Genomic DNA, 53639 nt, shown 5'->3' with positions numbered 1-53639 from the left:
GTCGTGGTCGTGGTCGTGGTCGTGGTCGTGGTCGTGGTCGTGGTCGTGGTCGTGGTGCTCACTATTTAACGTATGCGCGATACGACTTTCTTCTAAATGACACTTGGCCGGAGCGGGCAGCTGGAAAATGCCATCGGCGTGGCTGAACTGCTCAAGGACTTTATTTAAGCGCTGTTGTTGTTCATCATTTTGTGGTGCATGTTCAAAGCCGACTACATCAGCGCCGGGGGCGGTGATTTCAATCAGTAAATCTTGCCCATCTTGAGCAATATTGAACTCGACGTGGCCATGTACATGAGCCTCATGTTGGCGAAACTCTTCATTTGCCAGTGCTGGCGTGCTTAAAATTAGGCCGATAGAGAGAGCGAGTTTACGTTGGATAAACATTGGGTGATTCCTTTTAAACATCAAAATAGCCCTTAGCGCGTTGGCTTTGGGTAACAAATCATAAATAACTAGATAAGACGTCTAAAAGTGAGGAGGCGAGCGAGCAAGATAAGCGTAATGAACTGAGGGGCGACGCTGAGTTTTCTCTACTGATGATCGAATTTCGCTGCCACTAATGACAGGAAGGATAGGCAGCGCACTGCTTAGACCATTTTGAAAACCAGAAAAAAGTTGGCAATGATGCTGCGCGTGATGCGCAGGATTAGTATCGAGGTGATGATCTACATAAGCGACATTCAACCATAGCATCAGCAGCATGGCACATAATGCAATGCTTTGAGCTCGGTAATGGGGGCAACGTAGACGGGTAAACATCAAACCAATACAGTAGTAAAATGATAATTGTTATAATATAACAATATTGTGAGAATAAAGCGTACTCTTATTTTTATAAAAGCACCTTTCACCACGATATGTTTAGCAAAGGCAGCCGTGTTATCGGCCACCTAAGGTTATTATAAATTCTGTTTGATCAAGCCTAAAACCGTTTGAATTTCCTCATCACTCAATGCACCTTCCTTAACAAACAGTACGTTACCTTGCTTGTCTTGAACGATGATCGCTGATGATTCCTCTTTTAAATCCCACGCTTTGGCTACATTTCCCGCTTCATCTAGCACCATGGAAGACCACGGAAACTCTTTCTTGCTGTCTTGAGCGGAAGATTTGACAAACGATCCTGTGCCCCAAATCGCATCATCTTGGTTGATGATCGAGGTGGTTTGATAACTTTCTGCGGGAAATTGTGCGGCCGTAATGGCAGCCATCAATGGTGCATTTAACGCTTTAGCACTGCTGCGACCAGCAATGGCTTGAATGACGCGCACTTTGCCTAGCAGTTGGCTGGTATCCCAAGTTTGAAAGGCCGTTTTATCATCTTGTAGGATGATTTCACCATATTTTTCCACTGAAACATCAGCAACTTGCTGACCTTGGGTAATGTTGTGTGCCATGGCAAGCGCTGGATAGCAGGCGATTAGAATGGCGATCACTCGTTTACTTTTCATTTTAGGGGTCCCTTTTAGTTGAGCAACAAAGGTATAGCATAGAATCAATAAAACCACGAAAAGAGGACATTAAGCGGTTAACAAAATGCTAACAAAGCCTCAATTCTACACGCTTTATTCGCTGAGCTGGGGTGGGAAGCAGATGCCTGTTCCTCCTAACCCACAATAACCATTCGGATTTTTAGCTAAATATTGTTGATGATAGCTTTCGGCGTAGTAGTAAGGACCAGCGGGTGCAATTTCGGTGGTAATTAAGGCTCGTTGACTGGCTGACAACGCCTGCTGGTATCGCTGCTTTGAGGCTTGTGCTATTTGCTGTTGTTGTTCTGAATAGGTATAGATAGCGGAGCGATACTGAGTGCCTTTATCGTTACCTTGACGCATGCCTTGGGTCGGATCGTGCTTTTCCCAAAAATGACTTAATAGCTTTTCTAATGGCAAGCGCTGTGGATCAAAAATTACGCATACCACTTCAGTATGGCCAGTTTCACCACTGCATACTTCTTCGTAAGTTGGGTTTGGGGTAAAGCCGCCGGCATAGCCTACTGAAGTCGACACCACACCATCGAGTTGCCAAAATAAGCGTTCAGCGCCCCAAAAACAGCCCATACCAATCACTATTTGTTGCTGATGCTCATTAGGCTGCTCAGTGATGTTGCTGTGGTTAACGTAATGAATTTCCTCCACTGGCATAGGGGTTTCTCGTCCTTTCAGTGCTGTTTGTGCGCTGACCATTGTTTGTTTATTGAGCATGAGCTTTCCTTTCGTGTGTCTATTTTGGGCTTTATTTATTGTTGTTGAGCGACTGTTTCACATTCAGCCCGAATAATTGACTGATTTCATACAGACGAAGCGTGCTATTGGCGGTATGATTTCCAGCCATTAACGATCTGTTTACTCAACTGTTCCTTTAATTAAGCATGAGACGAAAATCATTACCAGTTCTATTCACGATGCTACTTATTTCCACTTCCGCGTATGCCAAGGTGGCGTTAACCATTAATGGTTTAGAGGGTGAATTAGAAAACAACGTTGAAGCCTATTTATCGTCGATTCCAGAGAGCGACTATTCAACGCATCTTCGTTTTCAATCTCGTTTAGAGAAAAGCATGACGGAAGCGCTTGTCGCGCTGGGTTACTACCATCCTCAATTTGAGTTTGTGGTGGTGAGCGATGAGCAAGAGCTGATGGTCAATATCAATCCTGGACCGCTAACAACCATTAAAGAGATGGATGTGGTGATCAGCGGGGAAGCTGAATCTGATGCTGATTTTGCCAATCTCATTAACCGCAATGCCCTTAAAGTGGGCGCGGCGGTTAACCATGGTCAGTACGATGCTTTGAAATCGGGTATCCGCAACTTAGCGTTGCAAAAAGGTTATTTTAACGGGAATTTTGAATTAAGCCGTTTGGAAGTTGCGCCAGAGTTGAATGAAGCTTTCGTACGCCTTCATTTTAACAGTGGTATTCGTTACCATTTTGGTCCCTCGCTCATTACTGGCAGCCAAATTGAAGATCAGCGAGTTCGCTCACTTCAGCCCTATAAAACCAATGATCCTTACCTTGTTTCCAAGGTAGGGGAATATAACCAAAACTTATCCAATACCGATTGGTTTTCCTCTGTTTTTGTTGAACCCGATCTTAGCCAACTGGAGAACGGTCGCGAACTGCCGATGAAGGTTTCCCTTGCACCGCAAGCTCGAAATCAGCTTGAAACCGGTTTAGGTTACTCAACGGATGTGGGAGTGCGTGGTTCATTCAAGTGGAAGAAACCTTGGGTTAACAGCCTCGGCCACAGTTTTGATAGCAGTTTCTCCCTTTCTGCCCCAGAGCAGACCATTACCGCTGGCTACAAAATACCGCTAGAAGATGTGCGGCGTGAATATTATCGAATTCAGTATGGAATGAAGAATGTCGATAACCGTGATACGAAGAGTTTGGAGTCTAACTTATCGTTTGAACGCCACTGGTTGCGTGATGGTGGTTGGCATCGAACCCTATTCGTTCGTTATTTGATAGAAAACTACGAACAAGGTTTGCAAAGCGATGTCGGCCAGTTTGTATTACCGGGAGCGACCTATTCTCGCACGCGTGTTCGTGGTGGTTCAATGCCGATGTGGGGCGATAAACAGAGCATCACACTTGAGTATGGCGATCCAAATTTCGTCTCTGAAACGCGTGTGGTGCGGTTGTTGGCGGGAACTGCTTGGATACGCAGCGCTGGGCAAAACCACCGTGGTTTATTGCGTTTAGACGGCGGCGCAAACTTCAGTGAAGAGTTTGACAAACTCTCGCCTTCTCTGCGCTTCTTTGCTGGTGGCGATAACAATTTACGAGGGTATAGCTATCAATCTATCTCACCTAAAGATGCCAGCGGCGCACTGACTGGGGCCAAATACATCGCCACCAGTTCGTTGGAGTATCAATATCGCTTGGTTGGAAATTGGTGGGGCGCATTGTTTGTCGATTATGGCGATGCCTTTAATGACTCGCCGGATTGGAAAACTGGTGTGGGAGCCGGGATTCGCTGGGCTTCTCCGGTTGGACCGATCCGCTTAGATTTTGCATGGGGGCTTGACGCCAATCCCGGCGATGAATTTCAGCTGCATTTCACCTTGGGGCCTGAACTATGACCAAAGTGATGTTGAAGATAACCAAATGGGCATCGGCGATTTTATTCACCTTGTTGGGCGCGGTATTTATTGCACTCGCAGCCTTGTTGTTTACCAATACAGGGCTTAACGGTCTGTTGTGGGGAGCGCAAAAAGCGCTGCCACAACTGCAGGTTGCCAGCGCTAAAGGTGCAATTTTTCCACGTTTCACGCTCAACCAAGTCACCTTTTCCGATGAAGCATTAAAGCTCGATCTCGATGTGCAGCGCGTGACATTAGCCATAAGTGCTAGCTGCTTATTGGAGCCTTCAATTTGCTTAAATGAACTTGCGATCAGTGGCTTAAGGCTGGCGCTTCCTGAGCTTCCCCCTTCGACGCTAGGTGAGCCTTCGTCTGCCTCTGATCCCATTACGTCAATCTCTACACCGGTGCCAATTAAGGTTGGCCGTGTGGAGCTCAATGATATTCAGCTGGATATTTTGGGTAATACGCTGGCATGGAAGCAATTTTCTACTCATGCCTCATTTCAAGGTAATCGCTTACGGATTGGCAAAACCAGTTGGAGCGATATTCAACTGAAGCTTGCGACCAATGAAGATGTCGATTCAGCCTCAAGCGCACAATCCAAATCCACTCCATCCACAACCGTATCATCGACGGCGGCACCTGCGGTGAAAACGCCCATCACCTTGCCAGAAGTGATCATTCCGCTGCAATTGGAAGTGGAGCGTTTTGATATCAATCAGTTTACTCTTCAGCAAGCTGAGCCTTTGGTTGTCAAGCATCTTGGTTTGGTCGCCAATGCTTATCAGAGCAGTGTTTCATTAAAATCACTTGAGCTTGAGCTGCCACAATTGATTGCCAACCTAAAAGCTGATGCGCAGCTGAAGGGAGACTATCCGCTCAATCTCTCTTTAAAAAGCACGCTCAAAATGGCCGAAGCTCAGGGGCAAACACTGGCACTAGAGGCTTCGGGTAGCTTGGGTGATTTAACACTCAACGCGAAACTGGGCGGGCTTGCGCAAGCAAACTTAAATGCGCAATTGGCGCTACTGCAACCTGAGATCCCGTTTGATATTTCGTTGGATGATGTTCAAGCACAGTGGCCATTGATTGGGCAAGGAGACTATTTTGTTCGCGTACCGAGTTTAAAAACTCAAGGTTCACTCGACGGATATAGCGTGGCGCTCAATGGCCAACTGCAAGGTAAAGATCTGCCCGATGTGACGCTGGATGTGGCTGGTAAAGGCACTTTACAGCAAATCAACTTAGATTCTTTGCTCATCGATACCTTAGGGGGGCAAATTGCTGGCCAAGTGATGGCCAACTGGCAAGCCCCAATTCACTGGCAAGCGGCGCTGAATTTAGAACAGATTCAGCCGGGATTACAGTGGCCGCAAGCCGAAGGCGTGATCAGCGGTAAGCTCGAAACCACGGGTGAGCTGACCGAGCAGGGCGGTTGGAACGTTGCGCTGCCTATTTTGGATATTGAGGGTGTGTTGCGTGGCTACCCACTGAATATTGAAGGTCAATTAAACGCATCAGATATGACAGGGAAAGGCGCTTTTACTGTGTCGACCAGCGGCTTAACGTTAGCCCATGGACCCAACCAGATTACGGCCAAAGGTGAGCTGGATAAAGAGTGGCGTATGGGCTTATCGGTTGATTTTGCGGATCTGGTGAAAAGTGTTCCTGATTTGCACGGCAAAGTGATTGGCGATATTTATCTGCGTGGTGATTTACAGCAGCCACAAATCAAGCTGCGCCTCAATGCAAATGATCTTGCTTGGCAGCAACAAGCGACCTTAAAGCAGGTGACTTTAACTGGTGATGTTACGCCACTTCCTGTGCCACAAGCCGAAGTGAAATTGCAGGCGAGCCAGTTGAGCTACCAGCAGCAGTTAGTTGATAGTGTGGACTTGCGTTTTTCAGGCACGCAGGCGCAGCATCAACTGAGCTTAGACGTCATCTCAAGTTTGCTCTCAACCAGCTTGGCGATCCGCGGATCTTTTGACGATAAGCCGACGATGCAGTGGCAAGGTGCGCTGGAACGAGTACAACTGTCCACAGAACAAGGGCCGTGGCTATTAAACCAAGCGACACCTGTTGCGGTTAATATCGAGAAACAACAAGCCACGATTGCCGCGCATTGTTGGCAGCAAGAGGGAGCATCGCTCTGCTTAGATAAAGACGCGACTGTGGGGCAAAGTGGTGCGGCCGAGCTCTCTCTCAACCATTTTGATTTTCAGCAAATCGCAATGTTTTTACCGCAAGAGACTCAACTTAAAGGCCAAGCCGATGTCAGTCTCACAGCTCAATGGGCGCCCAATACTGCGCCTCAAGCGAAAGTGTCACTCAGCTTAAGCCAAGGTGCAGTCACGCAGCACATCGACCAAGCCATTACTTTAGGTTGGGATAGCGTCACTATTGAAAGTACGCTTGAACAGAACAAGCTGTTTGCTCGTTGGCTAGTGGATGTGACCGATAATGGCGATCTGTCGGGGCAAATAACCATTGCAGATCTAATGGCAAAAGAAAAAATGATGGATGGCGCATTAACGCTTTCCACCTTTAATATTGATTTTTTACAGCCGCTGCTTGGGGATTATAGCCAAGCGAAATCGAAGATTAGCAGTCAACTTGCCTTCAGTGGGCCGATGTTGCACCCGAAAGTGATGGGCAGCGTGGTGGTGGATGACATTGTCGTCAAAGGCGATATTTCGCCGCTGGATGTTACCTCGGGCCGAGTGGCGATTGACTTTAATGGTTACCAAGCATTGCTCAATGCGTCGATTCAAACTGCGGATGGCGAGTTGAGTATCAAGGGAGATGCCGACTGGCAGAAAATGGATCAGTGGCGCGCCAACCTACGTGTGCTAGCCGATGAGCTGTTGGTGGATCTGCCGCCTATCGTCAAGATTAAAGTTATCCCAGACATGAGCATCACATTGGAGCCTCAGCTGGCAACCGTGACGGGGAATATTAACCTGCCTTGGGGACGTATCGTGGTAGAAGAGTTGCCTCCGAGCGCGATTGGTGTCTCCAAAGATCAAGTGATATTGGACGCAGCTTTACAGCCTGTGAGCGAGCAAAGCGCCATGCCATTTAACGTTGAAACGAATGTAAACATCTCGATTGGTGATGATTTCCGGCTCAGTGCCTTTGGTTTGCAAGGCGGCTTGATTGGCCGCCTCAATGTGGCGCAAAAGGATAAAGGTCCTTTTATTACTGGAGAAGTAAATATCCAAAATGGTTCGTATCGATCCTTTGGACAAGATTTGCTGATCCAAGAAGGCAAAATTTTAATGAATGGACCGGTTGATCAACCTTATGTTTCGATTAAAGCGGTGCGCAACCCAGATAACACACAAGATGGCGTGATTGCAGGGGTAAAAGTGACCGGCTCTGCCGATGAACCCGCAGTCTCCATTTTTTCAGAACCCGCGATGCCACAAGCCAATGCACTTTCTTACCTACTTCGTGGTCAGAATATTGATGGCGAGGCGGGTGGCAATGCGATGACCACTGCACTAATTGGTTTGAGCTTGGCACAAAGCGGTAAGGTGGTGGGCGAAATTGGTCAAGCCTTCGGCGTGCAAGATCTGCAATTGGATACGGCCGGTTCCGGTGATGATTCACAAGTGACGGTAAGCGGCTATATTTTACCGGGGCTACAAGTGAAATATGGTGTTGGTATTTTCAGCTCGGTGGGCGAATTTACCGTGCGTTACCGCTTGATGAGGGATTTGTACGTTGAAGCGGTATCCGGCTTAGATAGCGCGGTGGATCTTTTGTATCAGTTTGAATTTAACTAGGGACAGTCATATGCAACATCTGGTTTTTGTCTACGGCACATTACGCCGTGGTGAAAGTAATGCGCATCTGCTTGAGACAAGCGAAATGTTAGGATCGTTCTACACGCCAGCTGACTATGCGCTGTATGATCTAGGTCCATATCCTGGCTTGGCTCAGGGACAGCAATCGATAGTTGGTGAGGTATATCGAGTGGATGAGCAAACACTAGCAAAACTCGATCTTTTAGAAGATATTCCCATCGAATATCGCCGTGAAACGATCGAAACCCCATTTGGCCGTGCGTGGATTTATCTCTATCAAGATCACAGCCGTCTTACTGCTGTGATTGATTCTGGAGACTGGTGCCAACGGGTGTAACGAACGGCGTTGAAAATGGAAATAAAAAAGCCACACAGCGTATTAGCAGGATGTGGCTTTTTATTTATAACGACACTTATCCCCTTCCTACTTGAAGCTGCAGCGGTGTTGGCTACGTTCGTTCACCCCAATCACATAGTTTGCCTATGCTCATGGGGACTCACTCACTTGCCGCCTACCTGCAACTCCAAGTTGTTTGGGTATATAACTATCGTGACTGTTTAATGATGGTGACTACTTTTGAGCGCGTTCAAATGAAGTCAGGATTTCAGCTCGCGCAGCGGCGGCATCTTCCCATCCATCGACTTTGACCCATTTGCCCGCTTCAAGCTCTTTATAGCGTTCAAAGAACTGTGTAATTTGCGCCTTCAGTAGTGCTGGCAGGTCATTTACGTCTTGAATGTGGTCGTACTCTTTGGTGAGCTTGGAGTGAGGAACCGCCACCACTTTGGCATCTTCACCAGACTCATCGGTCATCTTCAATACGCCAACTGGGCGGCAGCGAATCACCGAGCCTGGCATGAGCGGATAAGGCGTGGGCACCAACACATCGACAGGATCGCCATCGAGCGATAAGGTGTGATTCACATAACCGTAGTTGCATGGGTAGAACATAGGTGAAGACATGAAACGGTCCACAAATACCGCGCCAGATTCTTTGTCGACTTCGTATTTGATTGGGTCGGCGTTGGCTGGAATTTCAATCACCACGTAAATATCATCAGGCAGTGATTTTCCTGCCGGAACGTTGTTTAAGCTCATTTAGCATTTCCTTTTTCGTCGCTGGACTTGAATTGTTTTGGGTTGATTAACAGAACGTAAACGCTTGTGTTGCAACTTTAGCGGTAAATAGGAAACGGTGTAAACCGTAAAAAGAGAGTCTTGCCTCATATTTATCGATAAAAAAAGCGCCTAGAGTTAGGCGCTCATTGAGCTGATTTAATCGCGATTGAGTTCCAAGAACTCTTCCAATTTATGGACCATATTTTTTGAACCGCAGAAGAATGGCACACGTTGATGCAGTTCTGTCGGCTTAATATCCAACACGCGATTGACGCCGTCAGAAGCAATACCGCCTGCTTGTTCAATCAAAAACGCCATTGGATTGCATTCGTACAATAGACGCAGCTTACCGTTTGGATGGCTTTGCGTGCTTGGGTATAGATAGATACCACCTTTGAGCAGATTACGGTGAAAATCCGCCACTAGCGAACCAATGTAACGTGACGTGTAAGGGCGATTATCTTCAGGCACATTCTCTTGGCAATATTTAATGTATTTTTTGACGCCGGTTGGGAAGCGGATGTAGTTACCTTCATTGATGGAGTAAATTTTACCATCATCGAAGGTCATCATATTGGGGTGTGAAAGATAGAAAGTGCCGAGTGACGGATCATAAGTAAAGCCATTCACGCCGTTGCCAGTGGTATACACCAACATGGTTGAAGAGCCGTAAATAACATAACCAGCCGCAACCTGTTTATTACCGGGTTGTAAGAAGTCTTCTTGTGTTGGTGGCGTGCCGACTGGCGATACGCGGCGATAAATAGAAAAAATCGTGCCGACAGAGACATTGACATCGATGTTGGATGAGCCGTCCAGCGGGTCCATCAACACCACGTATTTTGCGTTTTTGTTGAGCTCTTTGCTGAACGCAACCGCTTCATCTTCTTCTTCACTGGCGACACCACACACTTGATCGCGCGCTTCAAGCGCCGCTTTAAATTTTTCGTTGGCGTAGACATCGAGTTTTTGTTGTTCTTCGCCTTGAATATTATCCGTACCAACTGCACCGGTAATATCAGCAAGGCCTGCTTTGTTGATTTCTCTATTAACAATTTTTGCCGCAAGACGAATAGAGGACAACAGAGATGAAAGATCACCGCTTGCGTGGGGGAAGTCATGTTGTTTCTCAACAATAAACTCGCCAAGAGTGCGAATCTCAGACATGTTATTTCCTTAACATAGCTATATAGGGGGGAGTGATTGTTTCACAACGCATCCTCTTGTTGGGATGTCGGCCGAAACGAGTGACCCATTTGATAACGTTTGGGTAACACTGCGATTCTAGGGCTTAGATCTTTTTAATGGTAATGAAGTAACAGATTGAGATCTCAATTTGTTTGTCGACTTTTTAGAAGTTGCAAACATGCTCGCTTTTCTTAAATGGATGGTGATAATGGAGGCAATCACTCACAACGCCATGTGCGAGGCTAGGATTTATGCATATTCACATTCTTGGGATTTGCGGTACGTTTATGGGCGGTGTTGCCGTTTTAGCGCGGCAATTAGGTCATAAAGTTACCGGCAGCGACGCCAACGTTTACCCACCGATGAGTACGTTATTGGAGTCTCAAGGTATCGAGATTATCGAAGGCTTTGACCCTGCCCAATTAGAGCCCAAGCCTGATTTGGTGGTGATTGGCAACGCCATGAGTCGCGGCAATCCGTGTGTTGAATATGTGCTGAACCACAACTTGCGTTACACTTCTGGCCCGCAATGGTTGCAAGAGTTCCTGTTGCATGACCGCTGGGTCCTTGCGGTGGCTGGTACACACGGTAAAACCACCACGTCGAGCATGTTGGCGTGGATCTTAGAAGATTGCGGTTACCAACCGGGCTTTTTGGTGGGAGGCGTACTTGGCAACTTTGGTATTTCTGCGCGTTTGGGCGAAAGCATGTTTTTTGTGGTTGAAGCCGATGAATATGACAGCGCTTTTTTCGATAAGCGTTCTAAGTTTGTCCATTATCACCCACGCACTTTAGTGTTGAACAACTTAGAGTTTGATCATGCAGACATTTTTGACGATCTTGAAGCGATTAAGCGCCAATTTCATCATCTAGTGCGTACTGTGCCGGGCAATGGCCGTATTTTTGCTCCGCAAAAAGAGCGCGCATTAGCGGATGTTCTCGCACGTGGCTGCTGGAGCGAAACCGAGTTTACCGGTGAGCAAGCGCAGTGGAAAGCTGAAAAAATCACGCGTGATGGTTCGCAATTTGATGTGTTCTTTGGCAATGAACGCGTGGGGCGCGTAACTTGGGATTTGGTTGGCGATCATAATGTCGATAACGCCTTAATGGCGATTGGCGCGGCGCGTCACGTGGGGGTCACTCCAGATTTAGCCTGTCAAGCTTTGGGCAAATTTATCAATACCAAACGTCGTTTAGAGCTCAAAGGCGAAGTGAACAGTATTACGTTGTATGACGATTTTGCTCATCATCCAACGGCCATTGAACTTACTTTGGGTGGTTTACGTAACAAGGTAGGCGATCAGAAAATTATCGCTGTTTTAGAGCCTCGTTCGGCTACGATGAAGTTGGGCGTACATAAGCAAACTTTAGCGGCGTCATTACAGCAAGCCGATTCAGTTTATCTCTATCAGCCGAACAATCTTGCTTGGTCGGTGCAGGATGTGGCTGACCAATGCTCACAACCAGTGCAAGTGAATGATGATATTGATGCTTTCGTCGCGCAAATTGCGCAGGAAGCCCAGCCGGGCGATCACATTTTGGTGATGAGCAATGGTGGCTTTGAAGGTATTCATAACAAGCTCCTACTTGCATTAAATCAAGCCATGTAATGCCAGCGACACAAACGAAATAGAGAGTTATGACAACAAAACAGAAAGCCATCACTTTAGCCTTTACTGGCGCTTCAGGTGCTCCTTACGGACTTCGTCTGTTGGAGTGTTTATTGGCTGCAGATTACCGAGTGTATCTGCTGATCTCTTCGGCCGCGCGCGTTGTGCTTGCAACCGAGCACGGTTTGAAGTTGCCCAGTGGGACTGAGGCAGCCAAAGCAGCGTTGGTGGAACATTTACACTGCGATGCCTCACAGCTTGTCGTGTGCGGCAAAGAAGAGTGGTTCTCACCAGTGGCTTCGGGCTCTGCCGCGCCAAAACAGATGGTGGTGTGCCCATGTTCGGCAGGCAGCGTTGCGGCGATTGCCCATGGCATGTCCGATAATTTGATCGAACGTGCTGCCGATGTAGTGATGAAAGAGCGTGGCCAGCTGGTGTTAGTGGTACGCGAAACTCCGTTTTCCACCTTACATTTAGAAAACATGCTCAAGTTGTCGCAAATGGGCGTCACCATTATGCCCGCAGCCCCCGGTTTTTATCATCAGCCGCAGTCAATTGAAGACTTGGTCGATTTTATGGTGGCGCGTATTTTGGACCATTTAGGCGTTGAACAAGGGCTTGTGCCACGTTGGGGATATGACTCACGCCCAACGGTATAGCTTATTAAGTTAATTCCAATTACAATCCACCTCACTCAACGGGGAGCAAATCATTCATCTCAATGAATGCTGCTGAGATCAAGCGTGAGCTTGGGACCCGTAAACCTGAACCAGATAATGCTGGCGTAGGAATTGGGTTAGGATCTCAGAATAGGAATAATGGAATATTCTCATCCTCCTCAAGCCTGTGCCGCTCAACCAAGGAGAGCGACCAGTTGAACACCACTCTTAATACCATTGCACTTGCCACCATCACCTCTTTTTCAGCGCATGCCGCTGAAAATATCCTTACCGTTTATACCTATGACTCGTTCGCATCAGAATGGGGCCCGGGACCGGCGATTGAAAAAGCATTCGAAGCACAATGCGCTTGCGATCTTCAGTTTGTGGCACTCGATGATGGGGTATCGATCCTAAACCGTTTGCGTCTTGAAGGTAATAACAGTAAAGCAGACATCGTACTCGGTTTAGATAACAACTTAATGGCCGAGGCCAAACAGACTGGCTTATTGGCAGATCATAATGTCGAGACGAGCCAAGTCACGCTACCTGGTGGTTGGAGTGATGAAACGTTTGTTCCTTATGATTACGGCTATTTTGCCTTTGTTTACAATAAAGAGAAATTAACAAACCCACCCCAAAGCTTAAAAGAGTTGGTAGAAAAGCGCGATGATCTTAAAGTGATTTATCAAGATCCGCGTACTTCAACACCCGGTCAAGGCTTACTGCTGTGGATGAAATATGTCTATGGTGAGAAAGCCAATTTAGCATGGCAACAGCTCGCCAATAAGACGGTGACAGTCACCAAAGGTTGGTCAGAAGCCTATGCGATGTTTTTAAAAGGTGAGTCCGATCTGGTGCTCTCTTACACCACCTCTCCAGCCTATCATTTGATTGCGGAAAATGACGCCAAGTACGCGGCTGCTGATTTTGCCGAAGGACACTACATGCAAGTGGAAGTGGCTGCGAAAGTAAAACACAGTGATAACGGCAAATTGGCCGATGAGTTCATGCGCTTTATTTTAAGTGATCAATTTCAGTCGGTGATGCCAACCGGAAACTGGATGTATCCTGTGACGTCTGTCGCGCTACCGAAAGGTTTTGAAACGCTGGCTGTGCCACCAAAGGCGCTTACCTTTAGCGCACAAGAGGTGTCTGAGATGCGTAAAGCGTGGATCCGTGAGTGGCAAACCGCCTTAACGTTTTAAGGTTCGATAAAGTTTGAATGCTATTCCTAAAATAGGTATTGGGGTCGCGATGCTTGTCGCGACCTTTGTCATCAGTGCGTTAGCGGCGTTGCTGTTACAAGCCCCCAGCTTAAATGTGATGCACGTATGGCAAGACCCGTATTATCGCCATGTTACTCAATTTAGTTTTTACCAAGCCAGCTTGTCGATGCTGCTCAGTGTTGGTTTCGCGGTTCCTGTTGCTCACGCACTTTACCGTCGTCTATTTTGGGGACGTGCGCTGCTGATCAAATTGTTTGCAACGACCTTAGTGCTTCCGGTGCTGGTGGGCGTATTTGGTTTGTTGGCCATTTATGGTAATAGCGGTCTGCTCGCCTCGCTGCTCGCGTGGTTTGATAGCAAACTGCCGTTTTCCATTTACGGATTAAACGGTATTTTACTGGCGCATCTGTTTTTTAATCTCCCGTATGCCAGCCGTTTATTGCTGCAAGCGTTAGAGTCGATCCCGGCAGAACAACATAAGTTATGCGCGCATCTTGGCATGAGTCATTGGCACAAATTTCGTTGGGTTGAATGGCCGCGTTTGCGTCAGCAGCTTTCTCATGTCTGTGGTTTGGTGTTCATGCTCTGTTTTACCAGTTTTGCCACTGTGATGGCACTTGGCGGCGGGCCTAAATCTACCACGATTGAGCTGGCGATTTATCAGGCGATCAAATTTGATTTTGATTTACAAGCCGGCGCGCTGCTTGCGCTGTGGCAGATGCTGTTATGCGGGCTGCTGTCTCTATCCATTTCACGTCTAGCGAAGCCGTTAGCCATCACCACAGGGCGTCAAGCGAGTGATTATGTGGTTAGTCGAGACAATCGAAAAGCGCAATTTTGGGACGGCGCGTGGATCTTTCTTGCGCTGCTGTTAGTACTTCCGCCGTTGGTGATGGTCATCTTGAGCGGTTTAAATTCGCAGCTTTTTCACGTCTTGAGCGATGAGCAATTCTGGCGTGCGCTTTGGGCTTCACTGCAAGTGGCATTATTGGCAAGCGTGGTTGCTGTTTCGGCTGGGGTTGCCATACTCATCACGACTCGCGCTTGTCGCCTGCAGCAGCACAACCGTAAGGCGGACCAACTAGAGTTGATTGGCGCGATTATTTTGGTCACGCCAGGGCTTGTTATCAGCACCGGGCTTTTTCTGTTGCTGCGTATCTGGACCGATGCATTTAGCCTAGCGTATTGGGTGGTTTTTTTCGTCAATGGCTTAATGGCATTGCCGTATGTGTTGAAAACATTGGCGCAACCTATGCTGCATATCGCGCAGCAATATCAATGGTTATGTGCCAGCCTTGGCATTAAAGGGTGGCAGCGTTTGCAAGTGATTGAGCTGCGTGCGTTGCGTAAACCCTTAGCGCATGCCTTTGCGATCAGCTTTTTGCTCTCAATGGGGGATTTAAGTGCGATTGCTCTATTTGGTAGCCAAGAGTTTAGAACCTTACCGCTTTACCTGTTCCAACTGCTGGGCAGTTACCAAATGCAAGCGGCGGCGGTGGTTTCTCTTACGCTGTTGCTACTCAGTGTGGGGTGTTTTGCCCTCATTGAGCGGTTATTTCACTCACATTCAAAGGTAAAGTAATGTTAGAACTCAAGGCCGTACATTATGAGTATCAACAGGAGTGGTTTGAATTTTCGCTTTCTGTACCGCGAGGGGCGATTCTCTCTTTGATGGGGCCAAGTGGCGCGGGCAAGTCAACTTTACTGAGCTTAGTTGCGGGCTTTATTGCACCGAAAAGCGGCGATATCCAAGTGCAAGGGCAATCCTTACTTGGGCAGGAGCCACACTTGCGTCCTTTTTCGATGCTGTTTCAAGAGCACAATCTTTTTGCCCATCTCACTGTGCGTGAAAATATTAGCCTTGGGTTACATCCGGGGCTGAAATTAACCACTTCGCAAAAGGCGTTAGTGGAGTGCGCCGCGCAGCAAGTGGGTTTGGCTGCGCTACTTGATCGCTTGCCTGAGCAGCTCTCAGGGGGGCAGCGTCAACGAGTTGCTCTGGCGCGCTGTTTTGTACAACCACATCCTATCTGGCTGCTGGATGAGCCCTTTTCCGCCTTGGATCCGCTGCTCAGAGAAGAGATGCTGCTTTTGGTTAAGCAGTTAGCCGCAGAAAGAGAGATCACTGTAGTGATGGTGACGCACCACATCAGTGATGCCAAAGCGATTGCGAGCCATTTTGCGTTTATGGCTCAAGGACATGTGTTAGTGAGTGATCGCATTGAGGCACTTTCTGCGCAACACGCAGACGCGCAGCTCAGTGATTTTGTGCGTGCAGGGGAATAAAAAAAACCTCACACGTTTAGGTGAGGTTTTTGCGTCTAATCAGCACTATGACAGGTTACACTGACTTATCGTTATGCTCTCTGAGCACTTGGAAAATCTCTCGTGATGCTCTTGGTGGTTTGCTGTTGGCTTTCTCTTTATTTGCTTGACGCGCTAATTGGCGCAGACGTTGACGATCCATCTCTGGATAGAGTGCCATCGCATCTTCAATCGCGCTGTCACCTTTCTCCACAATACGATCACGCATCTGTTCGAGCTTGTGCAGCATGGCGGTATTTTGTGAGTGCTTGTTACGCAGTTTATCCAATGCCGCTTGAATTGGTTCGGCATCGATGGTACGCATCATTTTTCCAATGTATTGCAGTTGGCGGCGTCTGGCTTCCATGCTAAAACGCTGAGCATCTTTGATGGCATCCATCAAATCTTCAGACATCGGGATTTTTGCTAACTGAGACGGCTTCAGAGCAACCAGCTCTTCACCCAGTTTTTGTAGCTCAGTCATGTCGTTTTTCATTTCGGTTTTGCTAACCCAAATGATCTCCTCTTCTTCTTCCCAAGGAGCTTTTTGATTCTTACGCGCCATTTTCTTCATCTATTGAGTTATGTATGTCAGCTATTTTAGCAAGAATCGTGGGGAGAAAGCGAAATTCTTGTTATCCTAATGACATTGTTTGCTAATAATTGATGAGATATGGACGTAAAACAACAAGTTGCTCAGCAGCGCATCGAACTTGAAGCGGCGGTTGCTAAGGCATTAGAGATGGCTGCGCTCAGTTCTGATGCTGCCGAAGTGGCGATCACCAAAAGTACCGGCCTGAGTGTTTCGACGCGAATGTGTGAAGTTGAAAACGTAGAATTTAACAGTGATGGGGCATTAGGCATCACTGTGTATCGTGGGCAACGTAAAGGCAGTGCGTCGACGTCAGATCTCAGTGAAAAAGCAATTGCGCAGACGGTCGCTGCAGCGCTTGATATTGCGCTTTACACTTCTGAAGATCCTTATGCAGGCCCTGCACCTAAAGAGTTAATGGTGCGAAATATTCCTGATTTAGATCTCTTCCATCCCGATGAACCTAACCCGGACATGGCCGCTAAAATTGCCATTGCTGCAGAAGAGAAAGCGTTAGCTTACAGCAACAAGATCAAACAAAGTGATGGCGCAAGTTATGACAGCCATTACGGTGTGAAGGTGTATGGTAATAGCCATGGTTTACTCGCGAGTTATGCCTCTAGCCGTCATAGCATTAGCTGCTGCGTGATCGGTGAGGGTAAAAATGGTGAGATGGAGCGTGATTATAGCTATACCGTTGCTCGTCACCGCGACGATTTATGGTCGCCAGAGCTGGTCGGGCAACAAGCCGCAGAAAAAACCATCAGCCGTTTAGATGCAAAAAAACTGAAGACGGGCAAAGTTCCGGTGATGTTTGCCGCGGATGTAGCGACAGGTTTGATTGGCCATTTGGTGATGGCGATCAGTGGTGGCAGCTTGTATCGTAAATCTTCCTTTTTACTTGATAAGTTAGGCGAGAAAATTTTACCCGATTGGTTCAATATTGCCGAAAAACCCCATGTATTACGTGCGTTGGCATCAAGCCCATTTGATAGTGAAGGGGTGTTTACGCAAGACCGCCAAATCATTACCGATGGCGTGCTCTCGACTTATCTTCTGAGCAGCTATGCCGCTCGTAAAATGAAGATGACTCCAACTGGTCATGCGGGTGGCATCCATAACTGGTATGTTCAATCCACAGGGCAAAATTTTGAGCAGATGCTCAAAGCGTTGGGTACAGGCTTGTTAGTCACTGAAGTGATGGGCCAAGGTGTTAATGCAGTGACAGGTGATTATTCGCGTGGCGCCGCTGGTTTCTGGGTTGAAAACGGTGTGATTCAATACCCTGTATCTGAGATTACTATCGCGGGCAATTTGAAAGATATGTTCCAGCAAATGGTGGCGGTAGGGAGTGATGTCGAAACACGCTCGCAAATCCAAACTGGGTCTATTTTACTTGAATCGATGAAAATTGCGGGCGAATAATCGCTTAAGCTGAATATAAAAAAGCTTGGTATAACAACCAAGCTTTTTTTATGGGTGGTTTGAGTATGTATCACTATAGGGTTACATCAAAATATGGCTACATCAAAATGGTCGCCAAGCCGAGAAAGACCGAAAGCCCAACCACATCGGTGACGGTTGTTAACGCCATTCCGCCAGCAAGAGCCGGGTCGATTTTCATTTTTTTCAGTAAAATTGGGATGGTGACGCCGGCGATCCCGGCAATGAGTAGGTTGGCCATCATTGCTGCGGAAATGATGCCGCCAAGCATCCAATTGCCTTTCCATGCCACCACAATGCCGCCAATAATGGTAGCCCACATGATGCCATTTAAAAAACCGATTGCCGCTTCTTTGAATAGCAATTCGCGTTGGTTACTGTCACCGATATGTCCCAATGCTAAACCACGAATGACCAAGGCCACGGTTTGGTTACCTGCGACACCACCCATTGAGGGCACTATGGTCATTAGCACGGCAATGGCGGCCATTTGATCCAGTGTTGCTTCAAACATGTTAGAAACAGAGGCTGCGGCGAGGGCGGCCAAAACATTTGCCCCAAGCCAGATGGTCCGTTTACGTGCGGATTTGACTACCGGAGCAAAGGTATCTTCGTCATCGTTCATACCAGCCATGCTCATCATTGAGTGTTCGGCATCTTCACGAATGATGTCAACGACGTCATCAATGGTGATCCGACCGACCAAGTGCTGGTTTTCATCCACCACAGGCGCGGACACCCAGTTGCGACGTTCAAACAGGCTGGCAACATCTGAGTCGCTGGTGGTGACCAAAATCGCCTCATCGGCATCATCCATGACTTCACTTACTGGAATATCCGGTTGCGTGGTCAGCAAGGTGGTGAGTGAGAGATGCCCAATCAGCTTACTTTCATCGTCAATCACGTAAAGTGCATCGGTTGCTTCGGGCAGATCGCCGCGCATGCGTAAATAGCGTAAAACCACGTCAATATCAACATCACCACGAATGGTGATCACGTCGGTATTCATGATCCCGCCGGCTGTTTCCTCTGAATAGGAGAGTGCGGTTTCAACGCGCTGGCGATCAGCGCTGTCCATCTGCGAAAGCACTTCGCGTGACACGTCATCTGGCAAGCTACGCAGTACATAGGCCACGTCATCGGTGTCCATGCCTTCGGTCGCTTCTGCAAGTTTTTCGGGTGCCATTTTGGAAACTAGGGCATCTTTGACGTCTTCGTTGAGCTCATCAAGGATTTCACCGTAGTCTTCTGGGTCGGTGAGTTGCCATAACACCTCCCGGCTTTTACGTGGAGAGGCTTCTAAGAGGTGAGCAATATCTTCTGGCTCCATGTCCTGCAATTGGCGACGGACATGGACAAAACGACCATTTTCTAAAGCTTCGCTGACTTCTTGGAGGGTTAGGTGAGCTTGATCAAATTCAATTTGCTCGGCCATGGTTTCCCCCTACTTAGGATTCTTACAATGTGTTGAATAGTAACTTAATTCTAGGCCTTATTTAATAAGTTCTTATTAAGCACTGAATTTATTTTGACTATCAGGGGCGCGCATGCGCTGTCTGTGGGAGAGTGGAGTGTAAGCCTTGTGCTTACTCGTCTTCATCGAATTTATGTTCAATCAGCGAACTAACCGCTTGCAAAGCAGGCTCTGCTTGTGAGCCTTCAGCATTGATGGTGATGTATTGACCTTGTGCGGATTCGAGCATCAATAAACCCATTACACTATCTGCAGTGGCTTCTTTTCCTTCTTCACTTTGAATGGTGACCACCGCATCAAAAGATTGCGACAGTTCAACCAGCTTAACGGCTGCACGAGCATGAAGGCCCAAGCGATTTTGGATTAAAACCGTTTTACTTAATAGTGGCATACCATCGCTCCTATTGCTGTTTTTCTAATGATGTATGGCGTATCTGTACTTGGTGACCTAATTGAGCAAAGTACTCGCCAAGCTGTTGAGTCAGGTAAACGGAGCGGTGCTTACCACCGGTGCAACCAATCGCAATTGTGAGATAACTGCGGTTGTTTTTTTCGAGCATCGGTAGCCAGTATTCAACAAACTTTTGAATTTGTTGTTTAAGTTCAATTACTTCACTATGGCGTTCAAGAAACGACTTAATTGGTGCATCCAGGCCAGTTAATGGGCGAAGATCGGGTTCCCAATGTGGGTTGGGTAAAAAACGCACATCAAACACGTAGTCTGCATCGCTGGGTAGTCCATATTTGAAGCCAAAAGACTGAAAGACCATCACCAGATCTTTGCGCTCACGTCCTTCAATTCGCATGCGTACGGTTTCGCTCAACTCATGCAACGATTGATTACTGCTATCGAGCACTAAATCGGCTTGCTCTTTGAGCGGCGCAAGCAGCGACTTTTCCAATTCAATCGCTTGCGCAAGCGAAGGTTTATCGGCGTTTAATGAGAGAGGATGGATACGACGCGTTTCGCTGTAGCGCTTGAGTAGTGTCTCTTTACTGGCATCGAGAAACAGCACACTAACGTCGTTATTCTGTTTTAGCTGCTCTAAAACATCCGCAACCAAACTAGGCTCCTGGGGCAAGTTACGGATATCAATACTCACCGCGACATTTTGTTTGCTGCCTTGGACTGATTGAATAAACGCATCCAACAAGTTGACGGGAAGGTTATCGACACAATAGTAGCCGAGATCCTCCAGTACTCGTAAAGCAACGCTTTTCCCTGCGCCTGATTGACCACTCACAACGATTAAACGCATAGTTTCGGCTCGGTGGTTATTGGTTAGTCATGATGTCGTACAGCTCTTGATCGCTTTGTGCACTTCGAAGCTGTTTTAAAACTTGTTTGTCATTGAGGCGCTCGGCCATACAAGCGAGCGTTTTTAAATGCTCTTTGCACTGCTCTTCAGGAACGAGCAACGCAAACAGTAGATCGACAGGTCGATTATCAATGGCATCAAACTCAATCGGTTCTTCACACTGCAGCAAAACGGCAATGGCACGATCACTGTTGGTCATTCTTGCATGAGGAATGGCGATGCCATTACCAATACCAGTACTGCCCATTTTTTCTCGGCTGAGCATGCATTCAAACAGCTCGGTGGAATTTTGACCTGAATACTCAGCAGCGATTTCGCTAATGATTTCTAGGGCTCTTTTTTTACTGGTGCATTGGACCGCACTTTTCGTGCAGTCCAATGAGAGTACTTCGCTTAATTGCATGATTAATGACTACTTAGCTTTTCTTTATGCTTGTTGAGTTGTCTTACGAGTTTATCCACTAAACTGTCAATGGCAGCATACATATTTTCATTGTCGGCCACGGCGTGGATATCACCTTGATTTATGTGGAGCGTAGCTTCAGCGATCTGTTGTACTTTTTCAACACGTAAAACAACCTGTACGTTATTGATATGGTCAAAAAATCGCTCAAGTTTTTGAAACTTCGAGTTTACATAGTCTTGCATTGAATCGGTCAGATCAATGTGATGGGCATTAATGTTGATTTGCATAGACTTTCCTTCTCTGTTTTGTGCCTTACAGTAGGCGTTTGCGCTGACTCGATGGAGCAATGCCCAACGATTCACGGTATTTAGCTATCGTCCGTCTAGCTACCTGAATCCCTTGGTCAGCCAGTAGATCTGCAATTTTACTGTCACTTAATGGTTTGGCTGTATTTTCAGCGGAAACCAGTTTTTTAATCAGTGCTCGTATTGCAGTCGATGAACACTCTCCCCCGCTGTCGGTACTGACATGGCTGGAGAAGAAGTATTTCAATTCGAAAATACCACGCGGAGTATGCATGTACTTCTGCGTTGTCACCCTTGATATGGTGGATTCATGCATTTCTACCGCTAAAGCAACGTCATTGAGTACCATTGGCTTCATCGCCTCTTCACCATACTCAAAGAAATCACGTTGATGTTCAACAATACACTTGGCAACTTTGAGCAGTGTCTCGTTTCTACTTTCTAAACTCTTAATAAGCCATTTTGCTTCTTGCAAATTGCTGCGAATGTAGTTGCTATCGGCACTGTTACCTTTGCCTAATGCTGCATATTGTTGATTTATTTTAAGTTTTGGTACGCTGTCGGGGTTTATTGTGACCACCCATTTGCCGTGATCTTTGTAAACAGACACGTCAGGCACAACGTATTCGGCATGCTCGGTTGAAATGTTATTTCCCGGTCTTGGGTCAAGTTGTTGGATGAGCTGCAATACCTCTCGCAGATCTTCTTCTTTTAACTTGGTTTCTTTGATGATCAACTTGTAGTCACGGTTGCCGAGCAGATCAATGTGTTGGATCAGCAGCTGTTTAGCTTCTTCTAACCAAGGGGTACTGGCAGGGTAGGTCGCTAATTGTAAAAGCAGGCAGTCTTGAAGGTTGACTGAAGCCACACCGAGGGGATCAAACTGCTGAACACGTTTACGAACGGCTTCAATTTCATCAAGCTCAATATTTTCATCGGCAAAGCTTTCTAAAATATCATCCAAAGAAACGGTGAGATAACCGTAGTCATCGATGGCGTCAATCAAGGCAAGAGCAATGCTGCGGTCGGTGTCGCTAAACGGTGTGAGATCTAATTGCCACAGTAGATAATCTTGCAGGGTTTGCGTTGTTTCACCTTGGTACACGGGCATGTCATCATCAAGGGCGATCCCTGTGCTGCCTGTGTTCGCGCTGTAGACATCATCCCATGTGGTGTCGATCTCAAGCTCGCTGCTGATTTCGGATTTTTCAATTAAGTCAGAGCTGTCTTGTGGCTCAATATCTAACACCTCAGCACTGGCTTCTTTTTCCTCATTGATGCTATGAACATCGGCGGTGGCATTCTCTTCATAGGCCTCTTCAACATCCAATAATGGATTAGACTCTAGAGCCTCTTGGATCTCTTGCTGGAGTTCCAATGTGGAGAGTTGCAACAAACGAATGGCTTGTTGTAACTGCGGTGTCATCGCTAATTGTTGGCCGAGCTTCAGTTGTAATGAGGGTTTCATTCAGTGCCAGTTACCTTATTATTTTTAGAATTGATGTCACTCTCTACTTAATCATAGACGGAATTGTTCACCGAGATAAACTTGTTTTACCTCTTCATTATTGAGCACGTCATGTGGTGTACCTTCTGCGATCAAACGACCCTGGCTTACAATATAGGCTTTTTCACAGACGTCCAATGTTTCTCGAACGTTGTGGTCTGTGATTAAAACGCCTAAGCCACGATCTCGCAGGTGTTGGATGATCTTTTTAATGTCGATAACGGAAATGGGATCGACCCCTGCAAAGGGTTCATCAAGCAAAATAAATTGTGGGTTTGCGGCAAGAGCGCGGGCAATTTCAACTCGGCGACGTTCACCACCCGATAGCGCCATTCCCGCACTATGGCGGATATGTTGAATGTGAAATTCTTCTAGTAGATCTTCGAGTTTATCTTGGCGCTCTTCACGGGTCATCGATTCACGGGTTTCAAGTACCGCCATGATGTTATCTTCGACCGATAATTTTCGGAAAATAGACGCTTCTTGAGGTAAGTAGCCGATCCCTAAGCGTGAGCGACTGTGCATGGGTAAAATGCTGATGTCGTGATCATCAATGCTGATCTTACCTTCATCACGAGCGACAAGGCCGACGATCATGTAAAACGATGTGGTTTTTCCTGCGCCGTTAGGGCCGAGTAAGCCAACAATCTGCCCCGATTCTACTTGCAAGCTGACGTCAGAGACGACTTTGCGTTTTTTATAGCTTTTCGCTAAATGTTCTGCTTTAAGTATGGCCATAATTATTCTTGTGTCGTAGTGGCTTGCGGTTGAAGCACGGTCGATACTCGCTCGTTAGAGTTACCATCAGCCATCAGCTTCTGTGACGAAATTTTGTAGCGAATTTTCGTACCACGGATGATGCTATCATCTTGTGACAACATGGCTTGATCGATCATCGTCAACTGATCATCGGCCAATTTGTAATAGAGCTCTTTCGCCTCACCATACAAGGTTTTGCCATCATCGGTTAATTGCGAAAAAGTGGCGAGGTTGCCATATCCTTCAATTTCTTGAATGGAGCCATCTTTTGCATCACGGGTTACAATCACTTTGTCGGCGTTGATACTGATACTGCCTTGTTTGAGTTTGACATCACCAAGGAAAGTCACTTTGTTGCTTTTCATGTCGAGCTGTTGGCTGTCAGAATCGATGTAAACCGGTTGAGCATTATCGGTGGACAATGCCAATGCGTGACCAGAAATCGCTAAACAAGCAATAAGACTAAGGTGTGAGAGTTTCATATCTACCTTGTACATGGTTATAAAGAATAGCGGTATTGTCGGCAAAATTGCCTTTCATCGCTTGTCCTTGTGTTTCGAATTGTGGCCCAACCAAATCGACCTGATTATCGGCCCAAAAATCGCGATTATTGAGTTGAATGCTCATCTTAATGGTTGAAAGCGTATCAAAACCAGAATCTGCTAATAGGTTTTTTGCCAGTACGTCGTCATACAGTGTGAGTACTTGCTCTTCATCGAGTACGCCGCGTTTGGCGGTAATCTCCCACTCTTGCAAAATACCATCACGGAAGACTTTGAGTATCGGGTACTCGAAAATGGTGTCGCCACTTTTTGCGTAATGATCCAGATGCGTCGATTGAATGATGTAGCTGCGGATACCTTGCTCGTTATAGGTGGTGTTGTCGAGATTTTTTCCACTAAACGACGGTAACTCCAAGTTTGGAGCAACTTGTATATCGGTATTTTGTTCTTTATCGAACAAGTAATAGGCTGACCACGATGCGATAAAAATCAGTATCACATAGAGGACACGAGATAAACTCATACACTTAAGCCTTTGTGCACATCTAACTCACCGCGAGCTTGCAAAATCAAATCACACACTTCGCGTACAGCGCCATGCCCACCTTTTATATGGGTCACGTAGTTTGCGCGTTTAACTAATAGCGGGTGACCATCCGCGACACAGACTCTCAGCGCGACTTTTTCCATTACCGGCCAATCAATCAAGTCATCACCGATATACCCCGTGTGTTCTGGGGCAATATTGAGCTGGCGACAAATGTCGTTATAGGCTTTGACCTTGTCATCCTGACCTTGATAAACCAGTGTAATGCCTAATACGGCCATACGGTTTTCGACAATTTTTGACTGCCTACCTGTGATGATCGCCACTTCAATGCCAGCATTCATCAATGATTTTATGCCGTAGCCATCTCGAGTGTGGAAGGTTTTTAGCTCTTCGCCTTGATTGCCCATATAAACTAAGCCATCAGAGAAGACGCCATCCACATCGCAGATCAGCAGTTTTATCTGCTTAGCTATGTCGAGAATAGGCAGTGAGACCGGGCCGTAGAGTGTATTAATCATGGTCATCACATCACTCCTGCTTTGAGCAAATCGTGCATGTTTAATGCACCGACCAATGTGCCATTTTCGCACAGCATCAAGCCATTGATTCGTTTATCTTGCATTAGGTTTAACCCTTCGACCGCGAGCATGTTAGGGTTTGCTACCGTTGGGTTTTGCGTCATCACCTCGCTGATTGCTGCGCTGTGAATATCGATTCGTTTGTCTAAGATGCGGCGTAAATCGCCATCAGTAAAGATGCCAATAAGCTGCATGTTGCTGTCTACTACCGCGGTCATCCCCAAGCCTTTTTGACTGATCTCAAGTAAGGCATCGCGGATCAATGCATTTGGTTGCACTGTTGGTAGTGCATCGCCAATGTGCATGATATCAGAGAGCTTGAGCAACAATTTTCGACCTAAAGCCCCACCGGGATGAGACAGCGCAAAATCTTCAGCGGTAAAGCCGCGTGCTTGCAAGAGTGCGACGGCTAACGCATCGCCCATCACTAGCGTTGCTGTGGTGCTGGAGGTTGGCGCAAGGCCAAGCGGGCATGCCTCTTGTGGGACTGTGATTTGCAAATGAAGATCGGCCAACTTTGCCATATTCGATGACGGGTTGCCTGTCATGCTGATGATGCGAATATTGAGCCGTTTTAGCACAGTAAACAGTGATAAAATTTCCGAGGATTCGCCAGAGTTTGAAATAGCAATTACGATGTCGCCACGCTCGATCATACCAAGATCACCGTGCGCCGCTTCTCCTGGATGTACGAAAAATGCCGAAGTGCCAGTACTGGCTAAGGTCGCGGCAATTTTTTTACCGATATGGCCTGATTTACCCATACCCATCACCACCACTTTGCCGTGATCATTGGCAATGATCATTTCACACGCTTGGCAAAATGAGTAGTCAAAGTATTGCTCTAGCTGCTGTAAAGCCGCCATTTCGGTGGCGAGAACTTGCTGTGCAACACTGCGATAATCAAACTGATTCGACATTCGATACTCCGAGTTTGGGTTAAGCGGTCATATTCATAAGTAGATAAGCTTGGTATCCGATAAAAGCGAGGAAGAGCACGCCTCCCTCAATGCGGTTAATACTACGCGATTTCCCTAAAGCCATGGCAACCAGTAGCAGAGATACGCCAAGCATCACCCAAAAATCGCGTCCCATCGCATGCTCACTGAGTATCGATGGATTAAGAATGCCGGGTAAGCCCATCACGGCAAGAATATTGAATACGTTCGAGCCAATAATGTTGCCCACTGCCATATCATCTTCGCCTTTCAACACACTTGTGAGTGAGGCGGCCAATTCTGGCAAGCTGGTCCCAACAGCGATGATCGTCAGGCCAATGACCAAGTCGCTCATGCCAAAAAACTTAGCGATAATGACGGCGTTATCGACTAACACGCTGGCAGCAATCGGCAGGATGATAAGCCCAATCACTACCCAAATAGCCGCTTTTGCGTTGCTCACGCCCTGCGGTATTTCAGATTCCTGCTCGGTAAGCAGAGCGTCACCATTTTTTTGCTCGTTACGGCTAATGCGGAGCATCGCGATGATAAACACGGCGAAAAGTGCAAACAGCAACACTCCTTCATAGAATCCTAAGTGGTTATCCCACAATAACGCACCAGCAAGTAGTGTGACCGCAATCATCAGCGGCAGTTCACGGCGGAGTACCGCAGAACTGACGGAAAGCGGTTTGATGAGTGCTGTAATACCCAAGATCAAAGCAATGTTAGCGATGTTAGAACCGAGCACGTTACCGACGGCAGTATCGGTTTTCCCATCCAAAGCGGCCGTTGCCGATACCATCATCTCTGGTGCTGATGATCCCATTGCTAAAATAGTCATGCCGATCACTAATGGCGAGATGCCGAAGTTGCGAGCAAGCGCGGCAGAACCAAAGACTAACTTGTCAGCGCTCCAGACTAAAAACACCAAACCTACAATGAGAAACGCTACCGCTTCGATCATGATGATACCTAATTAATGAAATGAGTGAAAAAATGATGCAATTAACCGCTAATTTTGACGTGTTGGTTGCGAAAAGGGAAGCTGAAGATCCAATTAATTACGTTCAATTCATGGTTTAGTTAGCTATCCATCAATAAATGACCGGAAGATTGTTTTGGCGAAAGATGATGCTTTACTTTAGGATGTAATTGAACAGTGCTTTTAATTTTAGAACGTTATGCTTATGATTGCCCATCATTTTGGGGCGGACAACAATAGTGAAACACTCATGATGCCAATCAACGATCTTGTCACAATCAAGAATTTAACCTTCTCCCGTTCAGGACGGAAGATTTTCGATGACGTGAGTCTCAGCGTTCCGCAAGGAAAAATTACCGCCATTATGGGGCCATCGGGTATTGGTAAAACTACTTTGCTACGTCTTATTGGCGGACAACTGTTTCCTGAACAAGGTGAGATTTGGTTCGACAAACAAAACATCCCGATGCTCAGTCGCAAAAAGCTGTATCAAGCTCGTAAAAAAATGAGCATGTTGTTTCAGTCGGGCGCGTTATTCACCGATTTAAATGTGTTCGATAATGTGGCTTTCCCTTTACGTGAACACACTCAATTAGATGAATCGCTGATTAAAACATTAGTTTTACTAAAATTAGAAGCGGTTGGTCTGCGCGGTGCCGCCTTGCTTATGCCGAGCGAATTATCCGGTGGCATGGCAAGAAGGGCAGCATTAGCGCGCGCGATTGCGCTGGATCCGGAACTGATCATGTATGATGAGCCGTTTGTGGGGCAAGACCCGATCACCATGGGCGTGCTGGTGGAGTTGATCCGCAATTTGAATCAAGCTTTGGGGGTGACCTCGATAGTGGTCTCTCATGATGTTCCTGAAGTGATGAGCATTGCCGATTGGGTTTATTTGCTGGCTGACGGCAAAGTGATTGCCAAAGGAACGCCAAACGATCTTTATCAAAATAGCGATCCTCGCGTACAACAATTTTTACAAGGCGAGGCTGATGGCCCAGTACCATTTCGCTTTCCAGCGCAAAGCCTAGAAAAGGATTTATTCTCATGATGTCTACATTGATTGACTGGATTGAAGGGCTCGGTCGCCGTACGCTCGAATTTTGCCAAGCCTTTGGCAAAGCGAGCTTGATGCTGTTTGGCGCATTAGTGAGCCGCCCACGGCCTATTCAGAATTTTCCATTGTTAGTGAAGCAGCTCTACAGTGTTGGTGTTCAGTCGCTGGCGATTATTGTCGTTTCTGGCTTGTTCATTGGCATGGTGTTGAGCCTGCAAGGCTATGTGATTTTGGTCGATTACGGCGCGGAAGGTAGCCTTGGGCAGATGGTTGCACTCTCTTTATTGCGTGAACTTGGGCCCGTGGTGACTGCGCTGCTGTTTGCTGGGCGTGCTGGTTCTGCACTTACCGCTGAGATCGGCCTGATGAAAGCCACCGAGCAGCTTTCCAGTTTAGAGATGATGGCGGTTGATCCGCTCAAACGTATTATCGCTCCTCGCTTTTGGGCTGGGCTAATATCAATGCCGTTGCTAGCGATGATTTTTATGGCGGTCGGAATTTGGGGAGGCCAGCTTGTTGGCGTGGATTGGAAAGGGATTGATCACGGCAGTTTTTGGTCTGCGATGCAGTCATCGGTAGAGCTAGGGCAAGATATTGGCAACAGTATGATCAAGTGCGTGATGTTTGCCATCACAGTGACTTGGATTGCACTGTTTAACGGTTACGATGCTATTCCAACCTCGGAAGGTATTAGCCGTGCCACCACAAGAACCGTAGTGCATTCGTCTTTAGCTGTATTAGGGCTAGACTTTGTACTCACCGCATTGATGTTTGGGAATTAATCATGCAGCAAACACGAAAAATAGAACTTTGGGTCGGTAGCTTTGTCCTTGCTGGAATTTGCGCAATTCTGGTGATGATTTTTCAGGTCGCTGACGTAAAAGGGTTGGGTTCCAACCATACTTACCAATTGAAAGCTGAATTTGACAATATCGGTAGTTTAAAAGTGCGCTCGCCAGTCAAAGTGGGTGGTGTAGTCGTTGGGCGAGTGGCCGAGATTAAACTCGATAGAAAGAGCTTGCTGCCTGTGGTTACTATGGCTATTAATAGTCAATATGATCAATTTCCAGAAACGTCGAGTGTGCAAATTCTAACTTCTGGATTGATTGGTGAGCAGTACATTGGGCTTGTGCCCGGGTTTGTCTTTGAAGATGAACAGATGTTAAAAGAGGGCGACTTAATTGAAGACACAAAATCCGCCCTCGTATTAGAAGATTTGATTGGCCAAGTGCTGTATAGCGTCGGTGGTGGCTCACAAGAAAAAGGTAAGGAGTAACAACAGTGTTTATAACAACAGAGTTTAAACGGACGTTGATTTTTGTATTTACCCTCGTTGCCGCCATGTTTGTGCAAGCGGCCAATGTGGATAAAACCCAGCCCTATACCATGATGAAGCAGGTGTCTGAAACGGCATTTACTCGTTTGAAAGCCGAACAAGAAGCGATTCACCATCATCCTGAATATTTGAAAGAAATCGTGGAACAGGAGCTGATGCCTTACGTCAATGAGCAGTATGCGGCACTGAAGTTATTGGGCCCAAACTTAAAAGGGGCCAAGCGTGAAGATGTCGCAACTTTCATCACCGCATTTCGTGCCTATCTTGTCAGTGCATATGCGCAAGTATTGACTCAATACAGTAACCAAATTATTGAGTTCGAGCCTGAACAGGCGGTGTCGGATGATAAACGCATTACCAGCGTGAAGGTGGATATTATTGATACGCCACGACCGAACATCAAGCTTGAGTTTAAATTGCGCAAAGAGAAGAATGGCGAATGGCAAGTCTTTGATATGATTGCAGAAGGAGTGAGTTTGCTCTCCAGTAAGCAATCTGAATGGAGCGGTAAAATTCGCCAAGATGGCATCTTAGCGGTTGCCAATGAACTGCAACAATTGGCGGATCAGCCGATCCGTTTTGAAGGTAAAGCGCAATGATTCATCCGCAGTGGCATCAAACTGATATGCCGATTGCGGCTTTGTCGGGCGCATTAGACAGAGAGCATGTGCCTGATTTATGGGCGTTTATCCAAAAATGGAACCCGGTGAGTACACAGTTTGAGATTGAACTGAAAAACGTTGAGCGCATAGACTCTGCCGGAATGGTGATGTTAATCCACCTAATAGAGCATGCAAAAAAACGAAACTGTCATATAATGCTCAGTTTCGTGCCAGAGCAACTGCGCACACTATTCCAATTGAGCAACATTGATCGTTTAATGGCTCAACATATAAAGAATTAAGCAGGGGAACATTGTGGATAGCGCAAAAGTACAACAGTTATTAGAACAAGCACTAAACCTTGAAGAGATCCACGTCAAAGGTGAAGGTAGCCACTATGAAGTTATCGCTGTTGATGCTTGTTTTGCAGGGATGAGTCGCGTTAAAAAACAACAACTAATTTATGCTCCACTGATGGAGTACATTCAAAGAAACGACATTCATGCCCTTTCTATTAAAGCGTTCACACCAACAGAGTGGGCTCGTGATAAAAAGTTGATGTCGCTGTAAGGTTTATTGATGGAAAAGTTTCGAGTTATTGGGTCAACACAACCTCTTCAAGGTGAAGTGACCATTTCAGGTGCCAAAAACGCTGCACTGCCTATTTTATTTGCGTCTATTTTGGCCTCTGAGCCAGTAGAAGTGGCCAATGTGCCACACCTTCGTGATATTGATACCACAATGGAACTACTCAAACGTTTAGGCGCTAAAGTCGAACGTAATGGCTCAGTTCATGTCGACCCTAGTCAAATTGATGAATATTGCGCGCCGTATGATTTAGTCAAAACGATGCGTGCTTCTATTTGGGCTCTCGGTCCATTAGTGGCTCGTTTTGGTTATGGCCAAGTTTCGCTACCTGGAGGCTGTGCCATTGGCGCTCGTCCTGTCGATCTGCATATTCACGGTTTAGAGCAGCTTGGTGCCACCATCACCTTAGAAGATGGCTACGTGAAAGCCAGTGTCGAAGGTCGTCTACAAGGTGCACACATCGTCATGGATAAAGTGAGCGTGGGTGCCACCATTACCATTATGTGCGCCGCAACCCTTGCCGAAGGCACAACCGTGCTCGACAACGCTGCGCGTGAGCCTGAAATTGTCGATACCGCACTGTTTTTGAATAAGCTGGGTGCAAAAGTGTCCGGTGCAGGCACCGATACCATTACCATTGAAGGTGTTGAACGTTTGGGTGGTGGTAAACACGCTGTTGTGGCTGATCGCATTGAAACGGGCACGTTTTTAGTCGCGGCGGCTGTTTCTCGCGGAAAAATTGTTTGCCACAACACTCACTCGCATTTGTTAGAGGCCGTGTTAGCAAAACTGGAAGAAGCGGGCGCTGAGATTGAAACAGGTGAGGGCTGGATAAGCCTTGATATGACCGGAAAAGAGCTTAAGGCGGTTTCGATTCGCACTGCGCCTCATCCTGGCTTTCCAACCGATATGCAAGCACAATTTACCCTACTCAATATGATGGCAAAAGGTGGTGGCAAGATCACTGAAACCATCTTTGAAAACCGTTTTATGCACGTTCCTGAACTGATGCGTATGGGAGCAAAAGCGGAGATTGAAGGGAATACAGTGATTTGTGGTGATGTGGAATCGTTGAGTGGCGCGCAGGTGATGGCGACCGATCTACGTGCCTCAGCCAGCCTAGTGATTGCCGGTTGTATCGCAAAAGGTGAAACCATCGTCGATCGCATCTACCATATCGATCGCGGTTACGAAAGAATTGAAGATAAACTGTCGGCTCTTGGCGCTAATATTGAGCGCATTCAAGTCAGCAGTTAAACTCTCGCTCATGCAATGGAGCCGAAATCTCTGGGTTTCGGCTTTTTTATCCTTGCTCGTTTTTTATCTTTGTTCCATGGAGAACTGAAATGATTGCTCTTTTGCGTCTATTGGCAGTCGCACTGTTTGCCATTGTGATGTTTGTTTTTGGATGTGGTTACTGCTTACTTAGCCCACGCAATCCAAAACATGTATTTACGTTTGGGCGTTTATTCGCCCGCATGTCAAAATTGATGGGTATTAAATTAGAACTGCGTATCCCAGAAGATGCTTATCAACGTGGCCAGCACATCTACATTGCGAATCATCAAAATAACTGGGATCTGTGTACTGTTGCTGCGGCGGTAACGCCGAAAGTTGTGACAGTAGGGAAAAAAAGTTTAGTTTGGACACCTGTGTTTGGTCAGTTGTATTGGTTAGCAGGGAATATTTTAATTGATAGATCCAATCGCAACAAAGCCAAAGGCACCATTGATCAAGTTGTCGATAGCATAAAAACCAGTGATGTGTCTGTGTGGATGTTTCCAGAAGGTACTCGCTCGCGTGGCCGTGGCATGCTGCCCTTTAAAATGGGTGCATTTCATGCGGCAATTGGCGCAGGTGTACCGATTATCCCCATCGTTTGCAGCTCAACTAATGATATTAAGCTTAACCGTTGGGACAATGGTCATGTGATTGTTGAGATGCTGCCACCGATCGGTATTGAAGGATATGGAAAAGAAAATTTACGGGAATTAGCGACATTATGCCGTGAGCAGATGATGGCCAAATTAGCGCAGCTGGATGAAGAAGTGGCGATGCTTGATGGTAAGAAAGTCACATCACGCAGTCAGTAACCGCTTTACTAAATGGTGGGAAAAAGAAGTATGAAGGTGGTACCTTGTCCCACTTCAGATTCGACCTGCATTTTCCCACCATGCTTTTCAACAATGCTGTATGAAATCGATAAACCCAAACCCGTCCCTACGCCGACAGGTTTGGTGGTGAAGAAAGGATCAAACACCTTGTTGATGATGTCTTGATTCATGCCATGCCCATTATCCGCCACAGTGACCCTCACCCAGCGTTTCCCTTTTTCGACCACAGAATCGGTGCTAATCGTTAACTTTCCTTGTGCTTCGCAAGCGTGAGAGGCGTTAATAAATAGGTTCATAAACACTTGTTGTAGCTCTGCTGATATCCCATTGATTTTCGGCAAAGCCTCATCCAATCGCTGCTCGACTTCCATCGTATATTTAAATTGGTTCCAGACCATGTGTAGTGTCGATTCAATACACGAATTTAACTCACACTCGACAAATCGGCCATCACTAGAGTGAGAAACTCTTTGTAGGCTAGTGACAATGTCTTTTACGCGGAGCAATCCACCCGAAGTCTCTTGAAGCATGTCAGTTAAATCACTTTCGACAAAACCAATATCATGGCGTTGATAATAATCTTGATAATTGCGGTAGAAATCCGTGTTAGCAATTTCGGCTTTGTGCTGTGCTACCAAAGCGACAATTCCTATATAGGCGTGAGAGTAATCACGCAGCGTATTTAAATTACTCAGACAAAAACCGATTGGGTTATTGATCTCGTGAGCAACGCCAGCCGCCAGCAGACCGACGGAGGCCATTTTTTCTGATTGTACAAGCTGTGCTTGCGCGCTATGAAGTTGATCTAGAGTCTCTTGCAGCTCTAAAATTTTATCGTAGAGCTCGCGGCTTTTTTCTTGCAGTAACCGCTCTGCCAGCAAACGAGCCTGACGCTCACGCTCATAAATGCGTTGGTATTGCTCTATTTCACTCATGTTTGCCCTTAAAGGTGACAACAATTTCACAAAATGAAGCACCATGATGCATGCATTGGGGCTGCTCGATTTCGACTTCTTCACCAAATTGTTCTGAAGCGCCGATGATGAGTCCTTCCGCCGCAGCGCATAATTTTCTTTTCGAGGTGTAATACATGGTTAATCGATCGCCCTCGCTTTTATATTGAAATTGCGGCAAATAGGCATCAGGGTAGAGCCGCTTCACTTCTTTATGGATCACTTGATCGACCGAAATCAAAAACTCTAATAAGTTGTTTTTATTTGGGTAATTTTCAGGAAGGCTGTTGTACAGGCGAGAAAATAGGTATTGTCCATAAAGCCTGACTAAATCATCGGTGGGGATGTTTTTCTTCTCGCTCAAATAAGCCACCATTGCAAGCAGTTCGTCATCGGAGTATTGCTCTCCAGCGGTGTATATGCCTTGAGAGCTAGGTTTTAAATCCTCGAGCATTTGATCCCAAAACAGTGCGCCAAATTTTTCGATGACTAAATCAGAAAGAACGGTATAGATAATCCCTTGCATTTCACTACCTCGAACGGTTCAAAGTATGATAAGTGTTGGTGACTAACCCTAAAGTAGCAAGTGTGAGGTGTAAAAATTGATTTTTTTTGGATTAAACAAAAACCTCGAACGGGGTTCGAGGTTTGAAAAAGCACATTCACGTCAGAGTGGTATGCTGGTGGTGCTTACACTGTGCTGATTATGAGCAATACTTATTTACGTACCGCAATCGCTTCAATTTCAATACCCACATCTTTGGGTAAGCGAGCGACTTCTACGCATGAACGCGCTGGGTAGTTTGCCACGTTATGTTCATCAAAAAACTTACCGTAGACTTCATTCACTGTGCCAAAATCATTCAGATCTTTAACAAATACAGTCATTTTTACGATGTCAGAAACTGTTAAGCCAGACGATTCCACCACGGCTTTTACGTTGTCGAGAGATTGACGAGCCTGCACTGCGATATCTGCTGACACTTCGCCGGTGACTGGGTTGACTGGAATTTGCCCTGAAGTTAGCACCATATTGCCAAGATCGACACCTTGTACATAAGGGCCAATTGCGGCAGGAGCTGATTCGGTATGAAGTACTTTAGTCATGATTGTGTTCCATCTGTTTTTATGGGAAGGGTAGGCGTCAGTTTGCCTTTAAAGAAACGGCAGGTAAAGTGCAAATGCCCCACTAAAGTGAGGCATCGATAGACTTAAACGGGGTTAATTATGACTCGCGTTCGGTCACAATCTCACGTGAGTAAACTTTCTCACAATACTTACATTTCAAACGAATATCGTTTTTCTTTTCGAAAACCTTAAAGCTGCTTTCGACCGGTTCATTGTGGGAAATACAGTTGCTGTTTGGGCAGGCAAAAACATCATTGATCTGCTCAGGCAGTGTCAACGCTAGCTTTTTCACCACTTGGTAGTTTTCGATTTGGTTGACAGTCGCATGCGGTGCATAAAGTGCTAATTTATTGGCTTGGGCTTCATTAATGAACACATTTTCAATCTTCAGCAGATCTTTTGCGCCCAGCGCGGAAGAGGGTAAATTTAAGCCAATCGTGACACGTTGATGAGAATTGTGCATATCGAATAACTTTAATACTTTAATACCGATTTGCGCAGGAATGTGGTCGATAACCGTGCCGTTTTTAATGGCTTCAACCTGCAATTGAGTCTCTTTAGTCATGGTTGGGGCTCCTTTATTACAGGGTTTCGTTTAACACAAGCGCCAGCAAAGCTTCACGGGCGTAGACCCCGTTTTCTGCTTGTTGGAAGAAGTAAGCGTGCTTCGTTTTGTCCACATCAACGGTGATTTCATCCACGCGCGGAAGCGGATGCAGCACTTTTAAGTTATCACGCGCACCTTCAAGCATGGCGGCTGTTAAAATATACGCCGATTTAATGTGCGCGTACTCTGATTCATCAAAGCGCTCTTTTTGGACGCGCGTCATATACAGAATATCTAACTGTGGAATAACGCTTTCCATATCGGTGTGCAGGCTGTACTCAATGCCTGCATCATCTAACTCTTCGCAAATATAGTCAGGCATAGCCAGCGCATCCGGCGCAACAAAGAAGAAGCGAATGTGGTTAAATTTAGCCAAAGCTTGGGTTAAAGAATGGACGGTACGGCCATATTTCAAGTCGCCAACAAAGGCGATATTAATGTTATCTAAACGGCCTTGTGTTTCGGCAATGGTGAACAAATCAAGCAGTGTTTGGGTTGGGTGCTGGTTAGCACCGTCGCCAGCGTTAATCACAGGAACGCCGTTTGAAAATTCAGAGGCTAAACGTGCTGCGCCTTCTTGGGGGTGGCGCATCACAAACGCATCCACATAAGAGGAGATCACTTGTACAGAATCGGCCAATGTTTCGCCTTTTTTCGCCAGTGACGTATTGCCACCATTATCAAAGCCAATCACGCTGCCGCCGATGCGTTGAATAGCGGTTTCAAAAGACAAACGAGTACGAGTCGACGGCTCAAAAAAGCAGCTTGCTACCACTTTGTGCTTGATCAGCTCTGGTTTTGGTTCCGCTTTGAGTTGGCCTGCGGTTTTCACAATCAATTCCAGCTCGTCACGAGAGAGCTCCGGAATCGAAATAATGTGCTTTTGATAAAGCGAATTCACCATGGTCGTCTTCCCTATAATTTTCTAGTAGCCATAAAAAAGCCCCCCAATAGGGAGGCTTTAAAAATCAAGAGAGGGGAAAAATAACGCGCCCAGTAAGTCAGCACGCTGACCTACATTGAATCGAATTGCGTTGTAGATGTGAATAACAACGTCCGTTTTCATAGCTACCCCTCAGACAAATTGCTGGGAATTATACGCTTTCGTTGTGTGAGCGCAAGCGATTACCTCATAATCCTCTTCATCATTGGCACTGTCGCGGCGTTAGCTGTTTTCACTCACCCGAATCACTTACTCATGTAAGTTCATCGGGCTTCGATCCATTGTTGCCTTGTTTTTTTTAAGCGCCGAGAGTCGCGACCATCACAGCTTTGATGGTGTGCATGCGGTTTTCAGCTTCATCAAACACAATCGAATATTCAGACTCAAACACCTCTTCGGTGACTTCCAAACCTTTCATACCATATTTTTCCGCCACCTCTTTACCTACAGTGGTTTCGTCGTTATGAAACGCAGGCAAGCAGTGCATAAATTTTACCTGTGGATTATCAGTTTGCTTAATCACATTCATATTGATTTGGTAAGGTGTCATTAAGGCCACGCGTTCATCCCATGCATCGGCTGATTCGCCCATGGAAACCCAAACGTCGGTATAGAGAAAATCGCATCCTTGCACGCCTTCTTGTACATTTTCAGTGAGCGTGATTTTGGCTCCCGTCTGCTTGGCAATTTCTTGGCAAGTGGTGACGAGTGATGCTTCTGGCCAAAACTGTTTGGGTGCCACAAGGCGAATATCCATGCCCATTTTTGCTGCGCCCACCATCAGGGAATTGCCCATGTTATTGCGCGCATCGCCTAGATAAGCCAGTGACACTTGGTGCAACTGCTTACCACGGCCATGCTCAATCATGGTTAAAAAGTCAGCTAAAATCTGTGTTGGGTGGAACTCGTTGGTGAGCCCGTTCCATACAGGAACGCCAGCATGTGCGCCAAGCTCTTCGACAATTTCTTGTCCAAAACCGCGATATTGGATGCCATCGTACATTCTTCCGAGTACGCGCGCGGTGTCTTTCATCGACTCTTTATGACCAATTTGCGACCCTGATGGCCCGATGTAAGAGACTTGAGCGCCTTGATCAAACGCGGCCACTTCAAATGCACATCGCGTCCGTGTTGAGGCTTTCTCAAAAATCAGCGCAATATTTTTACCCGCTAATCTTTTCTGTTCTGATCCGGCGTATTTCGCTTTTTTGAGATCAGCAGAGAGATCGAGCAAAAATTGGATCTCTTTCTGCGTGAAATCGAGCAGTTTGAGAAAGTTGCGGTTGCGTAAATTGAAAGCCATATCCCAGTCCTAAACGGTGAATGATGAATGGCCTTAGTAAAACATATAAATGCCAAATTTGTGAATAATTATTTTAAAATAAAGGCGAGATATTAATAATACCTCGCCTAATGTGACTATAAATTCTCTTCAGCGAATTCAGCCAAGCGGCTGCGAACGACGCCGTTTAAGTGAATGTTGGCGCTGCCTTCAAAGTTTTTAAAGCGCTCAACCATGTAGGTCAAACCCGAGGTCACCGGGGTTAAGTAGTGGGAATCAATCTGCGCTAAGTTACCAGAACAGACAATTTTAGTGCCCTCACCACAGCGCGTGATGATAGTTTTGATTTGAGAAGCGGTTAAATTTTGACACTCATCGAGTAGCACAAAGGCATTTTGGATTGAGCGCCCACGCATAAAGTTGATCGATTTAAACTGGATATTGGCTTTATCGCAGATGTATTTGAGTGAACCTTCGGTGCAGTGATCGTTTTTGTGCAAGGCTTCCAATGTATCCGTAACCGCCGCCAGCCACGGCATCATTTTCTCTTCCTCTGTTCCGGGTAAGAAGCCGATCGATTCTCCGATATCTGGCGTGTTACGGGTGACGATAATCTTATCGAACATCTTCTTCTCAATGGTTTGTTCAAGAGCGGCGGCCATCGCGAGCAGCGTTTTCCCGCTACCAGCGGCTCCGGTTAAAATCACCAAATCAATGCTTGGATCAAGCAAGGCATCAAGAGCCATCGCTTGGTAGATATTTTTCGGGGTGATGTCCCACGCTTTGCGGTGCATCATTCTCTCGCGGCCAATATCAAGCAGCGTAATTTTTTCTGCGTTGATTTCATGCACGCGCGCCGCAAAATCGCTCTCTTCATCAATGACATATTGATTAATAAAGGTCGGATCAAACGGCGCTTTATCTAACGTATGGAAGGCTTTTCCGCCGACGGTTCTACTCTCAACTTCATCGACGTTGTTCCAAAAATTTCCTTCACGAACTTGGAAGCCTTTGGTCAGGTACTGCACATCATCAATCAATTGGTCAGTGCGGTAATCCTCAACATAGCGCACGCCTGCACCTTTAGCGCGCAATCGCATGTTGATGTCTTTGGTGATGAGAACCACAGCGCGTGGCGCTCGTTTCGCTTGCAGGTAAAGAACAGCATTGAGGATACGGTTATCGCCGGCTTTGTCAGCAAAGGCTTTGACGGTTTCTTGCAACTCAAAGTCGGCGAGAATCGAGATAGTTCCCGTCTTGCTGGCCTCTTTAGAGAATGGAATACCTTCGGTAATTTCGTCTGGGGTGGCATCGTGAAATAAGTGCTCTAAAGCACGAATTGCGACCCGCGCATCTCGTGCAACATCGCGTTTGCTGTCTTTGATCCGGTCAAGTTCTTCAAGAACGGTCATCGGAATGACGACGTCATGCTCTTGGAAGGAGTAAATGGCTAAAGGTTCATGAAGCAGGATGTTGGTATCAAGTACAAACAGTTTCCGATCGGTATCGCCCATAAGCGTCTCCTTGCTGCTACGCAGCGTGCTTAACAAAAGATGCCAGCAAGTAGAGGTTATCGATCAATGGATGCCGGTAGTGACTCGATCGCTCGATGACTTACTGCAAGCCTGTGTTGATACTCATTGTCTGTTTGGTTCTGCATGCTTCGTGCCAGAGTCATCCTTTTGGCTGGCAAAGCAAGCATCGTTACAACAAGTATAGCAACCTTGTTTACTACAAATGCCACCGATTTCTTACAGTTTGATGTCAACCAAAAGTTGAAGAAAAAAATCTTGGTTATCCTTCGCTTTACACGTGACCTGTATCACGCCATCAAGTAAGATTAGCGACCTTTTTCTGCACCACACTCCAACAACAATCATAATTAGGGGTTGCCTTCACGTGGTAGCAGATCGATACAATCCATTCCAAATAAATAAGGTAGTCGATTCATGAGTTTTGCTTTGGGGCAACGCTGGATAAGCGATACAGAAAGTGATCTTGGTTTAGGTACTGTGGTAGCGCTTGATGCGCGTACTGTGACCTTGATGTTTGCTGCATCAGAAGAAAACCGCGTTTATGCACGCAGTGACGCCCCGGTAACACGAGTGACGTTCAACAGCGGCGATGTGGTTGAAAGCCAAGAAGGCTGGTCGCTACGCGTTGAGCAAGTTGTTGAAGAACAAGGACTACTCACTTATCTCGGTACGCGCGAAGACAACGATGAAAGCGGCGTGGCGCTACGTGAAATTTTCTTAAGTCACCAAATCCGTTTCAACAAACCGCAAGATAAATTGTTCGCAGGTCAAATTGATCGCATGGATAATTTTGTGTTGCGTTATCGCGCCCTGACTAACCAATATCAACAACACAAAAGCCCAATGCGTGGTTTATGTGGCATGCGCGCGGGCCTGATTCCTCATCAGCTTTATATCGCACATGAGGTTGGCCGTCGCCATGCGCCCCGCGTGTTATTAGCTGATGAAGTGGGGTTAGGTAAAACCATTGAAGCGGGGATGATCATTCATCAACAAGTGCTTTCTGGCCGTGCGGAACGTATTTTGATTGTGGTGCCGGAAACCTTGCAGCACCAATGGTTGGTGGAGATGATGCGTCGCTTTAATCTTCATTTCTCCATTTTTGATGAGGAGCGCTGTGTTGAAGCGTTCGCTGAAGCACACAACCCTTTTGATACTCAGCAATATGTGCTTTGTTCGCTCGATTTTCTGCGTAAAAGTCGTCAACGTTTTGAACAAGCACTTGAGGCGGAGTGGGATCTATTGGTGGTGGATGAAGCGCACCATCTAGAATGGAGCCAAGATAAACCAAGCCGCGAATACCAAGTGGTCGAAGGGCTAGCGCAAAACACCCCAGCGGTATTGCTGCTAACGGCAACGCCGGAGCAATTGGGCCGTGAAAGCCACTTTGCGCGTTTGCGTTTGCTCGATCCCGATCGTTTTTACGATTACGAGGCGTTCGTTGAAGAAGAAGAGCAATATGCGCCCGTAGCCGATTCCGTCAGTGCCCTGTTTTCGGGTGAGAAGTTGCAAAACGAAGCCAAAAACCAAATAACTGAGCTACTTTCAGAACAAGATGTTGAGCCGCTGTTTCGCATTATAGAAAGCGATGCCGATGAAGAGAGCAAAGCCTCTGCTCGCCAAGAGCTGATTGATAATCTGATGGATCGCCATGGCACAGGCCGCGTGCTGTTTAGAAACACCCGCGCTGCGATTAAAGGATTCCCTGTGCGTAATGTGCACTTGATGCCGATGGAAATCCCCGCGCAATACACGACCTCGATGCGAGTAGCTGGCATGATCGGCGGTAAGCTCAGTGCTCAGGCTCGCGCGATGAAAATGCTCTACCCCGAAGAGATTTTCCAAGAGTTTGAAGGCGATGATGCAAGCTGGTGGCAGTTTGATTCTCGCGTGAATTGGCTGCTTGAAAAAGTGAAAGAAAAACGCAGCGAAAAGATTTTAGTGATCGCTTCTCGCGCTAGCACCGCGTTACAACTGGAGCAAGCACTGCGTGAGCGTGAAGGCATTCGCGCCACCGTTTTTCATGAAGGTATGTCGATTTTAGAACGTGATAAAGCCGCCGCTTATTTCGCACAAGAAGAGGGTGGCGCGCAAGTGCTTATCTGTAGTGAAATCGGCTCTGAAGGGCGTAACTTCCAATTTGCTAACCAGTTGGTGATGTTTGATCTGCCGTTTAACCCAGATCTTTTAGAGCAGCGTATTGGCCGTTTGGATCGTATTGGTCAACACCGTGATATCGATATCCATGTGCCGTACCTTAAAGGCACATCGCAAGCGATTTTGGCGCGTTGGTTTGATGAAGGCTTGAATGCATTTGCTGAAACCTGCCCAACAGGCCGCGCTGTGTATGATAAATATGCCGATGATCTGATTGACATGCTGGCTTCGGGAAATATCGATACGCTGGATGAGATCATTGAACAGTCGGCAACACTCAACAAAACGTTGAAGGCTCAGCTTGAACAAGGGCGTGACCGACTGCTTGAAATGCATTCAAACGGTGGCGAAAAAGCATTGAAAATCGTCGAAAGTATAGCATCAACAGATGGCGATACTAACTTGGTTACTTTCGCTTTGAGCTTATTTGATGCGATCGGTTTAAACCAAGATGATCGGGGTGAAAACGCGCTGGTGGTCACACCATCAGAGCACATGATGGTGCCAAGCTACCCCGGTTTGCCGTATGAAGGAGCGACCATCACTTTTGATCGTGATACGGCATTATCGCGTGAAGATATGAATTTCATCAGTTGGGAACATCCGATGATTCAAGGCGGGATCGACCTACTGATGAGCGAAGGCGTGGGAACATCGGCGGTTTCTCTGCTGAAAAATAAAGCTCTGCCTGTTGGGACTTTGCTGCTTGAGTTGATCTATGTGGTGGATGCACAAGCGCCAAAACGCAGTGGTATCAGCCGCTTCCTTCCTCAAACACCAATCCGTTTGATGATGGATGCGCGTGGTAATGATCTCTCCGCGCAAGTTGAGTTTGAAAGCTTCAACCGCCAATTAAGCCCAGTGAATCGTCATTTGGCCAGCAAGCTCGTTACGTCAGTACAAAATGATGTGCATAGCTTAATTGCTGCCAGTGAAAGCCAAGTTGTGAGCCGTGTTGAAGCGATTCGTGAACAAGCGCAAAAAGAGATGCAGTCGAGCTTAAACGGTGAACTGGAGCGCTTATTGGCGCTTAAAGCAGTCAACCCGAACATTCGTGATGAAGAGATCAGCGCGATTGAAGAGCAGATTAACGAGTTAAGCGGTTACATCGGTAAAGCGCAATTCCAACTGGATTCGTTGCGTTTAATCGTTGTGACGCATAACTGATCCCTTTACTTGGCCCTTGTGGCGTTACATTAAAAATAACAAAGGCCTTTTCGATAAGGCCTTTGTTTTGTCTGCTGTTACATAATCCACTTCCACCAAATAAATAGCGCTAAAAAGCCAAACAGATAAACAAGTCCTACGATAGACAGTGCTTTGAGTTTTTTTCCTACCGCGAGTTCAGCCGGTAAAGGTGTTTTAGTCACCAGAATATAGTTGAGCAGCGCAAAAATTGGCGTGGTCATAAATGCCATGATCATCGCAAAATTCAGCATTGGCATCAGTGCTGAAGCCCAAAAGGCAATGATGGCCAGCGCTAAAGCCGATACCACGATGACCCAAGCTTGGTAGCAACGTGGGCTTTGGCTCTCTTTGTTTTGCAAAAGACGTTGTGATTCTGCAATCACTCGTGAATAGCCATCAATAACGGTGATGGTGCTACCAAAAATACAGAAAAAGGCGATCACTGCAATCAAATAACGTGACCACTCACCTATGGTTGAAGCGTACAATCCGACCAATTGATGCGAAAAGCCGACGCCAGATTTCGATAGCTCAACGCCTGTTCCGTGTAGTACTAAGGCACCAAGCGCCAAAAATACAATCGCCAAGATTGCAGTACCGATATAGCCCACATTGAAATCAAATAGTGCGGATTGCGGCGTCACTTGCTGCTCTTGGCATTGACGCTTGAGCCACACCGAAGTGATGCTCGAAATCTCAATGGGTGCGGGCATCCAGCCCATTGTCACCACCAAAAAACCGATCGCGGCGAGTGTCCAAGGTGAAGGCGAAATGGTTTCTACCACTATCTGCGCTGGGGTTGCGACGGCAATCACCACGGCGAGTAAGGTGGCGATTGTCAGTACTGCCATAATAATTTTAGAAAGTGAGTCGAGCGCGCGAAAGTGGCCTGCAAAAAGGATCAGCAAACAAGTGGTCAGCACAATCACGGAAAGAACAATATTGCCTAGCTCAAAAGGGACAAAATAGGCCAGTAAGCTGGCGCTAAACAGCAGTAACGCGGCGGTGTTAATGATGGCCGACACCACACTTAAGATGGCAAAAACCCATAAGTAAGCGCGCCCGAGATGAGCATAGCCTTGTACTAAACTTTTGCCTGTCCCCATGGTGTATTGAATGCCAGCCTTAAAAAAGGGGTATTTTAATAAGTTGACTAGCAAAATGAGGCCTGCGAGTTGCCAGCCATAAATTGCACCTGCTTGAGTTGACGCGACGAGATGAGAGCCGCCGACGGCTGCTGCTGCCATCATAATGCCCGGCCCGAGTGAACGAAGCAGTTGTGGCAGGGTTAAACGTTTGGCCGATTGATAAGGGACGCTGTGTTCCATTCTTGTTCCTTAGACTTGATGTTGTGTTATTTATAATTTTTGATTTTGAAGCTGACTTTAATGTCAAGCTCATCAATCAATATCACACCCAGTTAATCTGTCAATTTTAAGTTACATTTCAAGTGATATTTCTAAGCAAGGCTAACTTACTGACGATTTCATGATTTAACGAAACTAAGATGACTCTTCTCTATTGGCTTGGCGGAGAGGTTGTTATAATGCGCCGATTTTTTTAGGAGAAACCTTCGATGGCTATGCTTGAATACACGCCGCCCACAGATCCTTGGATTGATATTGTCTATGAAGATGATCAGATTCTCGCGGTGAATAAACCTTCAGGTCTGCTGTCGGTTCCAGGACGCTTGCCTGAGCATCACGACAGTATGTGGAGTCGTTTGGCTGAGCAATATCCAGAGATCCAAGTTGTGCATCGTTTGGATATGTCGACTTCTGGCTTGATGGTGCTGGCAAAAAATAAATACGCGGAAGGGGCATTGAAAAAGCAGTTTCAATACCGTTTAACGCATAAAATTTATTACGCTCGCGTGTGGGGTGTAATGGAGCTTGACGAGGGGGTGGTTGAGTTACCCCTGATTTGCGATTGGCCAAATCGGCCTAAACAGAAAGTCTGCTTTGAAGATGGGAAACCATCAAAAACTTTATATCAAGTAGCGAAAAGAGAAGAAAAAACGACAATTGTCCGTCTTTTTCCTGTGACTGGCCGTTCGCATCAATTACGTGTGCACATGCAAGCTTTGGGGTATCCGATTGTGGGTGATGAGTTTTATGCCCCGCAAGAAGCGCAAGATTTTTCCGATCGTTTAGCATTGCATGCCGCAGAGCTCAGTTTTTATCACCCAAAGAGTCATTGGCTGCGCAATATTTTTGTCGGCTGTGATTTTTATCCCGAAGCACAAGAGCAAATTTTGCAACACTTTGATCCTGAGCGAAAATTACCAGATTACAAAACGTTGCCCCGACCTTAGTGTGATGTGGGTGGCGACAAGGAGCTGATATGTCACTACCCACGGTTGTCTTTCTCGATAGGGCCACAATCCCTGCTTATATTCGATTGCCGAGCTTACCTTTTGCTCATCATTGGCTTGAGTTTGACTTTACTTCTGCCGAACAAGCGCTCGATCGCCTATCTCAAGCCGATATCGTAATCACCAATAAAGTGGTGCTGGATAGGGCGCTACTCTCACAATGTCCGAAATTGCGCTTGATTGCTGTGTCGGCCACAGGCGTCAATAATGTCGATATCGATTACTGTCGTGAAGCAGGCATCGCACTGGTGAATGTTCAAGGCTACGCCACCCGTTCTGTTCCGGAACATGTCGTTGGGATGATTTATGCCTTAAGGCGTCACCTGTTTGCTTATCATCAAGATATTGCCAATGGTGAGTGGCAGCGCAATCAACAATTTTGCTTTTTTACTCATCCGATAGGGGATGTTGCAGGTTCAACGCTTGGTATTGTGGGGAGTGGCGCGCTCGGACAGGCAACTGCAACGTTAGCACGAGCGATAGGCATGCAGGTGATATTTTCTGAACGAAAGGGGGCCAAGTTATGCCGACAAGGTTTTATGCCCTTTGAACAAATGTTAGCGGAGGCGGATGTTGTGAGTTTACATTGCCCATTGAGCGAGCAAACCCGAAACCTGATAGGTGAGAACGAATTAAAGATGATGAAGCCTAATGCATTGTTGATTAACGCAGGCCGTGGTGGTTTGGTTGATGAGCAAGCACTTGTGACAGCATTGAAATCTGGGCAAATTGCTGGCGCTGGAGTGGATGTATTCAGTCGAGAACCAGCGGACAAAACAAATCCCTTACTAGCCAATATGGATTTGCCAAATTTGTTGCTCACACCACACGTGGCATGGGGTAGTGACTCAGCTATTTCACAATTGGCAACGATTTTGATGGATAACATTGCCGCGTTTGAGCGTGGAGAGCACAAAAATCGCGTCTGCTGATGGCGTGAATAAATAAAAAAGGTCGGTATTTTCACACCGACCTTTTTAATGGTAACGCAATCGCGATTATAGCGCGGCTATGGTCGCTTTCTGTTCTTCCAGTTTAACCAAGGTATCTTGATAGCCATTCAGCTTTTGACGCTCGATAGCGACAACGGCTTCGGGTGCTTTAGCGACGAACCCTTGGTTATTGAGTTTGCCTTCAATGCGTTTGATTTCGCCTTGAGTTTTAGCAATCTCTTTTGCTAAGCGCTCTAGCTCCGCATCTTTATCAATCAAACCAGCCATTGGGATCATCAGTTCAGATTGACCAACCAGCGCCGTTGCACAAGCGGGAGTCTCTTCACCCTCTTCAAGAACGCGTAGTGCCTCCAGTTTAGCCAGTGACAACAGTACCGCTTTGTTCGCTTCTAAACGTGCCACTTCTTGCTTGTTGGCGGCTTTTAGCATCACGTTAAGAGGTTTGCCTGGGTTGATATCGTACTCGGCACGTAGGTTGCGAATGCTAGTAATAAAGGCTTTCACCCATTCGATATCATCCAGCGCCGCTTGGTTGAAGTTCGCTTCATCGTACTGAGGCAGCGCTTGCAGCATGATGGTGTTACCTTCAACGCCGTCCACTAATGGCTTAATGCTTTGCCAAATGGTTTCAGTGATATATGGGATCACTGGGTGCGCGAGGCGTAATGTTTTCTCTAATACCGTAATTAATGTACGGCGTGTTGCACGTTGCTGCGCTTCACTGCCTTTCCATAATACGGGTTTAGTCAGCTCTAAGTACCAGTCGCAGAATTGGTTCCAGATGAATTCGTAAAGGGTATTTGCCGCCATATCTAAACGGAAGTTGTTGATATGGTTGTTGAACTCTTTAGCCGTCAATTCAAATTGAGACTCGATCCATTTATCGGCTAACGAATACTCAAGCTCGCTACCTGCGTTAAAGCCACAATCGAGATCTTCGGTATTCATCAACACGTAACGGCTCGCGTTCCAGAGTTTGTTACAGAAGTTGCGGTAACCTTCTAGGCGTTTCATGTCCCAGTTGATATCACGACCGGTTGAAGCCATCGCTGCTAGCGTGAAACGCAGTGCGTCGGTTCCATAAGGTTCGATACCATTTTCAAAGGTTTTACGTGTATTTTTCTCGATCTTGGCTGCAAGCTGTGGCTGCATCATGTTGCCACAACGTTTTTCAACCAGAGACTCAAGATCAATACCATCGATCATGTCGATAGGATCAAGCACGTTGCCTTTAGATTTTGACATTTTGTCGCCGTTTTCATCACGGATAAGGCCTGTGACATAAACAGTTTTAAATGGCACTTGTGGTTTACCATTCTCATCTTTACAGAAGTGCATGGTCATCATGATCATGCGTGCAACCCAGAAGAAGATGATGTCGAAACCAGTAACAAGAACGTCAGACGGGTGGAATGTTTTTAGTGCCTCAGTGTTTTCTGGCCAGCCTTGTGTACCAAAAGTCCAAAGAGCAGAGGAGAACCAAGTGTCCAATACATCATCATCTTGGCGCAGTACCACCACTGGTGCTAGGTTGTTTTGTTCGCGCACTTCTTCTTCGCTACGGCCGACATAAACGTTGCCGTCGTTGTCATACCAAGCAGGAATACGATGACCCCACCAAAGTTGGCGTGAGATACACCAATCTTGCACGTCACGCATCCATGAGAAGTACATGTTTTCGTACTGCTTAGGCACAAATTGAATCTCGCCATCTTCAACGGCTTTGGTTGCGACTTCCGCTAGTGGCGCTGTGCGTACGTACCATTGGTCGGTCAGCATCGGTTCGATAACCACACCACCACGGTCACCGTAAGGAATGGTGAGGTCGTGATCTTTGATTTCTTCAAGCAGGCCGAGAGCTTCAAATTCAGCTACGATGGCTTTACGTGCCGCAAAGCGCTCCATGCCTTGGTATTTAGCAGGTAGATCGCTGCTGTAAGCGTCACTTGGTTCACCATTGGTGTTGAACACTTCGGCGGCGTCACGAATGTTGGCATCAAAGGTGAAAATGTTGATCATCGGCAGTTGGTGGCGCTTACCGACTTCATAGTCATTGAAGTCGTGAGCAGGGGTGATCTTCACACAGCCTGTGCCTTTTTCCATGTCGGCGTGCTCATCGCCTACGATAGAAATGCGGCGATTGACGATTGGCAACATGATCTCTTTGCCGATCAGAGCTTGGTAGCGTGGATCTTCAGGGTTAACCGCTACACCTGTGTCACCCAGCATGGTTTCAGGACGAGTGGTCGCAACAACAATGTAGTCTTTACCGTCTGCTGTTTTTACGCCGTCAGCCAGTGGGTAACGGAAGTGCCACATGTGACCTTTGACGTCTTTGTTTTCTACTTCTAGATCAGAAATTGCAGTGTGCAGTTTTGGATCCCAGTTCACAAGACGTTTACCACGGTAGAGTAAATCTTCTTGGTAAAGGCGAACAAACACTTCTTGAACTGCATTGGATAGGCCCGCATCCATAGTGAATCGTTCACGATCCCAGTCTACCGATGCGCCAAGGCGGCGAAGCTGTTTAGTGATGGTGCCACCTGATTCGCCTTTCCACTCCCAAATTTTGTCGATAAACGCTTCGCGACCGTAGTCATGCTTGGTTTTGCCTTCTTCAGCAGCAATTTTACGTTCAACCACCATTTGGGTAGCAATACCGGCGTGGTCTGTACCCACTTGCCATAAGGTATTTTTGCCTTTCATGCGTTCGCAGCGGATCAAAGTATCCATAATGGTGTCTTGGAATGCGTGACCCATATGAAGGCTACCAGTGACGTTCGGCGGTGGGATCATGATGCTGTACGCTTCTTTTGATGTATCACCGTGAGGCTTAAAGTAGCCGTTCTCTTCCCAAGTCTGATACAGAGCTTGTTCGATTGCTGTTGGGTTATATGTCTTTTCCATAGTGCTCTTAAATGGATACTGTGAATGGTTAATCTTAGTCAAACTTCATAAGTGAAGGATCTTGTTAAAGATCGCCTTAACTATAAGGTTTGACCTATGGATGTTGGATCTCGATTGTTTGCAATTGGTAGCCAGCTTGACGGTAGATTTTATACCTTTCGCGTGCTCGTTGCTTTGCTTTTTCTTCGCAGGGGACGAAGTCTACCACCTCAGCAAAGGCGTTCGCAAAGGTTGTATGATTATCCGCCACATTTATTACCAGTTGACGATTCCAATTGGGTTTGACGTTGGCGTAGCCAATCTCAATATGAGTTGAGTATTTCGGGCCTTCACCCACCAGATTGTGCGCGACAAACTGTTCTGCAGGCACTTGCCATAAATGTTCGGCAAACTGTTCAGCGTGAGTTTTATCATCACAATGCAGATAAATTTTTGCCCCTTGTTTGGCGAAGTGATGAGCCAGAAATAGGACATATTGCTCAAAGCCTGCCAGTGTTGCCTGAGGGCTTTCTTCGTTCACAATGTAAAAGGTGGCTCGCTGCATGTTGTCACCTACTATCTAATCGCTCATCAACAAAAAAGGGCCTTGCGGCCCTTTTCACATTTTGAGGTTATTCCTCAGACTCTTGGCCGCTGCGGTTCAATAAGAACTGGACGAGCAATGAGACGGGACGACCTGTTGATCCTTTTGCTGCACCTGACTTCCACGCGGTGCCAGCAATATCCAAATGCGCCCAGTTATATTTCTTAGCAAATTTAGATAAGAAGCAGCCAGCGGTAATCGTACCACCAGGGCGACCACCGATATTTGCCATATCAGCAAATGGGCTCTTTAGCTGCTCGTGGTACTCGTCGGCCATTGGTAGACGCCATGCGCGATCGCTTGCTTGTTCGGAAGCATTAACCAATTCATGCGCCAATGGGTTGTGGTTTGAAACCACGCCACTGATGTGGTGACCTAATGCAATCACACAAGCGCCAGTTAGTGTCGCCACATCTACCACGCAATCGGGTTCAAAACGCTCAACGTAAGTGAGTGCATCACATAGCACTAAGCGACCTTCGGCATCGGTATTGAGTACTTCAACCGTTTGGCCAGACATAGTCGTGAGAATGTCACCAGGGCGATAGGCATTGCTGCCTGGCATGTTTTCACAGCCGGCTAAGATACCCACGACATTTAATGGCAATTTCAATTTAGCCAATGCTTTCATTGCGCCAAAGACTGACGCCGCACCGCACATGTCATACTTCATTTCATCCATGCCTTCGCCTGGTTTTAATGAAATACCGCCGGAATCAAACGTTAGGCCTTTACCCACCAACACAATGGGTTTTGCATCTGGATCTGGGTTGCCTTTGTACTCAATGACCGACATCATCGACTCATTTTTTGAGCCACGACCGACAGCGAGGTAAGAGGTCATGCCCAACTTTTCCATCTCTTCTTCACCAATGATTTTGGTGGTGACGCTCTCATAGTCGTCCGCTAAGCGGCGCGCTTGAGATGCAAGATAAGCTGGGTTGGCAATGTTTGGTGGCATATTGCCAAGATCTTTCGACGCTTTCACACCGGATGCAATCGCAAGGCCGTGTGTAATCGCGCGCTCACCTAAGTTAAGCTCACGGCGAGTCGGTACGTTAAAAACAAGTTTGCGTAGTGGGCGGCGAGTCTCAGGTTTTACGCTCTTGAATTGATCAAAGGTGTACAGACCATCTTTCGTTGCTTCAACCGCTTGGCGTACTTTCCAATAAGTATCGCGGCCTTTAACGTGTAGTTCAGTCAGAAAACATACGGCTTCCATTGAACCCGTTTCGTTCAGTGTGCTGATGGTTTTTTGAATGATTTCTTTGTACTGACGTTCGCCTAATTCGCGCTCTTTACCACAACCTACCAGTAAAACGCGTTCAGACAGAACACCAGGGACTTGATGCAGCAGTAGCATCTGGCCGGGTTTACCCTCGAGATCACCACGGCGAAGTAGTGAACTAATATAGCCGTCGCTGATTTTATCAAGCTGCTCTGCTACTGGAGAAAGGCGGCGTGGTTCGAACACTCCAACAACGATACATGCGCTACGTTGTTTCTCTGGACTGCCACTTTTTACACTGAACTCCATGCGTACTCCTACATCCTGAAGACAAATAGAACTAAATGTTAGATAATGCGCTCTTAGTGGTTGAATCCGAGTTTGGATCTACTTTTAATTGAACGCCTAACAGTTAGTGAAAATTTTAAAAATAAAAGGTTCAACGGGAAATTATAGTGATTCAATCAAAAAAACAAGTTTTGTATAGGTAATTTCAGCGTGATTATTGTTAGATATTTGATCCGCGAGACACTCAAGAGCCAATTTGCGATCTTTTTCGTACTGTTTCTCGTGTTTCTTAGCCAACGATTTATTCGCGTTTTGGCTGAAGCTTCCGATGGTGACATTCCGGCACGAATGATCTTATCTATTGTGAGTTTAAATATGCCCGCAATGGGGTTATTAATGCTGCCTTTGAGTTTGTATATCGGCATCTTACTGACTTTTGGGCGTTTGTACGCAGAAAGCGAAATTACGGTGATGAATGCCACTGGCATCGGCAATAAATTTTTGATCCGTGCTGCACTCTATTTGGCTTTGATCACTTCAGGTGCTGCAGCATTTAACGCATTCTGGTTGGCGCCTTGGAGCCAAGATAAAGAAGCACAATTAATGGAGCAGCTTGCAGCAGAAAATAGCGTTGATTTGCTACAGAAAGGACAATTTCAACGCACACCGGATGGTTCCTCAGTAGTTTTCATCGAAAATATTGAAAACAAAAAACTGCATAATGTGTTTGTTGCGCAGCTTGCACCAAAGGATTCGATACTTCCAAGTGTGATGTTCTCTAATTCTGGTGATGTTAAAGAGCTCAGTGATGGCCGTCAGATGATCACCATGTATGACGGGATTCGCTATGAAGGCGTGCCAACACGCGTTGATTATATGATCACAAAATTTGACGAATACGAAGGTTTAATTGGGCAGCGTGAAGTTAAACCCAAAGGACGCGATTGGGAGGCGTTACCGACATCTAATCTGCTTTCCAACCCGGATCGAAGAGCGAAAGCTGAGTTGCAATGGCGAATTTCTCTGGTGATTTGTATTCCGTTACTCACCATGCTGGTGGTCCCTTTGTCGGCGGTTAACCCTCGGCAAGGACGCTTTGCGAAAATGGGACCTGCAATCTTAATTTATTTGGCCTATTTTATGGCCATCAGCGCAACCAAGTCCGCCATTGAAGATGGCTCACTTGCTACGGTGATCGGTATGTGGCCAATCAATGCTGCATTACTTTTGGCGGCGATTTCAGTGAATATCATGGACAGTGTGCCAGTGCGGCGCTTCAAAGATAAACTAAGACTAAAGAAGGCAGCATAACGCGTGTTTAAGATTTTAGATTTATACGTCGGCCGTACTATTGTTGCGACAACCTCGCTAGTGCTGGCGACCTTTGTTGGTTTGTCCGGCATTATCAAATATGTTGAGCAATTGAGAAAAGTCGGGGAAGGAAGCTACGATTTACTGCAAGCTTTACTGTTTGTGGTGTTGAGCATTCCTCGTGATATCGAGATGTTTTTTCCTATGGCCGCCTTACTCGGTGCGTTGATTGGGTTAGGTATGTTGGCATCAAGTTCTGAGCTCGTTGTCATGCAAGCTGCGGGGTTTTCTAAGCTTAATATCGGTATGTCGGTATTAAAAACCGCAGTGCCATTAATGATCATTGTCACCTTGCTTGGCCAATGGGGAGCACCCCAAGCGCAGAAGATGGCGCGAGATCTGCGCGCTTTTTCTCTCTCTGGCGGTAGTATTGTTTCAGTGCGTAGCGGTGTGTGGGCTCGCGATGTGAATGATTTTATCTTTATTGGTAAAATTGACGACAACAAACTCTATGGCTTAAATATGTGGCGCTTTGATAACAATAAGAGTTTGCAAAACATCCTTTTTGCCGAAGAGGTGGATTACGATAAAGACAATCAATGGGTAATGAAAAATGTTCAAATCACCGACATGCGCGATGATGTATTGATAACAAAGCAAACATTACCCGAATATCGTTGGACGACTTCATTAGCTCCAGACAAACTAGCAGTGGTCACGGTCAAGCCTGAAGAGTTGTCACTGAGTGGCTTGTATGATTATGTCAGCTATTTAAAAACGTCGGAGCAAGATGCTTCACGGTACGATCTGGCGTTGTGGCGTAAAATTACTCAACCTTTTTCTATTGCTGTGATGATGCTAATGGCACTATCGTTTATTTTTGGGCCATTGCGCAGCGTTACTATGGGCGCAAGGATTTTGTCAGGCGTGATTGCAGGCTTTACATTTTATATTTCCAGTGAGTTTTTCGGCCCACTGAGTCTTGTTTATGGTATCCCACCAGTGTTTGGTGCCGTCGCACCCAGTTTGGTGTTTCTCAGCGTTGCCGTAATGTTGTTAAGACGAAAACTCTAAAAATGACAGGTAAGAACTATTAACAAAAAGGAAGGGCAAACCCTGTCTCTTATACACAAA

Annotated in this window: 53 protein-coding genes and 1 riboswitch; of the genes, 23 read left to right on the top strand and 30 right to left on the bottom strand. The window is 46.6% G+C overall.

What is annotated here, in order from left to right:
* The 4 genes from PL85_RS15660 to msrA form a co-directional block, all read right to left on the bottom strand.
* A partial coding sequence (locus tag PL85_RS15660) for a ZrgA family zinc uptake protein (RefSeq protein WP_234934716.1) occupies nt 1-387 on the bottom strand: 387 nt, incomplete at its 3' end.
* Nucleotides 388-468: 81 nt separating this feature from the next.
* Nucleotides 469-762, bottom strand: coding sequence for a DUF2607 family protein (locus PL85_RS15655; protein WP_080569481.1), 294 nt, complete (start codon nt 760-762; stop codon nt 469-471).
* Between the two features lie 140 nt (nt 763-902).
* On the bottom strand, nt 903-1454 hold the full coding sequence (locus PL85_RS15650) for a YtfJ family protein (protein ID WP_064625922.1): 552 nt from the start codon (nt 1452-1454) through the stop codon (nt 903-905).
* Between the two features lie 114 nt (nt 1455-1568).
* Complete coding sequence (gene msrA / locus PL85_RS15645) at nt 1569-2207, bottom strand: peptide-methionine (S)-S-oxide reductase MsrA (protein ID WP_115339324.1); 639 nt, start codon at nt 2205-2207, stop codon at nt 1569-1571.
* 167 nt (nt 2208-2374) lie between these two features.
* Between msrA and tamA the strand changes: the two genes are divergently transcribed.
* Genes tamA through PL85_RS15630 form a run of 3 tightly spaced genes read left to right on the top strand, consistent with a single transcriptional unit; the run spans nt 2375 to nt 8239 of the window.
* The gene (gene tamA, locus PL85_RS15640; RefSeq protein ID WP_013855954.1) at nt 2375-4087 is read left to right on the top strand and encodes an autotransporter assembly complex protein TamA; all 1713 of its coding nucleotides are present in this window, start codon (nt 2375-2377) and stop codon (nt 4085-4087) included.
* Nucleotides 4084-7881 carry an autotransporter assembly complex protein TamB gene (tamB, locus tag PL85_RS15635; RefSeq protein ID WP_115339323.1) on the top strand — a complete coding sequence of 1266 codons (3798 nt, stop codon included), beginning with the start codon at nt 4084-4086 and terminating at the stop codon, nt 7879-7881. Before tamA ends, tamB begins: the two co-directional genes overlap by 4 nt.
* A 10-nt stretch (nt 7882-7891) precedes the next feature.
* Nucleotides 7892-8239 carry a gamma-glutamylcyclotransferase family protein gene (locus PL85_RS15630; RefSeq protein ID WP_029190032.1) on the top strand — a complete coding sequence of 116 codons (348 nt, stop codon included), beginning with the start codon at nt 7892-7894 and terminating at the stop codon, nt 8237-8239.
* Between the two features lie 234 nt (nt 8240-8473).
* On the opposite strand, the gene ppa is transcribed toward PL85_RS15630, so the two are convergent.
* Nucleotides 8474-9001 carry an inorganic diphosphatase gene (ppa, locus tag PL85_RS15625; RefSeq protein WP_010318803.1) on the bottom strand — a complete coding sequence of 176 codons (528 nt, stop codon included), beginning with the start codon at nt 8999-9001 and terminating at the stop codon, nt 8474-8476.
* Between the two features lie 177 nt (nt 9002-9178).
* Nucleotides 9179-10189, bottom strand: a complete 1011-nt coding sequence (gene fbp, locus PL85_RS15620; RefSeq protein ID WP_013855958.1) for a class 1 fructose-bisphosphatase — start codon at nt 10187-10189, stop codon at nt 9179-9181.
* A 272-nt stretch (nt 10190-10461) separates the two neighbouring features.
* Between fbp and mpl the strand changes: the two genes are divergently transcribed.
* The 5 genes from mpl (at nt 10462) to thiQ (ending at nt 15994) form a co-directional block, all read left to right on the top strand.
* Nucleotides 10462-11820, top strand: a complete 1359-nt coding sequence (gene mpl, locus PL85_RS15615; protein WP_115339322.1) for a UDP-N-acetylmuramate:L-alanyl-gamma-D-glutamyl-meso-diaminopimelate ligase — start codon at nt 10462-10464, stop codon at nt 11818-11820.
* Between the two features lie 29 nt (nt 11821-11849).
* Nucleotides 11850-12479: a flavin prenyltransferase UbiX gene (locus tag PL85_RS15610; RefSeq protein ID WP_017047027.1), complete on the top strand. Its 630-nt coding sequence runs from the start codon at nt 11850-11852 to the stop codon at nt 12477-12479.
* A 29-nt stretch (nt 12480-12508) separates the two neighbouring features.
* Nucleotides 12509-12628: riboswitch (TPP riboswitch) on the top strand.
* Between the two features lie 66 nt (nt 12629-12694).
* Nucleotides 12695-13687, top strand: a complete 993-nt coding sequence (thiB, locus tag PL85_RS15605; RefSeq protein ID WP_115339321.1) for a thiamine ABC transporter substrate binding subunit — start codon at nt 12695-12697, stop codon at nt 13685-13687.
* Between the two features lie 13 nt (nt 13688-13700).
* Nucleotides 13701-15290 carry a thiamine/thiamine pyrophosphate ABC transporter permease ThiP gene (thiP, locus tag PL85_RS15600; RefSeq protein WP_115339320.1) on the top strand — a complete coding sequence of 530 codons (1590 nt, stop codon included), beginning with the start codon at nt 13701-13703 and terminating at the stop codon, nt 15288-15290.
* Entirely contained in the window at nt 15290-15994 is a 705-nt protein-coding gene (gene thiQ / locus PL85_RS15595; protein ID WP_013855963.1) for a thiamine ABC transporter ATP-binding protein, read from the top strand. Before thiP ends, thiQ begins: the two co-directional genes overlap by 1 nt.
* A gap of 55 nt (nt 15995-16049) precedes the next feature.
* Here thiQ and yjgA read toward each other — a convergent pair whose 3' ends face one another.
* Nucleotides 16050-16577: a ribosome biogenesis factor YjgA gene (yjgA, locus tag PL85_RS15590; protein ID WP_010318810.1), complete on the bottom strand. Its 528-nt coding sequence runs from the start codon at nt 16575-16577 to the stop codon at nt 16050-16052.
* Nucleotides 16578-16685: 108 nt separating this feature from the next.
* Between yjgA and pmbA the strand changes: the two genes are divergently transcribed.
* Nucleotides 16686-18029, top strand: a complete 1344-nt coding sequence (gene pmbA, locus PL85_RS15585) for a metalloprotease PmbA (RefSeq protein ID WP_010318811.1) — start codon at nt 16686-16688, stop codon at nt 18027-18029.
* A 97-nt stretch (nt 18030-18126) separates the two neighbouring features.
* Here the strand turns inward: pmbA and mgtE are convergent, their stop codons facing one another.
* The 12 genes from mgtE to PL85_RS15525 form a co-directional block, all read right to left on the bottom strand.
* Nucleotides 18127-19482 carry a magnesium transporter gene (gene mgtE / locus PL85_RS15580; RefSeq protein WP_013855966.1) on the bottom strand — a complete coding sequence of 452 codons (1356 nt, stop codon included), beginning with the start codon at nt 19480-19482 and terminating at the stop codon, nt 18127-18129.
* A 151-nt stretch (nt 19483-19633) separates the two neighbouring features.
* On the bottom strand, nt 19634-19912 hold the full coding sequence (locus tag PL85_RS15575; protein ID WP_013855967.1) for an HPr family phosphocarrier protein: 279 nt from the start codon (nt 19910-19912) through the stop codon (nt 19634-19636).
* Between the two features lie 10 nt (nt 19913-19922).
* Entirely contained in the window at nt 19923-20780 is an 858-nt protein-coding gene (gene rapZ / locus PL85_RS15570) for an RNase adapter RapZ (protein ID WP_010318814.1), read from the bottom strand.
* Between the two features lie 16 nt (nt 20781-20796).
* Nucleotides 20797-21243 (bottom strand): PTS IIA-like nitrogen regulatory protein PtsN, encoded by a 447-nt coding sequence (gene ptsN / locus PL85_RS15565; protein ID WP_013855968.1) that lies wholly within the window; start codon nt 21241-21243, stop codon nt 20797-20799.
* Nucleotides 21244-21245: 2 nt separating this feature from the next.
* Nucleotides 21246-21533, bottom strand: coding sequence for a ribosome hibernation promoting factor (gene hpf / locus PL85_RS15560; RefSeq protein WP_013855969.1), 288 nt, complete (start codon nt 21531-21533; stop codon nt 21246-21248).
* 25 nt (nt 21534-21558) lie between these two features.
* Nucleotides 21559-23019 carry an RNA polymerase factor sigma-54 gene (locus tag PL85_RS15555; protein WP_064625916.1) on the bottom strand — a complete coding sequence of 487 codons (1461 nt, stop codon included), beginning with the start codon at nt 23017-23019 and terminating at the stop codon, nt 21559-21561.
* A gap of 51 nt (nt 23020-23070) precedes the next feature.
* The gene (gene lptB, locus PL85_RS15550; RefSeq protein WP_013855971.1) at nt 23071-23796 is read right to left on the bottom strand and encodes an LPS export ABC transporter ATP-binding protein; all 726 of its coding nucleotides are present in this window, start codon (nt 23794-23796) and stop codon (nt 23071-23073) included.
* A 2-nt stretch (nt 23797-23798) separates the two neighbouring features.
* A complete protein-coding gene (gene lptA / locus PL85_RS15545; RefSeq protein ID WP_013855972.1) occupies nt 23799-24299 on the bottom strand; it encodes a lipopolysaccharide transport periplasmic protein LptA in 501 nt (166 codons plus the stop codon).
* Nucleotides 24280-24843, bottom strand: coding sequence for an LPS export ABC transporter periplasmic protein LptC (gene lptC / locus PL85_RS15540; RefSeq protein ID WP_013855973.1), 564 nt, complete (start codon nt 24841-24843; stop codon nt 24280-24282). The genes lptA and lptC overlap by 20 nt, the downstream gene beginning before the upstream one ends.
* On the bottom strand, nt 24840-25397 hold the full coding sequence (gene kdsC / locus PL85_RS15535; RefSeq protein WP_088729161.1) for a 3-deoxy-manno-octulosonate-8-phosphatase KdsC: 558 nt from the start codon (nt 25395-25397) through the stop codon (nt 24840-24842). Before kdsC ends, lptC begins: the two co-directional genes overlap by 4 nt.
* A complete protein-coding gene (kdsD, locus tag PL85_RS15530) occupies nt 25394-26368 on the bottom strand; it encodes an arabinose-5-phosphate isomerase KdsD (RefSeq protein ID WP_115339319.1) in 975 nt (324 codons plus the stop codon). Before kdsD ends, kdsC begins: the two co-directional genes overlap by 4 nt.
* Before the next feature lie 19 nt (nt 26369-26387).
* Nucleotides 26388-27353, bottom strand: a complete 966-nt coding sequence (locus tag PL85_RS15525; RefSeq protein WP_017046459.1) for a calcium/sodium antiporter — start codon at nt 27351-27353, stop codon at nt 26388-26390.
* A 271-nt stretch (nt 27354-27624) separates the two neighbouring features.
* On the opposite strand from PL85_RS15525, the gene mlaF reads away from it, so the two are divergent.
* The 8 genes from mlaF (at nt 27625) to PL85_RS15485 (ending at nt 33047) form a co-directional block, all read left to right on the top strand.
* Complete coding sequence (mlaF, locus tag PL85_RS15520; protein ID WP_026029128.1) at nt 27625-28422, top strand: phospholipid ABC transporter ATP-binding protein MlaF; 798 nt, start codon at nt 27625-27627, stop codon at nt 28420-28422.
* The gene (gene mlaE / locus PL85_RS15515) at nt 28419-29210 is read left to right on the top strand and encodes a lipid asymmetry maintenance ABC transporter permease subunit MlaE (protein ID WP_115339318.1); all 792 of its coding nucleotides are present in this window, start codon (nt 28419-28421) and stop codon (nt 29208-29210) included. The genes mlaF and mlaE overlap by 4 nt, the downstream gene beginning before the upstream one ends.
* Before the next feature lie 2 nt (nt 29211-29212).
* Nucleotides 29213-29704, top strand: coding sequence for an outer membrane lipid asymmetry maintenance protein MlaD (gene mlaD, locus PL85_RS15510; RefSeq protein WP_115339317.1), 492 nt, complete (start codon nt 29213-29215; stop codon nt 29702-29704).
* An 11-nt stretch (nt 29705-29715) separates the two neighbouring features.
* Nucleotides 29716-30363 (top strand): phospholipid-binding protein MlaC, encoded by a 648-nt coding sequence (gene mlaC, locus PL85_RS15505; RefSeq protein WP_269148016.1) that lies wholly within the window; start codon nt 29716-29718, stop codon nt 30361-30363.
* Nucleotides 30360-30668 carry an STAS domain-containing protein gene (locus PL85_RS15500; RefSeq protein ID WP_010318828.1) on the top strand — a complete coding sequence of 103 codons (309 nt, stop codon included), beginning with the start codon at nt 30360-30362 and terminating at the stop codon, nt 30666-30668. The genes mlaC and PL85_RS15500 overlap by 4 nt, the downstream gene beginning before the upstream one ends.
* Nucleotides 30669-30681: 13 nt before the next feature.
* Entirely contained in the window at nt 30682-30936 is a 255-nt protein-coding gene (gene ibaG, locus PL85_RS15495; protein ID WP_013855981.1) for a BolA family iron metabolism protein IbaG, read from the top strand.
* A gap of 9 nt (nt 30937-30945) precedes the next feature.
* Entirely contained in the window at nt 30946-32211 is a 1266-nt protein-coding gene (gene murA / locus PL85_RS15490) for a UDP-N-acetylglucosamine 1-carboxyvinyltransferase (RefSeq protein WP_026029130.1), read from the top strand.
* Between the two features lie 89 nt (nt 32212-32300).
* Nucleotides 32301-33047, top strand: coding sequence for a 1-acylglycerol-3-phosphate O-acyltransferase (locus PL85_RS15485; protein ID WP_047690462.1), 747 nt, complete (start codon nt 32301-32303; stop codon nt 33045-33047).
* 8 nt (nt 33048-33055) lie between these two features.
* Here PL85_RS15485 and PL85_RS15480 read toward each other — a convergent pair whose 3' ends face one another.
* The 7 genes from PL85_RS15480 to PL85_RS15450 form a co-directional block, all read right to left on the bottom strand.
* Complete coding sequence (locus tag PL85_RS15480; protein ID WP_115339316.1) at nt 33056-34003, bottom strand: sensor histidine kinase; 948 nt, start codon at nt 34001-34003, stop codon at nt 33056-33058.
* Nucleotides 33996-34547: a heme NO-binding domain-containing protein gene (locus PL85_RS15475; RefSeq protein WP_064625910.1), complete on the bottom strand. Its 552-nt coding sequence runs from the start codon at nt 34545-34547 to the stop codon at nt 33996-33998. The genes PL85_RS15480 and PL85_RS15475 overlap by 8 nt, the downstream gene beginning before the upstream one ends.
* 191 nt (nt 34548-34738) lie before the next feature.
* Nucleotides 34739-35128, bottom strand: a complete 390-nt coding sequence (locus PL85_RS15470) for a RidA family protein (protein WP_013855986.1) — start codon at nt 35126-35128, stop codon at nt 34739-34741.
* A 118-nt stretch (nt 35129-35246) separates the two neighbouring features.
* Nucleotides 35247-35714: an aspartate carbamoyltransferase regulatory subunit gene (gene pyrI / locus PL85_RS15465; protein WP_010318833.1), complete on the bottom strand. Its 468-nt coding sequence runs from the start codon at nt 35712-35714 to the stop codon at nt 35247-35249.
* A gap of 16 nt (nt 35715-35730) precedes the next feature.
* Nucleotides 35731-36660 carry an aspartate carbamoyltransferase gene (gene pyrB / locus PL85_RS15460; protein ID WP_013855987.1) on the bottom strand — a complete coding sequence of 310 codons (930 nt, stop codon included), beginning with the start codon at nt 36658-36660 and terminating at the stop codon, nt 35731-35733.
* Between the two features lie 337 nt (nt 36661-36997).
* Entirely contained in the window at nt 36998-38002 is a 1005-nt protein-coding gene (gene argF, locus PL85_RS15455; RefSeq protein ID WP_115339315.1) for an ornithine carbamoyltransferase, read from the bottom strand.
* Between the two features lie 116 nt (nt 38003-38118).
* Nucleotides 38119-39495, bottom strand: coding sequence for a PhoH family protein (locus tag PL85_RS15450; RefSeq protein ID WP_041769059.1), 1377 nt, complete (start codon nt 39493-39495; stop codon nt 38119-38121).
* A 79-nt stretch (nt 39496-39574) separates the two neighbouring features.
* Here PL85_RS15450 and PL85_RS18990 point away from each other — a divergent pair, with 79 nt between their 5' ends.
* Complete coding sequence (locus PL85_RS18990; RefSeq protein WP_261676510.1) at nt 39575-39700, top strand: hypothetical protein; 126 nt, start codon at nt 39575-39577, stop codon at nt 39698-39700.
* Nucleotides 39701-39930: 230 nt separating this feature from the next.
* Nucleotides 39931-42840, top strand: a complete 2910-nt coding sequence (rapA, locus tag PL85_RS15445) for an RNA polymerase-associated protein RapA (RefSeq protein WP_013855992.1) — start codon at nt 39931-39933, stop codon at nt 42838-42840.
* Nucleotides 42841-42917: 77 nt separating this feature from the next.
* Here the strand turns inward: rapA and PL85_RS15440 are convergent, their stop codons facing one another.
* Nucleotides 42918-44189, bottom strand: coding sequence for an NRAMP family divalent metal transporter (locus PL85_RS15440; RefSeq protein ID WP_017046466.1), 1272 nt, complete (start codon nt 44187-44189; stop codon nt 42918-42920).
* Between the two features lie 248 nt (nt 44190-44437).
* Between PL85_RS15440 and PL85_RS15435 the strand changes: the two genes are divergently transcribed.
* Entirely contained in the window at nt 44438-45175 is a 738-nt protein-coding gene (locus PL85_RS15435; protein WP_017046467.1) for an RluA family pseudouridine synthase, read from the top strand.
* A gap of 29 nt (nt 45176-45204) precedes the next feature.
* A complete protein-coding gene (locus PL85_RS15430; RefSeq protein ID WP_115339314.1) occupies nt 45205-46167 on the top strand; it encodes a D-2-hydroxyacid dehydrogenase in 963 nt (320 codons plus the stop codon).
* A gap of 66 nt (nt 46168-46233) precedes the next feature.
* Here the strand turns inward: PL85_RS15430 and PL85_RS15425 are convergent, their stop codons facing one another.
* The 3 genes from PL85_RS15425 to pepA all read right to left on the bottom strand — a co-directional run bounded on the left by PL85_RS15425 (nt 46234) and on the right by pepA (nt 51215).
* On the bottom strand, nt 46234-49095 hold the full coding sequence (locus PL85_RS15425) for a valine--tRNA ligase (protein WP_115339313.1): 2862 nt from the start codon (nt 49093-49095) through the stop codon (nt 46234-46236).
* 94 nt (nt 49096-49189) lie between these two features.
* Nucleotides 49190-49639: a DNA polymerase III subunit chi gene (locus PL85_RS15420; RefSeq protein WP_115339312.1), complete on the bottom strand. Its 450-nt coding sequence runs from the start codon at nt 49637-49639 to the stop codon at nt 49190-49192.
* Nucleotides 49640-49706: 67 nt separating this feature from the next.
* A complete protein-coding gene (gene pepA, locus PL85_RS15415; protein WP_010318842.1) occupies nt 49707-51215 on the bottom strand; it encodes a leucyl aminopeptidase in 1509 nt (502 codons plus the stop codon).
* Nucleotides 51216-51404: 189 nt separating this feature from the next.
* On the opposite strand from pepA, the gene lptF reads away from it, so the two are divergent.
* Together lptF and lptG are read left to right on the top strand one after the other, a co-directional pair.
* The gene (gene lptF, locus PL85_RS15410) at nt 51405-52505 is read left to right on the top strand and encodes an LPS export ABC transporter permease LptF (protein ID WP_013855997.1); all 1101 of its coding nucleotides are present in this window, start codon (nt 51405-51407) and stop codon (nt 52503-52505) included.
* A gap of 3 nt (nt 52506-52508) precedes the next feature.
* Nucleotides 52509-53579: an LPS export ABC transporter permease LptG gene (gene lptG / locus PL85_RS15405; protein WP_013855998.1), complete on the top strand. Its 1071-nt coding sequence runs from the start codon at nt 52509-52511 to the stop codon at nt 53577-53579.
* Nucleotides 53580-53639 lie beyond the last annotated feature (60 nt).

The sequence above is a fragment of the Vibrio anguillarum genome (assembly GCF_001989995.2).
Lineage (GTDB): Bacteria > Pseudomonadota > Gammaproteobacteria > Enterobacterales > Vibrionaceae > Vibrio > Vibrio anguillarum.
This window is presented reverse-complemented; position numbering and strand designations above follow the sequence as displayed.

What these genes read in the sequence shown, in the direction of transcription:
- PL85_RS15655 (WP_080569481.1), bottom strand. Translation starts at nt 762, where the DNA reads ATGTTTACCCGTCTACGTTGCCCCCATTACCGAGCTCAAAGCATTGCA.
- PL85_RS15650 (WP_064625922.1), bottom strand. Translation starts at nt 1,454, where the DNA reads ATGAAAAGTAAACGAGTGATCGCCATTCTAATCGCCTGCTATCCAGCG.
- msrA (WP_115339324.1), bottom strand. Translation starts at nt 2,207, where the DNA reads ATGCTCAATAAACAAACAATGGTCAGCGCACAAACAGCACTGAAAGGA.
- tamA (WP_013855954.1), top strand. Translation starts at nt 2,375, where the DNA reads ATGAGACGAAAATCATTACCAGTTCTATTCACGATGCTACTTATTTCC.
- tamB (WP_115339323.1), top strand. Translation starts at nt 4,084, where the DNA reads ATGACCAAAGTGATGTTGAAGATAACCAAATGGGCATCGGCGATTTTA.
- PL85_RS15630 (WP_029190032.1), top strand. Translation starts at nt 7,892, where the DNA reads ATGCAACATCTGGTTTTTGTCTACGGCACATTACGCCGTGGTGAAAGT.
- ppa (WP_010318803.1), bottom strand. Translation starts at nt 9,001, where the DNA reads ATGAGCTTAAACAACGTTCCGGCAGGAAAATCACTGCCTGATGATATT.
- fbp (WP_013855958.1), bottom strand. Translation starts at nt 10,189, where the DNA reads ATGTCTGAGATTCGCACTCTTGGCGAGTTTATTGTTGAGAAACAACAT.
- mpl (WP_115339322.1), top strand. Translation starts at nt 10,462, where the DNA reads ATGCATATTCACATTCTTGGGATTTGCGGTACGTTTATGGGCGGTGTT.
- PL85_RS15610 (WP_017047027.1), top strand. Translation starts at nt 11,850, where the DNA reads ATGACAACAAAACAGAAAGCCATCACTTTAGCCTTTACTGGCGCTTCA.
- thiQ (WP_013855963.1), top strand. Translation starts at nt 15,290, where the DNA reads ATGTTAGAACTCAAGGCCGTACATTATGAGTATCAACAGGAGTGGTTT.
- yjgA (WP_010318810.1), bottom strand. Translation starts at nt 16,577, where the DNA reads ATGGCGCGTAAGAATCAAAAAGCTCCTTGGGAAGAAGAAGAGGAGATC.
- pmbA (WP_010318811.1), top strand. Translation starts at nt 16,686, where the DNA reads ATGGACGTAAAACAACAAGTTGCTCAGCAGCGCATCGAACTTGAAGCG.
- mgtE (WP_013855966.1), bottom strand. Translation starts at nt 19,482, where the DNA reads ATGGCCGAGCAAATTGAATTTGATCAAGCTCACCTAACCCTCCAAGAA.
- PL85_RS15575 (WP_013855967.1), bottom strand. Translation starts at nt 19,912, where the DNA reads ATGCCACTATTAAGTAAAACGGTTTTAATCCAAAATCGCTTGGGCCTT.
- rapZ (WP_010318814.1), bottom strand. Translation starts at nt 20,780, where the DNA reads ATGCGTTTAATCGTTGTGAGTGGTCAATCAGGCGCAGGGAAAAGCGTT.
- ptsN (WP_013855968.1), bottom strand. Translation starts at nt 21,243, where the DNA reads ATGCAATTAAGCGAAGTACTCTCATTGGACTGCACGAAAAGTGCGGTC.
- hpf (WP_013855969.1), bottom strand. Translation starts at nt 21,533, where the DNA reads ATGCAAATCAACATTAATGCCCATCACATTGATCTGACCGATTCAATG.
- PL85_RS15555 (WP_064625916.1), bottom strand. Translation starts at nt 23,019, where the DNA reads ATGAAACCCTCATTACAACTGAAGCTCGGCCAACAATTAGCGATGACA.
- lptB (WP_013855971.1), bottom strand. Translation starts at nt 23,796, where the DNA reads ATGGCCATACTTAAAGCAGAACATTTAGCGAAAAGCTATAAAAAACGC.
- lptA (WP_013855972.1), bottom strand. Translation starts at nt 24,299, where the DNA reads ATGAAACTCTCACACCTTAGTCTTATTGCTTGTTTAGCGATTTCTGGT.
- lptC (WP_013855973.1), bottom strand. Translation starts at nt 24,843, where the DNA reads ATGAGTTTATCTCGTGTCCTCTATGTGATACTGATTTTTATCGCATCG.
- kdsD (WP_115339319.1), bottom strand. Translation starts at nt 26,368, where the DNA reads ATGTCGAATCAGTTTGATTATCGCAGTGTTGCACAGCAAGTTCTCGCC.
- PL85_RS15525 (WP_017046459.1), bottom strand. Translation starts at nt 27,353, where the DNA reads ATGATCGAAGCGGTAGCGTTTCTCATTGTAGGTTTGGTGTTTTTAGTC.
- mlaF (WP_026029128.1), top strand. Translation starts at nt 27,625, where the DNA reads ATGCCAATCAACGATCTTGTCACAATCAAGAATTTAACCTTCTCCCGT.
- mlaE (WP_115339318.1), top strand. Translation starts at nt 28,419, where the DNA reads ATGATGTCTACATTGATTGACTGGATTGAAGGGCTCGGTCGCCGTACG.
- mlaD (WP_115339317.1), top strand. Translation starts at nt 29,213, where the DNA reads ATGCAGCAAACACGAAAAATAGAACTTTGGGTCGGTAGCTTTGTCCTT.
- PL85_RS15500 (WP_010318828.1), top strand. Translation starts at nt 30,360, where the DNA reads ATGATTCATCCGCAGTGGCATCAAACTGATATGCCGATTGCGGCTTTG.
- murA (WP_026029130.1), top strand. Translation starts at nt 30,946, where the DNA reads ATGGAAAAGTTTCGAGTTATTGGGTCAACACAACCTCTTCAAGGTGAA.
- PL85_RS15485 (WP_047690462.1), top strand. Translation starts at nt 32,301, where the DNA reads ATGATTGCTCTTTTGCGTCTATTGGCAGTCGCACTGTTTGCCATTGTG.
- PL85_RS15480 (WP_115339316.1), bottom strand. Translation starts at nt 34,003, where the DNA reads ATGAGTGAAATAGAGCAATACCAACGCATTTATGAGCGTGAGCGTCAG.
- PL85_RS15475 (WP_064625910.1), bottom strand. Translation starts at nt 34,547, where the DNA reads ATGCAAGGGATTATCTATACCGTTCTTTCTGATTTAGTCATCGAAAAA.
- PL85_RS15470 (WP_013855986.1), bottom strand. Translation starts at nt 35,128, where the DNA reads ATGACTAAAGTACTTCATACCGAATCAGCTCCTGCCGCAATTGGCCCT.
- pyrI (WP_010318833.1), bottom strand. Translation starts at nt 35,714, where the DNA reads ATGACTAAAGAGACTCAATTGCAGGTTGAAGCCATTAAAAACGGCACG.
- pyrB (WP_013855987.1), bottom strand. Translation starts at nt 36,660, where the DNA reads ATGGTGAATTCGCTTTATCAAAAGCACATTATTTCGATTCCGGAGCTC.
- argF (WP_115339315.1), bottom strand. Translation starts at nt 38,002, where the DNA reads ATGGCTTTCAATTTACGCAACCGCAACTTTCTCAAACTGCTCGATTTC.
- PL85_RS15450 (WP_041769059.1), bottom strand. Translation starts at nt 39,495, where the DNA reads ATGGGCGATACCGATCGGAAACTGTTTGTACTTGATACCAACATCCTG.
- rapA (WP_013855992.1), top strand. Translation starts at nt 39,931, where the DNA reads ATGAGTTTTGCTTTGGGGCAACGCTGGATAAGCGATACAGAAAGTGAT.
- PL85_RS15440 (WP_017046466.1), bottom strand. Translation starts at nt 44,189, where the DNA reads ATGGAACACAGCGTCCCTTATCAATCGGCCAAACGTTTAACCCTGCCA.
- PL85_RS15435 (WP_017046467.1), top strand. Translation starts at nt 44,438, where the DNA reads ATGGCTATGCTTGAATACACGCCGCCCACAGATCCTTGGATTGATATT.
- PL85_RS15430 (WP_115339314.1), top strand. Translation starts at nt 45,205, where the DNA reads ATGTCACTACCCACGGTTGTCTTTCTCGATAGGGCCACAATCCCTGCT.
- PL85_RS15425 (WP_115339313.1), bottom strand. Translation starts at nt 49,095, where the DNA reads ATGGAAAAGACATATAACCCAACAGCAATCGAACAAGCTCTGTATCAG.
- PL85_RS15420 (WP_115339312.1), bottom strand. Translation starts at nt 49,639, where the DNA reads ATGCAGCGAGCCACCTTTTACATTGTGAACGAAGAAAGCCCTCAGGCA.
- pepA (WP_010318842.1), bottom strand. Translation starts at nt 51,215, where the DNA reads ATGGAGTTCAGTGTAAAAAGTGGCAGTCCAGAGAAACAACGTAGCGCA.